Raw genomic sequence first — 46,598 nt, forward strand, 5'->3', positions numbered from 1 at the left:
ATGGGCGGCTCCTAGGCAAGTAGGACAGCATCCGACCTGATCGCGTCCTACGGTCGTCCCAGGAGCCAGTCTGGGAAAGGGATGATTCCTGTGAGCCGTACCGTGCCTGCCGTGCCCGAGGGGTACACCAGCGTCGCGCCCTGGGTGGTCACCGACGACACCGGCGCCCTGCTCGACTTCGTCGCGGCCGCATTCGACGGCGAGGAGCTCGCGCGCGTGCCGCTGGAGGACGGCACCGTCGGGCACGGCGAGATCCGCGTCGGCGACACCGTCGTGCTCGCCTTCGACCGGCGCGCCGACTGGCCGCCGATGCCCTCGCTGCTCCGGGTCTACGTGCCCGACGCGGACGGCGCCATGGCCGCCGCCGTCGCGCGGGGAGCCACCGTGGTGACGGAGGCCGCCGACAGCGCGTGGGGCGACCGGGGCGGCCGCGTGCGCGATCCCTTCGGGAACATCTGGTGGGTGGTGAGCCGGGTCGAGGAGGTCGACCCGGACGTCGCCTGGCGCCGGATGTCCGAACCCGTCTACGCCGAGAGCATGCGCGTCGCCCAGGCGACCCTGGACGCCGAACTCAGCGGCCGGAGCAAGGGCGTCGCCAGCGCCCCGCTGCCCCCGCCGAAGCCGTGACCAGGACGCGTCACAGCGCCGCGTACACCGCCTCGATCAGCGCCATCTTGCGCGGGTCGTCCGCGATGTGCGGGCCCATGCGGTTCATGACGTAGCCGAGCGAGACCCCCGCCTCCGGGTCCGCCAGACCGCAGGAGCCGCCGAAGCCGTCGTGGCCGAAGGCGCGAGGGTTGGGACCGTAGGAGGCGTTGGGGCCGCTGAGCCAGAGGCCGAGGGCGCACTCCGTGTCGTGCGCGAAGCCCGCCCCGAGCACGAGGTCCCGGCACGACCCCTGGCCCTCGCGGGCCCGTTCGGCGGCCGCCTCGGAGAGGATCACGCGCCCCTCCGACCGGCCCCGCCCGGCGAACACCCCGTACAGCCGGGCGACCGCGCGCGCCGTCCCGTGGCCGTTGGCCGCCGACAGTTCGGCGGCCCGCCACGCGGAGGTGTTGGCCTCCGCGACCCCCACCGGAGGGTTGGCCACGGCCGCCTGCGCAGCGGGCTCCAACTGGGCGAAGAGAGCGGCCTGTTCGCTCGACGCGGAGACCCGGGGGTGCACCAGCTCGGCCGCCCGGTCCGCCTCCTTGTCCGGCAGGCCGATCGTGAAGTCGATGTCGAGCGGGCCGGTGATCTCCTCGCGGAGGAACGCGCCGGGCAGCCGTCCGGTGACGCGCCGGATCACCTCGCCGACCAGGAAGCCGTACGTCAGCGCGTGGTAGCCGGAGCGCGTGCCGGGCTCCCACCACGGCTCCGTCGCCGCGAGCCGGGCGGTCGTCACCTCCCAGTCGTAGAACTCCGCGAGCGTGAGCGGCTCGCGCAGTCCGGAGAGGCCCGCGCGGTGCGAGAGGAGGTAGCGCACGGGCAGCTTCTCCTTGCCCGCCGCGCCGAACTCGGGCCAGTACGAGGCGACCGGCGCGTCCAGGTCGAGCAGACCCCGGTCCGCCAGAAGATGCGCACAGAGGGCGGTCACGCCCTTCGTCGTCGACCAGACGTTGACGACGGTGTCCCGTTCCCAGGGGCGCATACGGGCGGCATCCGCCCAGCCGCCCCACAGGTCGACCACGGTCTCCCCGTGGACCTGGACCGCGACCGCGGCGCCCAGTTCGTCCCTCGTACGGAAGTTGGCCTCGAAGACCTCCCGTACGGCGGCGAAGCGCGGGTCGCAGTGACCTGCGATCGAGGGGGCGGATTCGGACACAAGGGCCTCCAGGGGGCTCGACGATCGACTCGGCAGTCGGATCGGCGGTCGGCTCGGCGCTCCCCGCAACGTACCGACTGGTCGGATCGGTGGGAAGGGAGCAGGAACGAGCCCGTTCGCCCGGTCGGGTGCCCCGTGTTGCCGAAGCGGGCGGCGGCGGGTTGCCTGGAGCGCAACAGAAGAGCGGCGGAAGTGAGGTCGTGCGTGCCCGGCTACCCACCGATCGCGGACCACGGACTGATCGGCGACCTCCAGAGCGCCGCCCTCGTCTCCGCGCGCGGCGCGGTCGACTGGTTCTGCGCACCCCGCTTCGACTCCCCGAGCATCTTCGCCTCCCTGCTCGACCAGGAACGCGGCGGCCACTTCACCATCGCCCCCGTCCTGGACGACGTGACGGTCCGCCAGCTCTACCTCCCCGACACGGCCGTCCTGATCACCCGCTTCCTCACCCCGGAAGGGGTCGGCGAGGTGGTCGACTTCATGCCGGTGGCCGAGCGGCCGGACGAGGCCAGCGACCGGCACCGCCTGGTCCGCGTCCTGCGCGTCGTCCGCGGCACCCTCGCCTTCGAGGTCGAGTGCCGGCCGCGCTTCGACTACGGCCGCGCGGAGCACACCCTCACCCTCGACGGCGGCTCCGCCACCTTCCACGCCCCCGGCCTCGACATGCACCTGCGCAGCTCCGTCCCGCTGGACGCCGACGGCCAGGACGTCCGCGCCACCGTCACCCTCCGCCAGGGCGAGCGAGCCGGGATCGTCCTGGAGACCGCCTCCCCGGGAGCCTCGGCCCCCGGACCCGTCACCGCGCCGACGCTTGAGGAGGAGCTGCGCGAGACCCACGCGTACTGGCACGGATGGATCCGGCGCTGCCGCTACCGGGGCCGCTGGCAGCAGATGGTCAACCGCTCGGCCATCACCCTGAAGCTGCTCATCTACGCCCCGACCGGAGCCCCCATCGCCGCCCCCACCATGGGTCTGCCGGAACAGGTCGGCGGCGAGCGGAACTGGGACTACCGCTACACCTGGATCCGTGACGCGTCGCTCTCCGTCCGCGTCCTGCTCGACCTCGGCTACATCGACGAGGCCGACGCCTTCCGCCGCTGGCTCGGCGCCCGCTTCCACGGCCCCCGCCCGCGCAACGGCGAACCGATGCAGATCATGTACCGGATCGACGGCGACACCGAGCTGTCCGAGGAGATCCTGGACCACCTCTCGGGCTACCGCGACTCCGCCCCCGTACGAGCCGGGAACGGGGCGGTCGACCAGCTACAGCTCGACATCTACGGCGAGTTCGCCTACGCGATGACCCACTCCTCCGATCTCGCCGAAGTCGCCGGGTACGAGGGCTGGAAGGGCATCTCCACGCTCCTCGACTGGCTGGCCGACCACTGGGACCGGCCCGACGAGGGGATCTGGGAGACCCGCGGCGGCCGCCAGGACTTCACGTACAGCCGCATGATGTGCTGGGTCGCCCTCGACCGGGGCATCCGCCTCGCCACCGAGTACGCCAGGCCCGCCGATCTGCCGCGCTGGATCGCCCAGCGCGACGCGATCCTCGTCCAGGTGATGGAACGCGGCTGGAACCCCGATCGGCAGGCGTTCGTCCAGCACTACGGCAGTGAGGTCCTGGACGCGTCCCTGCTGCTCATGCCCCTGGTCGGTTTCATCTCGCCGAAGGCGCCCTCGTGGCTGGCCACCCTGGACGCGATGGACCGGGAACTCGTCACGGACAGTCTCGTCTACCGCTACAACCCCGAGGCCTCCCCCGACGGCCTGCGCGGCTCCGAGGGCACCTTCTCCCTCTGCAGCTTCCTCTACGTCGAGGCGCTGGCCCGGGCGGGCCGGCTCGACCAGGCCCGGTACGCGATGGACAAGATGCTCACGTACGCCAACCACGTCGGGCTCTTCGCCGAGGAAATCGGCCCGACCGGTGAACAACTCGGGAATTTTCCGCAGGCCTTCACCCACCTCGCCCTGATCACGGCGGCCATGGCCCTGGACGAGGAACTCGACAGAGCCGCCGAGGCCTGGAACCCACCCCGATGACCTCTCCCAGGCCCATGAAGGCGCGCCCCCAATACCGCTCCATCCCAGCCAGGCGCAAGGCGTCGACAAGAAATTCCACCTTGACGGACTAGACTGGCGGGCTGTTTGGCGTCGGAACGGAACAACCTGGGCAGACCCGGGCTCCGCCGACGACCCGGATGACGCCGGGAACGAGACGCGAGGGCCGATGGCAGCCACACCTCAGAGCGGTGAGCTCACCCTCCTCGACGACGCGGACACGCGCGAGGACACCGGGAAGCACGCCCGGTTCTCGGCGGCGCCCGCGGCGCCCGCGCGCACCCTGATCGACATCTTCGAGGAGTCCGTCCGGGCCCACCCCGACGAGCTCGCCCTCGACGACGGCGCCACGCGGCTGACCTACCGGGCGCTCGCAGGCGAGGTCGAGCGCAGGCGCCGCGCCCTGGCCGCCGCCGGCGTCGGCCTCGGCGACCGGGTCGGCGTCCGCGTCCCCTCCGGCACCAACGAGCTGTACGCGTCGATCCTCGCCGTCCTCGCGGCCGGCGCCGCCTATGTGCCGGTCGACGCCGAGGACCCCGACGAGCGGGCCGAGCTGGTCTTCGGCGAGGCCGGGGTACGCGCGGTACTCGGCGCGGGACAGCGCGTCGACGTCACCGGGGGAGCGCAGGCCGGGGCCCCCGCCGCGCGGCCAGGACCCGAGCACGACGCCTGGATCATCTTCACCTCCGGCTCCACCGGCAAGCCCAAGGGCGTCGCCGTCAGCCACCGCAGCGCCGCCGCCTTCGTGGACGCCGAGGCCGCCCTCTTCCTCGTCGAGGAGCCGATCGGCCCCGGCGACCGGGTCATGGCCGGGCTCTCCGTCGCCTTCGACGCCTCCTGCGAGGAGATGTGGCTGGCCTGGCGCTACGGCGCCTGCCTCGTGCCCGTACCGCGCTCCCAGGTCCGCAGCGGCGCCGACCTCGGCCCCTGGCTGGTGGAGCAGGAGATCACCGTCGTCTCGACCGTGCCGACGCTGGCCGCGCTCTGGGAGCCGGACACCCTCGACGAGGTCCGGCTGCTGATCTTCGGCGGCGAGGCGTGCCCGCCCGAGCTGACCCAGCGGCTCGTCACCGAGGGCCGCGAGGTCTGGAACACGTACGGCCCCACCGAGGCCACCGTCGTCGCCTGCGCCTCCCTCATGACCGGTGAGGAACCGATTCGCATCGGGCTCCCGCTGAACGGCTGGGAGCTGGCCGTGGTCGACGAGTCCGGCGAGCCGGTGCCGATGGGCGGCAGCGGGCAGCTGGTGATCGGCGGCGTCGGCCTGGCCCGCTACCTCGACCCCGAGAAGGACGCCGAGAAGTACGCCCCGCTGGAGTCCCTCGGCTGGGAGCGCGCCTACCGCAGCGGCGACCTCGTCCGCGCCGAACCCGAAGGCCTGGTCTTCCTCGGCCGGGGCGACGAGCAGATCAAGCTCGGCGGCCGCCGGATCGAGCTGGGCGAGGTGGACGCCGCCCTCCAGGCGCTGCCCGGCGTCGCCGGTGCGGCCGCCGCCGTCCGCACCGCGCGCAGCGGCAACCAGCTGCTCGTCGGCTACCTCGTCACCCAGGACGGCTGGGACCACGCGGCCGCCGTCGAGAAGCTGCGCGCCGAGCTGCCCGCCGCCCTCGTACCGCTGCTCGCCCCGGTCGCCGAGCTGCCGACCCGCACCTCCGGCAAGGTGGACCGGGGCGCGCTGCCCTGGCCGCTCCCCGAGGTGGAGACCAGCGGACCGGTCGAGCAGTTGTACGGCACCGAGGCCTGGCTCGCCGAGCAGTGGAGCGAGACTCTCGGGGTGGCCGTCGCGGGCGCCACCGACGACTTCTTCGCCATCGGCGGCAACAGCCTCGCCGCCGCCCAGCTCACGACCCGGCTGCGCACCCGCTACCCGAGCGCCGCCGTCCTCGACATCTACCAGCAGCCCACCCTGCGCAAGCTCGCCCGGCGCTTGGAGAAGTCCGTCCAGGACGACGGAACGGCCCGCACGATCGTCCCGGTCCCGCTGCGGGCCAAGGTCATCCAGTCGGTCCTGCTGCTTCCGCTGTTCACCGTGATCGGCCTGCGCTGGACCGTCGCCCTGCTGGCCCTGGGCAACGTCCTGCACTGGTTCGGGCCCTACCCGTGGGCGCCGACCGCCTCCTGGTGGCTCGTCGCCGCCGGCGCGGCACTGCTCTTCAGCCCGCCGGGCCGGATCGCGATCGCCGCGGGCGGCGCACGGCTGCTGCTGCGCGGCGTGAAGGCGGGCCGCCACCCGCGCGGCGGCAGCGTCCACCTGCGGCTGTGGACGGCCGAGCGGCTGGCCGAGTACGTCGGCGCGACCTCTCTCACCGGATCCTGGCTGGAGCGGTACGCCCGCGCCCTGGGCGCCAAGGTCGGCCCCGAGGTGGACCTGCACTCGCTGCCCCCGGTCACGGGCATGCTCAAGCTCGGCCGCGGCTGCGCCGTCGAGTCCGAGGTCGACCTCTCCGGCCACTGGCTGGACGGCGACCGCCTGGAGATCGGCCCGGTCAAGATCGGCGCGGGCGCCGTGGTCGGTACCCGCAGCCTGCTCTTCCCCGGGGCCCGGGTCGCCAAGCGGTCCGAGGTGGCTCCCGGCTCCGCCGTGGTGGGCACGATCCCGACGGGCCAGCGCTGGGCCGGCGCCCCGGCCGTCAAGCTCGGCAAGGCCAAGCGGAACTGGCCCAAGGAGCGCCCGCCGCGCGCCGTCCACTGGCGGGCCACCTACGGCGCGACCGGCCTCTGCCTGACCGCCCTGCCCGTGCTCGCCGCGCTGCCCGCGCTGCTCGTCGTCAGCCACTTCGTGCCCGCCGACGCCGGCCTCGCCGAGGCCCTCACGGGAGCGCTGATCGCGGTGGTCCCCGCCTCGCTCGCCTACGGGCTCGCGTACGCCGCGTTCGTCCTGGTCTCCGTCCGGCTGCTCAGCCTCGGGCTGCGCACCGGCAGCCACCCGACGCACAGCCGGGTCGCCTGGCAGGCCTGGACCGTGACCCAGCTGATGGACCTGGCCAGGGAGACGCTCTTCCCGCTCTACGCCGGTCTGATCACCCCGGTGTGGCTGCGGCTGCTCGGCATGAAGATCGGCCGGGGCGCCGAGGTGTCCACGGTGCTCGCCCTGCCGAGCCTCACCACCGTCGGCGAGGGCGCCTTCCTCGCCGACGACACCCTGACCGCCCCCTACGAGCTGGGCGGCGGCTGGGTACGGATCGGCCACTCCGAGATCGGCCGCCGGGCGTTCCTCGGCAACTCCGGCATGACCGCGCCCGGCCGCACGGTGCCGGACGACGGCCTGGTCGGCGTGTTGTCCGCGACCCCGAAGAAGGCCAAGAAGGGCAGCTCGTACCTGGGCCTGCCGCCGGTCAGGCTGCCGCGCTCGGCCGCCGACTCCGACCAGAGCCGGACGTACGACCCGCCCGCCCGGCTGCTCTGGGCGCGCGGCCTCGTCGAGCTGTGCCGGCTCGTCCCGGTGTTCTGCTCGTCCGCGCTCGCGATCCTGACCGTGGCGGCCTTCTGCGCCCTGGCCACGGCGGACGCGCTCGGCGTCCTGGGCACCGCGCTGCTCTCCGGGGCCGTCCTGGTCGCCGCGGGGGTCGCCGCGTGCCTGGTCTCCGTGGCCGCGAAGTGGCTGCTGGTCGGCCGGCACCGGACGGGCGAGCACCCGCTCTGGTCCGGCTTCGTCTGGCGCAACGAACTCGCCGACACCTTCGTCGAGGTCCTCGCCGTGCCGTGGCTGATCGGCTCGGTGCCCGGCACGCCCGTGACGACCCTGTGGCTGCGCGGGCTCGGGGCGCGGATCGGCCGGGGCGTGTGGTGCGAGAGCTACTGGCTCCCGGAGACCGACCTGGTGGTGCTCGGCGCCGCGGCCAGCGTGAATCGGGGCTGCGTCTTGCAGACACACCTCTTCCACGACCGGATCTTGAGGACGGATACTGTGGTCCTCCGCGAGGGCGCCACCCTGGGCCCGGGCGGAATCGTCCTGCCCGGCAGTTCGGTCGGGGCCCGCAGCACACTGGGTCCCGCCTCGCTGGTGATGGCCGGGGAATCAGTCCCCGCCGACACCCGCTGGCTGGGCAATCCGATCGAGGCGTGGCGGCCCTGACGGGCGGTACGAGCACAGCACAGGGCAGGGAGCGTAAGCGGCAGTGAGCGGCCAGCAGGCAACGGCGTCGGACCCGTATTTTCCGGCCAACGGCGACTCCCGGTACCGAGTGCACCGGTACGAACTGGCGCTGGAGTACCGGCCAGGACCCAACCGGCTGGCGGGGACGGCCCGGATCAGCGCGATAGCGGGCCGGGCCCCGCTCACCGAGTTCCACCTGAACCTGGGCGAGTTCAAGGTCGGCCGGATCCTCGTGGACGGCAAGGCCCCGCACTACGCCCACCGGGCCGGCAAGCTCCGGCTCCGGCCGGCCAAGCCGCTGCCCGCGGGCGCCGCCTTCACCGTCGAGGTGCACTACGCGGGCAACCCCAAGCCGGTGCGCAGCCCCTGGGGCGGCCTCGGCTGGGAGGAGCTGACCGACGGCGCGCTCGTGGCCAGCCAGCCCATCGGCGCGCCCTCCTGGTACCCCTGCAACGACCGGCCCGCCGACAAGGCCTCGTACCAGATCTCGGTCAACACCCCGTCCGCGTACACCGTGGTGGCGGGCGGCCGGCTGCTCACCCGTACCACCAGGTCCTCCACCACCACCTGGGTGTACGAGCAGTCCGCGCCGACCTCCAGCTATCTCGTCGGCCTCTCCATCGGCATGCACCAGACGGTGCTGCTCGGCGACCCCGGGCTCGGCGGTGTGCCGCAGAGCGCCCACGTGCCGGCGCACCTGCTGTCGCGCTTCTCCCGCGACTTCGCACGGCAGCCCGCGATGATGCAGCTCTTCGAGGAGCTGTACGGGCCCTACCCCTTCGGCGAGTACACGGTCGTCGTCGCCGACGAGGACCTCGACGTCCCCGTGGAGGCCCAGGGGCTCTCCCTCTTCGGCGCCAACCACGTCGACGGCGCGCGCGGTTCCGAGCGCCTGGTCGCCCACGAGCTCGCGCACCAGTGGTTCGGCAACAGCGTGACCATCGCCGACTGGCGGCAGATCTGGCTGAACGAGGGCCTCGCCAAGTACGCCGAGTGGCTCTGGTCGGAGCGTTCCGGCGGCCGTCCGGCGCAGGAGATGGCCGCCACCGCGCACCGGCTGCTCGCCGGCCAGCCGCAGGACCTGATCCTCGCCGACCCCGGCCGCAAGCTGATGTTCGACGACCGGCTCTACGAACGCGGCGGCCTGACCGTGCACGCGATCCGCTGCGCCCTGGGCGACGGCGCCTTCTTCCGCATGCTGCGCGACTGGGCGACCGTCCACCGCCACGGTGTGGTGACCACGAGCGGCTTCACCGCCCACGTGGCCCGCTACGCCACCGAGCCGGTGGACGACCTGCTGAGGGCCTGGCTGTACCGGCCCGCCCTCCCGCCCCTGCCCACCCCGCACGGCGCGGCGCCGATCCCGGCCCGCCCGAGCTACCCGCCGTCGGCGTAGCGGGCTTCGGCGTAGCGGCTTCGGCGTCAGGGCAGGACGCGGCAGCCCGTGCGGGTGGCGTGCGCGGGGTCGAGGACGTTCATGACCTCGTGCAGCGCTTCGGAGTCGACCTGGAGAGTGGCGTGCTGCGCCAGGTCGTACCAGCACAGGTCCTGGGTGTAGAGGTTGCGGACGTCCGGCCCCACGAGGAACTGCGAGGACGGTGGGGTGGCGATGAAGTCGAGCCGCGTGGCGATCACGGTGTACGAGACGCCCGGCACGGTGTCGCCGCCGGCGTTGAGCCGGTTCAGGAGGTCAGAGCCCGGGGCCTGGTCGAGACAGGCCTGGCACCAGCTCTCCAGGAGGGCCTCGGGCGCGCCCTCGATGCTCTGCAGCAGGGTCGCGAAGCCGGACAGGGTGGTGCCGTGGCTGGTCGGCGCGAGGGCGATGAACCGCTTGGTCTTCTCCGCTCCGCCCAGGAACTTCTGGTAGTAGCGCGGCATCAGGCCGCCCTGTGAGTGGCCGACCATGTCGACCTCGCTCGCGCCGGTCGCCGCGAGGACGCCGTCGACGAAGGTCTTCAGCTGCGCGGCGGACTGCTCCACCGGGGCGACGGCCGCCATGACGGGGACGTGCGGCAGCCGGCCGTAGGTGGGGGCGAAGACGCAGTAGCCCTTGGCCTTGAGGAGCGGGGCGAGCTCGATCCAGTTCAGGGTGCCGGTCACGAAGGTGCCGTGGACGAGGACCACGGGGCGGGGGTGGGCCGCGCTCGGCCTGCACGACCAGTCGTTGGCACCGGGCAGCCCGACGGCCTGGAGGGCCCGGGCCTCGGCGACGACATCGGCGGTGGTGGACGCGGCGGCGGGTCCGGCGGTCGCGGCGGTGAGGCCGGTGGCGACGAGGAGGCCGGCGGCGCAGAGCGCCACGGCGCGTGCGGTGCGCCGCAGTCGGTGACGGAGGGACATGGAGTCTCCCGGAGGACGAGGGACCCGGCGGCTCCGGGTCGGCGCACATCGCAGCACCGCCCCGGAAGCCGGACCAGCGACCGCACACGATCCGGTGCCGACTCCCACCCGGCCGGGGCGCGGCTTGTGCGCCGTGCACAACGCGGGGGCGTCAGGGACTCCGGGGATGGCGCCCTCAGCCGGTGTGGAGGACCCGGAAGCGATCCGGGTCCGCGGGATCCCGGTCGACGACCTGGACGGGCGGCCACGCCCACTGCCACACGTCGATGCCCGGGGTGCGGGAGAAGCGGATCGGCCCGCGGGTGCCTTCGACCGCGACGCGCGGCCAGGACGCGGCGATGGCGGTCCGGTCCGAGCCGTGGGAGCGCAGGACCTCGGTGAGGACGGTGATCGTGTCGTAGCCCTCGAAGGCGACGAACGAGGGTGCTTCGCCCAGGCGCTCGCGGAGGGCCGCTTCGACGCGCGTGCCCAGCGGGCCGAGGCGCTCGGGCAGGTAGCGGAGGAAGGGGACGGCGGCGCCGTCCTTGCCCAGCCGCGTCAACCAGGAGGCGAGTTCTGGCTGTCCGGCGGGGGCGCCGATCAGGAGGTCGGCGAGGCGGGGGTCGCGGCGGACGGCCTCGACGATCGACACCGCCGGGTCCGGGTGGCCGGCCAGGAGGACGAGGGCGGTCGCGCGACGGTCGACGAGGGCGTCGCACACAGCCGAGGGGGTGAGCGCGCGCAGGTCGAGTTCGACGAGGTCGCCGCCGCGCGGAGCGAGGTGGTTTTGCAGGACGCGGGTGCCGGATACCCAGTAGACGCTCGGTTCGGCCGCGACGGCGATGCGTCGGTGGCCCGCGCCGAGGAGGAAGTCCGCGAAGATCCGCCAGCCGTGGGACTGCGCCGGGGCGAGCCGCGCGACGTGGTCCGTCGGCCGGTCGGTGAGCGCGTCGAGCACCGCCGACGAGCAGAGGAACGGCAGGCCGAGGGCGTCGGCCCGGGCGGCGACGGCGCGGGCGACGACGCTGTGGAACTCCCCGGCCAGCGCGGCCACGCCGAGGTGGGCCAGTTCGTCCACGGCCGCCGCGGCCCGCCGCGGATCGGCGGCGGTGTCCCGGACGACCAGTTCCAGCGGCCGTCCGGCGACCCCGCCGGCCTCGTTGACCTCGCCGACGGCCAGTTCGAGCCCCGCGAGCAGGTGGTGGCCCGCCTCGGCCCAGCCGGGCCGCGTCAGGGGGACGAGAGCGCCGATCTTGTACGACGGGATCTGGGTGACCATGCCGGACATTGCATCCTCCGCCATCGCCTCCAGGCAACCCTTTACCTGATCAGCTACCGGGTCAGCGCGGCTCACCGCCGAGGCGCTGCTGCAGCTCCCACAGGTTCCGGAACAGGCCCGGCTGGCGGGTGAGCTGGTCGTAGCTGCCTTCCTGGACGACCCGGCCCTGGTCGAGGACGACGATCCTGTCGGCGACGGCCACATTGGCGAGGCGATGGGTGATGAGCAGGATCGCCCGGTCCTTGGCCAGCTCCCGCAGCCCTGCGAAGATGTGGTGCTCGGCGCGGGCGTCCAGCGCCGCCGTCGGCTCGTCCATCACGAGGAGCGCCGCCTGGCGGTGGAACGCCCTGGTGAGGACGGTGCGCTGCCACTGGCCCCCGGACAGCTGCTGGCCGCCGAACCACTCCGCCGTCAGCAGCGTGTCGAGCCCGGACCGGAGACCGGGCAGCATGTCGCTCGCCCCCGACGCCTCGCACGCGGCGAGCACGGCCGCGTCGCCGGTGTCCCCCTGCCCGAAGGTGATGTTGTCCCGCAAGGTCAGGGGCAGGTACGTGTACTTCTGCGGCACCAGCGCGACGTGCTGCCACGCCGACCACGGATCGAGCGCCTCCGTGGTCGTGTGGTCCCACGCCACCGCACCCGACGTCGGCAGGAGCAGACCGCAGAGCAGCCGGGAGAGCGTGGTCTTGCCCGAGCCGTTCTCCCCGACCAGCGCCACGATCTCACCGCGCTTCACACGCAGGGACACCGAGCTGAGGCTGTCCCTGGGCGCGCCCTCGTACCGGTAGGTGATGTCGCGGGCCTCGAACCGCTCCGGCGGCGCCGGCAGCACCTTCGTACCGCGCGAGGCCGTCATCGCCTGGCCGTGGGCGTTGTCGAGGAACCGCTGCCAGTCCTGGACGTACCAGCCGGTGCGCACGAGCCGCGCCCCGCCGTTGATGATGCCGCGCACGGAGCTGGTCGCCGTCTGGAGCGCGAAGACCGCCCCGCCTCCGGCCGCCAGGTCCATGCGGCCGGAGGCCAGGAGCCACAGGAGCACGCCCCAGACCGTGGCCGACGCGACCCCGCCGCCGGCCGCGCCCGCAAGGCCCATCCAGGCACCGGTGTCCGCGGCCTTGCGCTCGGCGGCGTTGACCTCGGCGGCGAGGCCGCGGTAGCGCTCGACGAGGAACGGGCCGGCCAGGCAGGCCCGCATCTCCTCGCTGGACTCCGTGTAGGCGGTGTGCCAGCGCAGCTTGCGCAGCATGCGGCGCCGTCCGGACGTCTCCAGACCCGCCAGGTACAGGACACGTGCGGCCCGTACGTACGCGGCGGCCTGCGGCAGGCACGCCAGGAGGAGCAGGGGGAGCAGCGCGGGGTGCAGTACGGCCAGTACGGTCGCCCCGGCGGCGAGCGTGGCGGTCGCGGCAAGGACGTCCTGGGCCTCGGCGACGAGGTCGGGGGTGACCTGGGCGCCGCGGTCGGCGATGTCGTAGAAGTCGTTGTACCCGGGCTTGTTGTTCGCCGCGAGCTCGGCGCCGAGGGCGGCCTCGATCATCGTCAGCTCCGCCTCCCGCGCGAGGACGGGCCGCAGCCGGCCGGTCAGCCAGACCACGGCCGTCCCCAGGAGCGCCCGCAGCCCGGTCGCGCCGGCGATGATCGCCAGCTGCGGGGCGGCCTCCCGCAGCCGGTCGGTGATGTCGCCCAAGGAGATGAGGGCGGTGATGGTGCCGGTGACCGCGAGCAGGCCCAGGGCGGCGAGGACGCCGGTGCCGACCTGGCAGACCAGCAGCCCGGCCGTCGCGGCGCGGTCCACCGTCCAGGCCATCCGCAAGGACCGCGCCACGAGGGCGGGGAGGCGGCGGGCCATCGTGGCGGTGGTCATCTGCGCGCCGGCTTTGAGCCGCGACTCGTCGCGGTACCGGAATTCTTCCGTCGATTTACTGGGGTTGGCCTGCTCGGGTGTGTTCGCTGAGGTCAAAGGGGCTCCCTGCTCGATCACGACTGGGTCGTGATGCTCAACGAGCCCCTCGAAGTTTCGAACACCTGTGTTTGAGCCGGACGCCGAAGCCCGGGATCACGCGCCTGTCGGAGCGTGCCCGATGCACCCATCCCGATGCCGCAACGGGTGTGCGCCGACGCGGTGTTGGCCGAATCGCCGACACCGCTCACCGGCACCGCCGGCACCGTTCCGGAACGGTTCTACTCGGCGATCTCCGTACGCTCCCACCACTCGTACACCCGCAGGGTGCCCTCCGCCGTGTCCTCCCGGCGGGGGGTCTCCTTGAAGTGTTCGTAGCCGCCCAGGTGCGGGATCTTCAGGTCCTGGCCGGGGGTCTCGATCGGGACGACCCGGGCCGGCAGGTCGGCCGGGCCGCCCTCCAGGAATGCCTTGTGCGCCATGGGACCAGTTTCGCGAGTTCTTTCGTGCCTCGCACGTCAGCCGGTGAAGGTCCACTTCTGGTTGGGGTTGCCGCTGCACCACCAGGTCTGGACGGGGGTCGCGTCCGCCGCGTTGTTGTCGCGTACGTCCACGCACTTGTCGGCCGGTACGTTCACCAGGTCCCGGGCGGTGGCGTTGTAGGCGAAGCGCTGGGCGCCGCTGCCGTTGCAGTCCCAGAGCTGGACCTTGGTGCCGGGTTCCGTGGAGGCCGCGTCGACGTCCAGGCACTTGCCGAGGGCCCGTACCGTGCCGTCGCCCGGCAGGGTCCAGCGCTGGGCGGCGGTGCCGTTGCAGGTGTAGAGCTGCACCTGGGTGCCGTTGGCCGTCTGCGAGCCCGCCACGTCCAGGCACTTGCCCGCCAGGCCGGTGAAGGCTCCGGTGGGCCCGCCCGTACCGTCCGAGGTGGTGACGCGGACGTAGTCGACGACCAGGTGGTTCGGGAACGGCGTCGAACCGTCCGGGTTGCCCGGCCAGTCACCGCCCACGGCGAGGTTGAGGATCAGGAAGAAGGGCTTGTCGAACACCCACTGGCGGCCGCCGAGATCTGCGGGGGTGCGTCGCTGGTAGACCTGCCCGTCCACGGTCCAGGTGATGGAGCCGGGCGACCAGTCGACGGCGAAGGTGTGGAAGTCGTCGGCGAAGGCGCGACCGCCCGACAGGGTGTACGCGGCGCCGATCCCGCCGCCGCCGGAGTAGCCGGGGCCGTGGAGGGTCCCGTGGACGGTGGAGGGCTCGTAGCCGACGTTCTCCATGACGTCGATCTCACCGCTGTTCGGCCAGCCGACCTGGCCGATGTCGTGGCCGAGCATCCAGAACGCGGGCCACATGCCCTGCCCGCGCGGCACCTTCATCCGGGCCTCCACGTGCCCGTGCGTCTGGGTGAAGCGGCCGGCCGTGTTGAGCCGGGCGGAGGTGTACTCGCACCGGCCGTACCAGCACTGGTAGTTGCCGGGGTTCTCGCGGCGGGCGGTGATCACCAGGTTGCCCTGGCCGTCGAGCGCGGCGTTGGAGGCGCCGGGCGTGTACCACTGGCGTTCGTGGTTGTTGCCGCCGTTGTCGCCGGTCTCGATGTTCCATTTGCCCTGATCGACGCCGGCCCCGGCCGGGCCGTCGAAGTTGTCCTCGAAGGTGACGGCCTGGACGCCCGCCGCCGGGGCGAGTCGCGCTGTGGTGCCGGGGGTGGCCGAGGTGGCGGGCCCCCAGCCGAGGGCGAGAGTCACCGCGGCGGTGGCGAGCGCCAGCAGCCTCACGGTGCGGGGGCGGGCGCGCGAGAGCAGGGACATGGGGGGCCTCGATTCGGGTGCGTGATTCGAGTGCTGGTCTGGACCAGATCCTGAGGGGAGTGAACCGCTCATGTCGTGTCCAGGTCAAGGCTCGGTGTCTCCCCGTGTCCCTGGCCTAGAGGCCTGGAGGCCCTAGAGGCGCCCGGTCACCTCCAGGTCGCCGTCCGCCGTCCGCCGCGCCAGGTGGCCGGTGCGGAAGTAGCCGTCGACGGTGAAGGAGTATGCGTTCTGTTCGGGCGCCCGGTAGTAGCCGCGCGGGGTGTACGGGCCACGGACGATGAGCTCCCCGGACTCCCCGTCGGGGACGGCCGCGCCGTCGGCGTCGACGATCCGGATCTGGTCGTCGGGCGAGAGCGGCCGGCCCTGGGTGCCGAGCGCGGTCCCGTCGGGATCGGCGGGCCGGGTGAGGAGGAGCACCCCCTCGGCCATGCCGAAGACCTGCTGCGGCCGGCAGCCCCACGAGGAGCCGACCCGTTCGGCCGTCGCGCGCTCCGCGGGGGCGCCCTCGATCTGGACGAGCCGCAGGCTGCTCATGTCGGCCCGGACGGTGGGCCGGGCGTCGAGCCAATCCCGGGCGACTTCGGACGTCACCGACGTGAGGGTGACCCGCTCCCGTTCGACGACCGGAAGGCATGCGCCAGGGGCCTGGGTGTCGACCAGGACCACGGTGCCGCCGACCGAAAGGGTGCCGACGATGCCGGGGGAGCCGAGGGCGAACGGAGACTCCGCGGGCGGCACGGCGAGATACACGTCGTCCTCGGTGAGCGACACCAGCTCGGCGGCGGCCCGCGCCTGATAGGCGAAGTCGTTGTGGGTGCGCGGCACGAGCCGCGGCGCCTCGGTGTCACCGTCGGCGAGCAGGAAGAACGCCACCTGGTCGGCGCTCTGCGCGAGCGCCGGCTCGGGCGCGGCGTCGACGGAGCCCAAGGGGCTGTACTGGCAGCCGGCCGGGTCGGTCGTCAGCCCGCCGTACGGGGACGAGTCCCCGGGCGCCTCCAGGGTGAACACCCGCCGGAGGAACGGCCACCGGGCCGCGATGTCCGCCGCGAGCGCTGTGTGGTCGAAGAACGGGTGGGTCGAGGCGGCGACGTAGCCGACGGCCTGGGTGAGCCGCACGAGCTCGGCGACCCCGGACGCGGGGTGCGCGAGCGGGCAGAACACGGGGACCGCCCCGGCGCGCATCAGCGCGAACACGGTGACGACGAACTCGGGAACGTTCGGCAGCTGGACGAGCACCCGTTGCCCGGGCCGGAGGCCGCGCAGCCGGAATCCGGCGGCCATGCGGTCCACGCGCCGGTTCAGGGCCGCGTACGTGAGGCGGGTGTCACCGTGGACGAGCGCGGTCCGGGGTCCGTACTGCAGGGCCCAGCCGCGCAGGAGGTTGTCCAGCGTGTTGCCGCGCCAGAGCCCGACCGACCAGTAGCGGTCGACGAACTCCTCGGGCCAGGGCGTGCAGCCGTCGAGCATGGATGCCATGAGCTTCTTTCCGTGCGGACCCGTCCGATCCTGGCCATCCAAGTCGGCGAAGCCCCTGACGGACAAGGCGCGTTCCCGACCAGGGACTCCGGGCTCCCTCGGCGGAAGGTCCAATCCCCGCCGCAGGGGCCGGGGCCACGGGCGTGGACGCCCGCTCGGGCGCCGTGCTCCGGGCGCCGTGCGACTTTGCGGGTGATGTCCGCGCGGGTCGGCGCCCGCCGACCCGTCGTACGGGCGTCCCCGGCCGATACTCCGGCCATGACTCCAGCCCGCTCCACCTCGCGGTCCCGCCGCGTCCTCGTCGCCGCGCTCACCGCACTCGTCGCCCTCGGCACCTCGGTCACGGCCGTCGGCACCGCGGCGGGCGACGGCGGCCGCCGCGGGCCGTGCACCGGCTCCCGAGTACCCGGCCACGGCCCGGCCCGTGACGTCCTGCGCGTCGCCGAGCAGGCCAGGACGGAGATGGACCTCAAGTCCGTCACCGTGCGCGTCACCGTAGACGGCCGCGAGGTCGTCACCACCGCGCTCGGCGAGTCGATGACGGGCGTACCGGCCGACCCCGCCATGCACTTCCGCAACGGCAACGTGGCGATCAGCTACATGGGAACGGCCCTGCTCCGCCTGGTCGACCAGGGCAAGGTCCGTCTCGACGACCCCGTCGCGCGCTGGCTGCCCGCCCTCCCGAACGGCGAGCAGATCACCCTGCGCATGCTGGCCGCGTCCACCACCGGTCTCCGCGACTACGTCCCCCTCCCGGAGTTCCAGCAGGCCGTCTCCGCCGACCCGTTCCGCCAGTGGACCGCGAAGGAACTGGTCGCCCTCTCGACCAGCGGGCCGCGCTGGTACGACCCGGGCACGAACTGGAGCTACTCGCACGCCAACTTCCTCCTCCTCGGCGCCGCCCTCGAGAAGATCACCGGGACCCGGCTCGACGTCCTGCTCCGGCGTCAGGTCATGGGCCCGCTCGGGCTGCGCGAGACCAGCAACAGCTTCACGCCCGACATCCCGGCACCCGTCCTGCACGCCTTCACCGCCGACCGGGGGACGTACGAGGAGTCCACCTTCTGGAACCCCTCGTGGACCACCGCTCCCGGCGCCGTCCAGACCACCGACATCTGCGACCTGGCCCGCTCGGCCGCCGCCATCGGCTCGGGCGAGCTGCTCTCCCCGTCCTCGTACCGGCAGTTGCTCGACCCCGGGACGGTGGGCCTCGGTCACGAGACGTCCATCTGCCCGGCGACCGTCTGCCTGGCGAACACCGAAGCCACCCACTACGGCATGGGCGTGGTCGTGCTCGGCGACTGGATCTCCCAGCACCCCCTGTTCTTCGGCTACTCCGCCTCCATGGACTACCTCCCGTCCGAGCGCCTGGCCATCGCCGTCTCGACCACCCAGGGACCCGCCGCCTCCGACGGCCACACCGCCCACGTCATCGCCCAGCGCATCGCGGCGGCACTGGCTCCCGGGCACCCGATCCCCGACTTCGGCTGACCGGCACGGTCCCACAGCGCGTAACACCTTGGCCGCCGTCGAACGCAGGCCCGCCGAGATCATCCCAATCGGCGGGGAAGAGGTGCATGCTGGGCACCAACAGCGGTCGAATTCCTGTCTGGAGGCCGAAAGAGTGAGTGGCGGCAACGGCAGACGGCGCCTGGCGCGCCGCGCCTCGGCCGGAAACGGTGCGGCCTTGTTCCGCTCGGCCGGGGCCCGCAAGCGGCTCGCGGCGAGCGCCGGCGAGGTCCCCCTCGACCGGATCAGCACACGGGGCCGGCTCGCCTGGCTGAACTCCGCGGGATCCAGGATCGGCACCACCCTGGACCTGGAGCGCACCGCCCAGGAGCTGGCGGAGTTCACCGTGCCGGGCTTCGCCGACGGGGCCGCCGTCGACATCCTGGAGAGCGTCCTGCGGGGCGACGAGGGCTCACGGTGGACCGGCAGGGGCGTTCCGCTCATGCGGGCCACCGCCCTGTGCGCCGTCGACGAACTGGCCACCCTGGAGCCCACTCCGGTGGGCGAGACCTCCGCCCGGTCCGAGGAGGCCCACGAGACGCTGCTCCACCGGTACTGCCTGCGGCAGGGCAGGCCGGTGCTCGTGAGCCGGATGGGCGAGGCCGACTACCTCCGGGTCGCGCCGACGGAGAGCGCCGCCGCGAGCATGCGCGCCGCCGGAGTGCACAGCTACCTCGCCGTACCGCTGATCGCCCGCGGACTGCTGCTCGGCAGCGCGGACTTCGTCCGCGGCCGCGGCACACCGCCGTTCTCCACCACCGACCTCGCCCTCGCGGAGCACCTCGCCTCCCAGGCCGCCGTCTACATCGACAACGCCCGGCTGTACGGGCGCGAGCGCGAGCGCGTCGTCTCGCTCCAGCGCAGCCTGCTGCCGCGCGCGACCCCGGTGACGCCGGGGCTGCGCGTCCACGCCGAGTACGCGCCCTCGACCGCCCACCACGGAGTGGGCGGTGACTGGTACGACGTCATGGCCCTCCCCGGAGGACGTACGGCCCTGATGGTGGGCGACGTCATGGGCCACGGGCTGCCCGCCGCCGCGACCATGGGGCGGCTGCGGGCGGTCGCCCGGACCCTGATGACCCTGGACATGGCGCCCGAACGCGTGCTGGCCCGGCTCGACCTGGCCACCCGGGACCTGGAGGACGAGCAGGTCGCCACGTTCCTCTGCGCGGTCTTCGACCCGGCCGACGCCACGTACACGCTGGCCAGCGCCGGGCACCTGCCCCCGCTGCTCCTCGACGGACAGGGCGCCGCCGAGTTCGTGGACGTACCGGTCGGCGCGCCGCTCGGCGCGGGAGTGATCCCGTACGACCCGATCCGGCTGAAGGCGCCGGACGACGGCCATCTCGTCCTCTACTCCGACGGGCTCGTCAAGTCCCGGCGGGCCGACCTGGACCACCAGTTGGAGCGGCTGCGGTCGGCGGCGCGCGGACTGACGCCCGAGGCCCTCGAACGCGGCGCCCTCCTCGACCGCGCCCCGGCCGACGCCCCCCGGTTCGACGAGGCCGTGCTCCTGGCCGCGACGACCGCCTCTGGCACGGCGGAGGAGCTGCGCGAGTGGGAGCTGCCGAGGGAGGGGCGTGCGGCGTCCGTGGCACGGCGCCTGGTCACGGAGCAGCTGGGCCACTGGGATCTGGCGGAGCTCGCCGATGTCTGCGAACTCGTCGTGTCGGAGCTCGTGGGCAACGCCCTGCGGTACGGCAACGGCCCCGGCCGGCTCCGGCTCCTGCGGGGCGAGCGGCTCGTCGTGGAGGTCTCCGACACCGGCCCCGACCTGCCCCAGATCCAGCACGCCGACCTCAGCGACGAGGGCGGCCGGGGTCTCCAGCTCATCAACATGCTCTGCCGCCGCTGGGGCACCTGCCGCACCGAGACCGGCAAGGTGGTCTGGGCGGAACAGAACCTGCCCGGCTGAAGACACGTAGAGAGCCCCTCCCCGCTCGGGGGAGGGGCTCTCGCACGGGCTACAGCTGCTTCACCCGGATTTTGCGGTACGAGATGACGTCCGTCGTGCCGTGGACCTGGAGGCCGATGTAGCCGGAGGCGTAGCGCCGGCCGTCGGTGCCCGGGTCGTCCGAGCGCGGCGGCTGGAAGAGCTGACCGCCGGTGTTGTCGAACTCGTTGATGAGCTTGCCGTTGCGGAAGACCGAGTAGTGCTGGCCCTCCACCCGGATCTCGTACTCGTTCCAGGTGCCCTTGGGCGTCACACCCGCGCCGGCGAGGCCCACCCGGTCGAAGCCGTAGACCGACCCCGACTTGTACATGTCGCCGTCGGGCCGGTCGAGTACCTGGATCTCATGGCCGTACTTGATGGCGACCCACTCCGGACGGGTCTCCTCGGGGTTGTCGTGGACGTACGGGAAGCGCACGAAGACACCGCCGTTGGCGTTGCCGGCGCCGGGGGCGTCGTCGCGCCACTGGAGCTTGAGCGAGAAGTCGCCGTACTGCCGCTGCGGGAACCACAGCATGCCCATGCCCGGCACCGTGGTGCTGCTGGTCATGGCCCCGTCCGCGCCGAGCGCGAACTTTCCGCCGCCGACGTGCTGCCACTTGGAGAAGGACGCGGCGGTGCCGTCGAAGAGGTCGCGGTACCCCTCGGTCTGGCCCGGCTTGCCGATGCCCGACTGCTTCGCCGCGCGGTAGATCTTCTTGTGCTCGCGGGTGTCGATGACCCCGTCCGCGAGCAGCCGGTCGACCACCGTGTCGACGTGCTTGAGGAACAGCGCGTGCGAGGACCAGTCCTTCTCGTCCTCGATGAGCTCGTTGACCGTGCAGCGGCTGTTCGTCATCCGGTTCGGGACGCCGGTGTCCACCGTGCCGACGATGACGGTCGACCGCTCGTCGAACTCGGGGCAGTTGGGCGCCGGCACCCCGCCGCCCTCGGCGACGGTGAAGGAGACGCTCCTGGCCGTGGAGGTGTTCCCCGCCTTGTCCGTCGCCCGGTACAGCACCGTGTGGTGGCCGACGCGGTCGACGATCACCGGGGCGGTGTACGCGAGGTACGGGCCCGCGTCGAGCGAATACTCGATCCGCTCGACGCCCGAGTCCGCGTCGGTCGCCGTCAGCGTCACGATGGCGCTGGTGATGTACGCGCCGTCGGAGTTGCGCTGCCCCGCGACCGTGGAGGAGGACTCCGGGGCGGTCGTGTCGGGATCGGGCTGGGTGACGACCGTGAAGTTCACGGACTTCTCGGCGGCGGCGTTGCCCGCCTTGTCGGTCGCCTTGTAGCGGACGGTGTGGGCGCCCGCCTGGTGCACCATCACGGGCGCCGTGTACGGCTGCCAGGCGCCGTCGCCGAGCGCGTACTCGATGGTGTTGACGCCCGAGCCGGTGTCGGACGCGGTCACCGTGACCGTGGCCATGTCGAGGTAGCGGCCCTGGTCGTCCTGTTCGCCGGTCACGGTCGCCGAGGTCTCCGGCGCCGTCGTGTCGTCGGTGGGCGGGGCGACGACCGTGAACGCGGCGGTCTTCTCGGCGGCCGTGTTGCCCGCCTTGTCGCTCGCCCGGTAGCGGATCGTGTGCGCCCCGACCTGGTCGACGACGACCGGGACGGTGTACGGCTGCCACGGGCCGTCCGCGCCGACCGCGTACTCGACCTTGTCGACGCCCGAACCGGCGTCCGTCGCGACGAGCGTGACCGTCGCCTGGCCGACGTACGCACCGTCTCCGTTGCGGTCGCCCTCGACCTTCGCGGTCGTCTCCGGAGCGGTGGTGTCCTCGTTCCCGGCCTCGGTGACCGTGAGGATGCCCTGCATCTGGCCGTGGCCCGGGATCGTGCACTTGAAGAGGTACCGGCCCGGGGTCAGCGTCACCTCGGCCGTGTGCCGGCCGCCGTTCGTGTCGCTCGGATTGGCCAGGATGTTGAGCGGGACGTCGTGGTTGTACTCGGGGTCGGAGACGTCGAACGTCAGGGTGTGCGGCATGCCGGTCGTGTTGCCGCTCGCCGTGCTGTTCTCGAAGACGATGGTCGTCGCGCCCGCCACCGCCGTGGTCGGGAACTCCAGGTAGCGGTCGATCGGATCGCCCGCCTTCCAGGTCAGTACCTGCGCCGCGGCGGACCGCCGTCCGTCGTCGGTCCTGCCGTAGGCGGAGGCCGAGGTCAGGCCCACGACCATCGCCAGGGCGGCCAGCAGGGCCGCCCACAGGCTCGGGCCTCTGTGTCTCATGGACAGGCTCCTTCTCACCGTGCCGCCTTCCGTGCGAGCTGGTCCGCGGCCGGGGTCGGCCCGCCGCCCTTGTAGGTCACGCGCCACAGCGCGGAGTCGGGGTGCGAGGTGAAGAAGCCGCGCCCGTAGTCGAGGACGTACAGCGAGCCGTCGGGGGCGAACTTCCAGTCCATCAGGTTCCGGATGCCGCCTTGCCCGACCGGGATGATCTTCTTCAACGACTCGGCGTGCACCGGCAGTCCGCCCTTGCCGACCGTCTTCGGATCGGTCAGCACGGCGTGCCGCGGCTGGTCGCCGTCGTAGAAGTCACCGACGAACCACTTGCCGTCCCAGTACGACGGCCACTTGACCGTCGAGTCGCTCGCCGCGTCGTAGCGGTAGAGCGGCCCGTTCATGGTGGCCTGCCCGCCGCCCTTCAGCCACGGGAGCAGCAGCTTCTGCTCCTCCTGCTTGTAGCTCGGGATGCCGTTGGCGTCCCTCGGGTAGTCCACGCCGCCGCCCTGGGGCGAGTACCAGATGGTGTTGGCCGTCACCGGCGGCAGGTTCACGAGGCCGTCGTTGTTCGGCGACTCGTTCTTCGGCGCGTTGCAGTCGTACCAGCCGAGCGGCTTGCTCGGATCGGTCAGGCCGCGGTCCCGGTAGGGCTGCTTGTTGCCCATGCAGTACGGCCAGCCGTGGTTGCCCGCCTTGGTGATCGCGGCGAACGTGTCGTACTTCGCCGGGCCCCACGTCGTCGACGGCGCGCCCGCGTCGGGGCCGACCCAGCCCGCGTAGAGGATGTCGGTCGTCTTGTCGACGGAGATGCGCGCGGGGTTGCGCACGCCCATCACGTAGATCTCGCCCCGGGTCTTCTCCCCGCCCTCCTCGGTCTCCTCGCCGGTGAAGAGATTGCCCGCGGGGAGGGTGTAGGTGCCGTCGTCCTCGGGGTGGATCCGCAGGATCTTGCCGTTGAGGTTGTGGGTGTTGCCCGCGGTGCGGCGCGCGTCCGCGAAGGAGACGCCCTGGAAGTTCGGCGCGGGGTTGTTGCCGGAGTAACCGCCGCTGGATCCGGATGAGTTGGTGTCACCGGTGGCGATGTACAGGTTGCCCTTGGAGTCCCAGGCCATCCCGCCGCCCGCGTGACAGCAGCTGTGGATCTGGACGGGCCAGCTCAGCAGCACCTTCTCGCTCGCCAGGTCGAGCCTGTTCGTCGCGAGGTCGAGGGTGAAGCGGGAGACCCTCCGCTCGCCCATGTGCGCGGCGCGGTCGATCCGGGAGTGCGGCGTGTAGTGGAGGTAGACCCAGCCGTTGGTCATGAAGTCGGGGTCGAGCTCGATGCCGAGCAGCCCCTCCTCGTTCTTGATCAGCTCGTCGCCGCCGCCCTTGTTGCCGAAGACGGTGAGCGCGCCGGCCTTCGTGACCTGCTTGGTCCTCGGGTCGTAGACGTGGACCTCGCCGTTGCCCTTGCCGATGGCCGGGTTGTTCCAGTCGGTGACCACCGGCACGCCGGCGTCGGCGCCGCCGCGGCCGATGTACAGGATCCGCCCGTCGGGGGCGGCGACCAGGCCGTGCGGCTCGCCGATCTGGTCGTTCTGGCCCGGCTGATTGGGCTTGGTGACCCGCTCGGCGGTGTAGTTGGCGTCGATCGTCGCCTTGCAGTCCGCCTGGGAGATGCGCGCCGTCCAGGCGATCGCGCCGCGCAGGTGGTCGCGGAAGTCCGTCTCGGCGTAGCTGTCGACGGTGCCGCCCATGGCGGTGTAGAAGGACCGGCCGCCGTCGTAGTCACGGCACCAGGACACCGGGTGGTCCCAGCCGTTCGGCTTGGCCACCGGCTGGAACGAGCCCTCCCGGACCCGCGCCACGGTGTGCACGGTGCCGGACGGGTTGCGGTCCCAGTTGAACCACTTGTCGGGCCGCTTCCACTCCAGCGGAAGGGACTTGGTGGCCGGATGCTGTCGGTCGCCGACCTCCACCACGGCGCGCTGCGTACTGCTCGGCGCGCCGGTCGGCCGTGCGCCCACCAGGCCGGTGAACCAGGAGGAGTACGGCTCGGTGCGGGCGGCCTCGTGGACACCGACGAAACCGCCGCCCACCTCCATGTAGGACTCGAGGCCCGCCTCCTGCTCCGGGTCGAGCACATCGCCGCCCCCGGTCAGGAACACCACCGCGTTGAACTTGCCGAGCCGCTTGGCGTCGGTGAAGACGGCCGGGTCGTCGGTGGCCTCCGTACGGTAGCGACCGGCGGCGGGCCCGGTGAGCCCGATGGACTCGACGGCCGCTATCCCCGCGTCGACCGTCGGGGACTCGGCGGTCGCCGAGCCGTGGAAGACGAGCACCCGTACGTTCGCGCCGCCCGGCGGAGACGGGAGAGACAACGTTGTCGACGTCAGGGTCGACGGTGGGTCCGGATACGGTCTGGCCGAGGCGGGGTCGCCGCCGAGCAGGGAGGCCGTCAGGGCGCCTGCCCCAAGTGCCGCCACGGCAAGGCCTGTTCTTGATCTCGACCGGCGATGTGGTGTGCGCTTCATGGGTCACCCATCCCTCTGAGGTCACAACAACAGCCGTTGAAGCTAGACCTCTTTGCTCGGTTCGCCAAGGGCTATGACCGCAACCGGACCGACTTTGTCCTGGATGTGGATAAACGACAGCCGTCCCGCTACCGTGTGGGCCGTCCCCAGGGGCTCCGACCCGTCAATCTCCCCCGAAGACCGGAGAGTTCGACATGGACAGACGCAGTTTCAACCGTCGCCTGCTCGCGGGCGGGGCCGTCGCCGCGACCGGCGTGACATCGTTGTCTCTCGCCTCCGCCTCCAACGCCGCACCCGCCGCCCCACCCAGAACTGCCCCCGCCGGTGGCCAGATACGCCATCTCAAGCTGTACGCCGAGAAGTTGGCCGACGGCCGGATGGCGTACGGCCTGGAGAAGGGCAAGGCCACCGTGCCAGGACCGCTGATCGACATCGTCGAGGGCGACACCCTGCACATCGAGTTCGAGAACCTGATGGACGTCGCCGTGAGCCTGCATCCGCACGGCGTGGACTACGACATCGACAACGACGGCACGCGGATGAGCGGCAGCCACGTCGAACCCGGCGCCACCCGTACGTACACCTGGCGCACCCACACGCCGGGCCGCCGCCCCGACGGCACCTGGCGCCCAGGCAGCGCCGGGTACTGGCACTACCACGACCACGTCGTGGGCACGGATCACGGCACCGGAGGCATCCGCAAGGGCCTGTACGGCGGCCTGGTGGTGCGCCGCAAGGGCGATGTCCTCCCGGACAAGCAGTTCACGATCGTGTTCAACGACATGACGATCAACAACCGGCCGGCGGCCGATCCGCCCGACTTCCTTGCCACGGTGGGGGACCGGGTGGAGATCATCATGATCACGCATGGCGAGTACTACCACACGTTCCACATGCACGGGCATCGCTGGGCCGACAACCGTACGGGGCTCCTGGCAGGACCGGAGGACGTGAGCCGGGTGATCGACAACAAGATCACCGGCCCGGCGGACTCGTTCGGGTTCCAGGTCATCGCGGGTGAGCACGTCGGGGCCGGCGCCTGGATGTACCACTGCCACGTCCAGAGCCACTCCGACATGGGCATGGCCGGTCTCTTCCTGGTGGCCAAGCCGGACGGAACCGTACCGGGCCACGGAGACCACGGAAGCCACGGAGCGGCGGTGTCGGAGGAGAAACCCGCAGCGGGCGCCCACCAGCACTGAGGCGGCGGCCGGCTCCTGCAGGGTCTGACACCCCCTGGGGCGCGCATCATGGAGGGAGAGCGCGTGGGTGCGACCAGCCGGCAGGAGCCCGCCGATGCCGCGAGGACGATTGCGGATCCACCTGGGGGCAGCCCCCGGGGTGGGCAAGACGTACGCGATGCTGGAGGAGGCCCAGCGGCTGCGCTCGCTCGGTACCGACGTGGTCGTCGGCTTCGTGGAACCGCACGGGCGACGACCCACCGCCGCCCTCGCGGAAGGTCTGGAGACCGTCCCCCGCCGGACCATGACCCATCGCGGAGCGGTCTTCACCGAGATGGACCTGGACGCGGTCCTCGCCCGTCACCCGCAGGTCGCCCTCGTCGACGAACTCGCCCACACCAACGTGCCGGGCACCCGCCACGCCAAGCGATGGCAGGACGTCGAGGAGCTCCTCGACGCGGGCATCGACGTCGTCACCACCCTCAACGTCCAGCACCTGGAATCCCTGGGCGACGTGGTCCGGCAGATCACCGGCGTACCGCAGCGCGAGACCCTGCCCGACGAGGTGGCGCGCCGAGCCGACCAGATCGAGCTGGTCGACCTGGACCCGGAGCTGCTGCGGCGGCGCATGCTGCACGGCGAGATCTACCCCGCGGACCGCGTCGAGGCCGCCCTCACCCACTACTTCCGCCTCGGCAACCTCACCGCCCTGCGGGAACTCGCGCTGCTGTGGCTCGCGGACCGCGTCGAGGAGGGCCTGCAGCGCTACCGCGCCGAGCACGGCATCACCGACCCCTGGGAGACCCGCGAACGCATCATGGTCGCCCTGACCGGCGGCCCGGAGGGCGAGACCCTGATCCGCCGGGCGGCCCGCGTCACCGCCCGCACCCCTGGCAGCGAACTCCTCGCCCTGCACGTCGTGCCGAGCGACGGACTCGTCCACGCCGACCCGGCCGCCCTCACCGCCCAGCGCGCCCTCGTGGAGTCGCTCGGCGGCAGCTACCACCAGACGACCGGCGACGACCTCCCCGAGACCCTGATCCAGTTCGCGGAGGCCGAGAACGTCACGCAGATCGTGCTGGGCGCCAGTCGGCGCGGACGGCTTTCGACCTTCCTGTACGGAAGCGTGGGGCACCGTACGATCCGGCGGTCCGGCCCGATCGACGTCCTCGTCGTGACCCACGAGGAGGCCGCCGGGTCCTCGCCCCGCCTGCGGCTCCCGCACCCGCCGCACGCCATCGGACCGGGGTGGCGACGGCGCTTCTGGGCGGCGATGCTGTTGGCGGCGGTCGCGCTGCCCGCCCTCACCCTGCTGCTCGCCGCCATGCGCGACGACGTGGACCTCGCCTTCGTCCTGCTGCTCTATCTCCTGGGGATCGTCGTCATCGCGCTCGTCGGCGGGCTCGTGCCCGCCCTGATCGCCGCGCTGGCCGCCGGCCTGCTCGCCGACTACTACTTCTCCGAGCCCCTGCATTCGCTCCACGTCGAGCGCACGTCCGACGTCCTGGCTCTGGTCGTGTTCGTGGTCACGGCCGTCGTGGTCGGCATGGCCTCGGGCATGGCCGCGCGCCGGACCTACGAGGCCGTCCGCGCGAGATCCGAGGCGCGGGCGCTGAGCAGACTGGCCGCCGCCCTGATGGGCGGCGAGGCCCTGCCGGCCCTCCTCGAACAGGTAAGGGAGGACTTCGGCCTTGACGCGGTCAGCCTGTTGGAGGAGGACACCGGGCACCCCGCCGAGCCCCGTTGGCATGTGGTCGCCGACGCCGGTGAGGACCCGCCGCGCCGCCCGTACGACGCGGACGTGGAGTGCCCCGCCGGTGAGGGGCTGACCCTGGCCGCCCGGGGCCGGAGCCTGAGCAGTGACGACCGGCTGCTGCTCGGGGCGTGCGCCGCGCAGTTGGTGCTCGCGTACGTGCACGGCCGGCTCGCCGCCGCCGCGGCCGAGACCGGCCACCGCGCCGAGGCCGAACACACCCGGGCCTCCCTGCTCCTCGCCGCGAGCCGCGACCTGCGGGCCCCGCTGCGCACCGCCGAGGAGGCCCTCCACCGCCTCTCCACCCACCCTGAGGAGGAGCGGTCTCTCGCCACGGCGCGGTCGTCGGTGCGCCGTGCCGCCCAGCTCGTCAGGGACCTCGACGTCCTCAGCCGGCTGCACGCCGAGTCCCTCGACATGTACCCGCGCCCCGTCGACCTCGACGAGATCCTGACCGAGGTCCTGGACACCCTCGGCCCCGGCAGCCGGCGGATCCAGTTCAGCCTGCCGGAACAGCTGCCCGACGTGATCGCCGACGCGGCGGTGCTCACCCGCGTACTGGCCGCGCTCGCGGCGGAGGCCCTGCGCCACGCCCCACCCGATCGGCCCGCGCGGCTGACGGCAGAGACCGAGCCAGGGCCAGGGCCCGGGCGGCTGGCGATCCGGGTGTCGGACGGAACGACGGACGGGACCTCCGACGGGACCTCCGACGGGACCCCCGACAGGGCGGCCGAGAGCGCGGAGCACGCCGGGCCCCCGGCGAAGGCGGGCCGGCCGAAGACGGACAGCGTGATCCTGCGGCTCTCCCGCGGCCTGGCCGAGGCGATGGGCGGCACCCTGGAGCCCGCGGCGAACGGCTCCGCCTTCGCGATGGTGCTCACCCTTCCGACGGCCGCACCCCGCAAGCCGCGTCAAGCGGCGTAGAGACCTCCTGGCGTCAGAGATGTGTCAGGCGCTCCCGGACGCCATGGCATCTCTCCGTCCTCGGGCGTATGCAGGGAGCACCCATGTCAGCAGGTGCGTATGCCGAGGAGTGATGGAGCGATGAGCGGTGCCGAGGGCCGGCGCGTCGTGGTCGGGGTGAGTGGTTCGCTGGGCAGCCTGGCGGCGCTGCACCGGGCCGTGGACGAGGCGCGCCGTACCCGGGCCGAGCTGGTGGCCGTCCTGTCCTGGCTGCCGCCGGACGGTGAGCTGGCCCAGCGGCGCCTGGTGTGCCCTCCGGCGGTCGACTTCCAGCGGGCGGCGGTGGAGCGGCTCCTTGAAACCATGGACGACGCGTTCGGCGGCGCGGGCCCCGGGGTGCCCTGGCAGGGCGTGACCGCGCGCGGTCTGCCGGGCCCGGCGCTGGTGGAGGCGGCCGACCGCGCCGGCGATCTCCTGGTCATCGGCGCGGGGCGGCGCGGCGGTCTGCGCCGGCTCATGTTCCCGTCGGTCGTCCGGTACTGCGTCGCCCACGCCGCCTGCCCCGTTCTCGCCGTACCGCCCTCGCCGCTGCTGAGCGAGCTGGACTCCGCGCACCGCCGGCTCGGCCGGTGGTCACGCTTCGACGCCCGTCAGCTGACGGAGGGCGCGCCCTGATCGCAGGGGCCGTGTCCCGGGGCATTCCCGAGACCCTCGCCACAACCCGGCCGGGTACCCGTCAGGAGCGCGTTACGGGTCCGGGCAATCGCGTCAAGCGCCCGTCAGCGGGGTGGCTGGATCCCGACCCGGCGGGCATAGCTTCATCTCGGAGCACGCACGGCCACCCCGGCCGGGCGACACCGCAACTTCTTCACCTTTCCGAGGGGCACTGCCATGTCTGAAGTCGAACACTCCGAGGACCCCGAGCCTTCCGAACGGATCCCGGCCGGACCTCTTCTCGTTCCCGTCCGGTCGGGACCCGCGGGCTACAGCGCCCGCCTCTTCCGTACTCCTCTGGGTGACCGCACGGCCGTCGGATTCACGTCCGAGGCCGGACTCGCCGCCACGCTCGGCCCGGACCACGCCTGCATCAGGCTCTCCGAGCCCGCGCTGCGCTCCCTCGTAGCGCCCCTCGGTGTCACCGCCCTCACCGTCGACCCGCAGTTCTGCGCCCCCGGGGTCTCCAAGACCCGCGACGACGAGAACTCCTGGCGGACATGGGACCCGCAGCACGTCGGTGTCCTCCGCGTGACGGGCGCCGCCGCTCTCGTCTCCTGCGTCCACCTTCTGATCGGCTGAGGAGGCGTCGTGTCCGTATCGCTTGAATCCCCCCTGGTGCCGTCGCCCGCCCCGGGCGAGACCGACGGCCTGTCCATCTGGCCCCGCTCCACGCGTCCCGAGCACGAAGGGGACGTCAGCGTCGCCGGTGTGTCGCTCGCCGAGACCGCGGCCCGGTTCGGCACCCCCGTCTACGTCCTGGACGAGGACGAGGTCAGGGAGCGCTGCCGTACGTACCGCACCGCGTTCCCCGAGGCCGACGTCATCTACGCCGCCAAGGCGTTCCTGTGCCGGGCCATGGTCCACTGGGTCCAGGAGGAAGGCCTCGGCCTCGACGTGTGCTCGGCGGGGGAGTTGACGCTCGCCGTCACCACCGGCTTCCCGCCCGAGAAGATCGTCCTGCACGGCAACGCCAAGAGCCCCGAGGACCTCGACACCGCCGTACGCCTCGGTGTCGGCCGCATCGTCGTCGACAGCCCCTCGGAGATCGCGCGCCTCGCCGCGATCGTGCCGCAGGGCTCCCGCCAGCAGGTCATGCTGCGCGTCGTCCCCGGCATCGCGGCCGGCGGCCACGCCAAGGTGCGGACCGGTACGGAGGACCAGAAGTTCGGTCTCTCCATCACGGACGGCTCCGCGCAGCACGCGATCGCCCGGGTGCTCGACCAGCCCCGCCTCGAACTCGTCGGACTGCACTGCCACATCGGCTCGCAGATCACCTCCGTCAAGCCGTACATCTCCGCCGTGCGGCGCATGATCGGCCTGATGGCGCGGATCAGGGAGCAGCACGGCGTCGAGCTGCCGCAGCTGAACATCGGCGGCGGACACGGCATCGCCTACCGGCCCGGCGAGGAGAACCTCAACGTGCAGGTGCTCGCGGGCCGCGTCCTGGCCGAACTGCACGACGGCTGCGGCAAGGTGAAGCTGGCCGTGCCCCGGCTCACGATCGAGCCGGGCCGGGCGGTCGTCGGCCCCGCCGGCGTCTGCGTCTACCGGGTCCTCTCGGTCAAGCGCACCGGGTCGCACACCTTCGTCGCCGTCGACGGCGGCATGAGCGACAACCCCCGGCCCGCGCTCTACGGGGTGCGCTACTCGCCCCGGCTGATCGGCCGTCACTCCACGGCGGCTCCCCGTCTCGTCACCGTCGTCGGCCGCCACTGCGAGGCCGGAGACGTGCTGGCGGAGGAGGTCCCGCTGCCCGAGGACGTCCACCCCGGCGACCTGCTCGCCGTACCGGTGGCAGGCGCGTACCACCTGTCCATGGCCTCCGGCTACAACCTGGTCGGCCGCCCGCCCGTCGTCGCCGTGAAGGACGGCGCCGCCCGCACTCTCGTACGCCGTGAGTCGCTCGACGACATGAGCCGCCGGGACATCGGCCTCTAGAAGAGCCCCCCTTACCCATGGTCCTCCGCCGGGTTCCCCCGGCGGAGGACCATCACCGCTGCTCACGCAGCACCCTGTCCGTCCCCTTCCTGTCTGAGTACGAGGTCCTCTCGATGACCGTGGAAAACATCGTCGGCCTGATCGTGGCCGTCGCGCTGCTCGGCTACCTTGTGGTGGCCCTGATCAAGCCGGAGCGATTCTGATGTCCGCTCCCGTGCGGGAACGCCCAGCCCCCGCGGTCGACCACCAGCCCTCCGCACCCGAGCGTCCGCGCCGGGTCGGTGCCGGAATGCTCGATCCGAAGCAGCTGTGGCGCGCGCTGCCGCAGGCCCTGCGCAAGCTGAACCCGGTGACCCTGTTCCGTAACCCGGTCATGTTCGTGACCGAGGTCGGTGCCGCGCTCACCACCGGCATCGCACTGTTCAACCCCTCCGGTTTCGGCTGGCTGATCACCGGCTGGCTCTGGCTCACGGTCATCTTCGCCAACCTCGCCGAAGCCGTCGCGGAGAGCCGCGGCAAGGCCCAGGCCGACACGCTGCGCAGGACCCGTCAGCAGACCGTCGCCCGCCGCCTCGCCGGCTGGGAGCCCGGCGCCGCCGAGGGCTCGTACGTGGAAGAGGAGGTCGCCGCCTCCGAGCTCCGGCGCGGCGACATCGTGTCCGTACCCGCCGGCGAGCTGATCCCAGGCGACGGCGACGTCATCGAAGGCGCCGCGAGCGTCGACGAGTCCGCGATCACCGGCGAGTCCGCGCCCGTGATCCGGGAGTCCGGCGGCGACCGCAGCGCGGTCACCGGCGGCACCCGAGTACTGTCCGACCGGCTCGTCGTCCGTGTCACCCAGGAGCCCGGGCAGAGCTTCCTCGACCGCATGATCGGCCTGGTCGAGGGCGCCAACCGGCAGAAGACCCCCAACGAGCTGGCCCTCAACCTGCTCCTGGTCATGCTGACCTTCGTCTTCCTGGTCGCGGTCGTGACCCTGCAGCCGATGGCGATCTTCTCCAAGGACGCCATGGCGGCCGCGCAGGACACCGCCGCCCTGACCGCCGACGGCGTCACCGGCATCGTCCTCGTCTCGCTGCTCGTCTGCCTGATCCCCACCACGATCGGCGCGCTCCTGTCCGCGATCGGCATCGCGGGCATGGACCGGCTCGTCCAGCGCAACGTCCTGGCCATGTCCGGACGGGCCGTCGAGGCCGCCGGAGACGTCAACACGCTGCTGCTCGACAAGACCGGCACCATCACCTTCGGCAACCGCCGCGCCAGCGCCTTCCTGACGGTCGGCCAGGAGCCGGTCGACCGGCTCGCCCGCGCCGCGCTGCTCTCCTCGCTCGCCGACGAGACGCCCGAGGGCCGGTCGATCGTCGAGTACGCCTACGAGAAGCACCAGTTGACCGAGCGGGTCGTCGAAGGCGCCACCTGGGTGCCGTTCACCGCCGCCACCCGCATGTCCGGGGTCGACCTGCCCGACGGCAGGCGGCTGCGCAAGGGTGCGGCCGCCGCGGTCGCCGCCTGGGTGCGCGAGCAGGGCGGCGAGGTCCCGGTCGCGCTCGACGCGACCGTGGAGCAGGTCTCCGCGTCCGGAGGTACGCCGCTGGCCGTCGCGGAGTCGACGAGCGACGGCACGGCCGAGGTGCTCGGCGTCGTCCACCTCAAGGACGTCGTCAAGCCCGGTCTGCGGGAGCGCTTCGACGAGCTGCGCCGGATGGGCATCCGTACGGTGATGGTCACCGGCGACAACCCGGTGACCGCCAAGGCCATCGCCGAGGAGGCCGGCGTCGACGACTTCCTCGCCGAGGCCACCCCCGAGGACAAGCTCGCCCTCATCAAGAAGGAGCAGGCCGACGGCAAGCTCATCGCGATGACCGGAGACGGCACCAACGACGCGCCCGCGCTCGCGCAGGCGGACGTCGGCGTGGCGATGAACACGGGTACGTCGGCCGCGAAGGAGGCCGGCAACATGGTCGACCTCGACTCCGACCCCACGAAGATCATCGAGATCGTCGAGATCGGCAAGCAACTCCTCATCACCCGTGGGGCGTTGGCCACCTTCTCGATCGCCAACGACATCGCGAAGTACTTCGCGATCCTGCCCGCGATGTTCGCCGCGGTGTACCCGGGCCTCGGCCGGCTCAACATCATGGACCTGCACTCGCCGCTGTCGGCGATCCTGTCCGCGGTCGTCTTCAACGCGGTCGTCATCGTCGCGCTGATCCCGCTCGCGCTGCGCGGTGTGCGCTACCGGCCTTCGTCCGCGTCCGCGCTGCTCACCCGCAACCTGTGGATCTACGGACTCGGCGGCGTCATCGCCCCGTTCCTGGCCATCAAGTTCATCGACTTCGCCCTCGTCCAGTTCATCCCGGGGATCTGACCATGACACGCATCCCGCACTGGCTCGCCCAGCACATCGCCGCACTCCGGGTCGTCCTCGTCCTCACGGTGCTCACCGGCCTGCTCTACCCCCTGGCACTCACGGCCGCGGCCCACGTGCCGGGGCTGAGAGACAAGGCGGAGGGCTCCACGGTCAAGGGTGTCGACGGCAAGGTCGCCGGCTCCTCCCTGATCGGCCAGTCCTTCACCGACGCCGAGGGCAACCCGATCGCGCGGTACTTCCAGTCCCGGCCGTCCAACGCGGGCACGGGCTACGACGCCACGGCCTCGGGCGCCGGAAACCAGGGCCCCGAGTCCGTCGTCGACACCCCGGACAAGCCGAGCCTGCTCACCCTGGTGTGCGGCCGCAGCAAGGCGGTCGGCGACCTCGAAGGCGTCGACGGCTCGCGTCCGTTCTGCACGGACGACGGCGTCGGCGCGGTCCTCGGCGTCTTCCGCGACGGGGGCACCAGCGGCCGCGTCACCCGGGTCGTCAGCCTCAACCAGGCCTGCCCGGCCAAGCCGTTCCGCGCCGAGTACGAAGGCGTCACGGTCGAGTGCGCCAAGGAGGGCGAGGACCACAGCAAGGCCGTGGCCACGCCCGTCCGCGGCGACGCCCCGGCCGACCCGAAGGTCCCCGCCGACGCGGTGACCGCGAGCGCCAGCGGCCTCGACCCGCACATCAGCCCGGCCTACGCCGCCCTGCAGACGCCCCGTATCGCTCGCGAGCGGTCCACGGGCGAGGCCGAGGTCCGCAAGCTGATCGAGAAGTACACCACCGGCCGCACGCTCGGCGTGCTCGGTGAGCCCGTCGTCAATGTCGTCGAGCTCAACATCGCGCTCGACCGCACGTACCCGAAGCAGGGAGCCTGATCATGGCGGCCTGGATCCAGGCATCGATCATTCTCGCCGTGGTCGTGGGACTGCACGTCCCGCTCGGCGACTACATGGCACGCGTCCTCGACGGCGGCAGACACAGCCGTACGGAGAAGGTGCTGTACAGGGTCTGCGGCGTCGACCCGAACCGGGAGCAGACCTGGCGGCACTACCTCACCGCCCTGCTCGCCTTCACAGTCATGAGCATCGCGGCGCTGTTCACCCTCTTCACCTTCCAGGACAAGCTGCCCTGGTCCACGGGGCACGAGGGCATGCCGTGGCGGCTCGCGCTGCACACCGCGGTCTCCTTCACCACCAACACCAGCTGGCAGAACTACGCCGGTGAGTCCACCACCGGGCACCTCGCCGTCATGGCGGGCCTCGGCGTTCAGGCGTTCGCGTCCGCGGCCGTCGGCATCTGCGTGGCCCTCGTCCTCATCCGGGGCCTGATCCGGCGCTCGACCTCCGACCTCGGCAACTTCTGGGTCGACCTGTCCCGCACCATCTTCCGCGTCCTGCTGCCCATCGCGGTCCTCGGCGGCCTCGTCCTGATGGCCGGCGGCGTGGTCCAGAGCCTCGGCGGCGGCCAGACCGTCTCCACGGTCGCGGGCGGCGAGCAGACCCTGCTCGGCGGGCCCGCAGCATCATGGGAGGCGCTCAAGCTGTTCTCGGGCGACGGCGGCGGCGTCTTCAACGCCAACAGCGCGCACCCCTTCGAGAACCCCTCGGCGTGGACCAACGCGTTCGAGATCGTGCTCATGCTGCTCGTCCCGACGGCCTGCATCCGCATGTTCGGCCGGATGATCGGCAGCCTCAAGCAGAGCTGGACCCTGCTCACCGTCGTGGGCATCCTCTTCGGCCTGCTGCTCGCGGCCGGCACGCTGGCCCAGTCCACCCACACCGGCACGGTCACCGAGGCGGTCGGCGGACAGTTCGAGGGCACCGAGGCCCGCTTCGGCATCCCCGGCTCGACCCTCTTCGGCGTGGCCGCCACGGGCTCGGCGGACGGTGCGGCCAACGCGTCGTACGACAGCTTCTCCAGCCTCGGCGGCGGAGTGCTGCTGTCCGCGATGATGCTCGGCGAGATCGCCCCCGGCGGCACCGGCAGCGGTCTGTACGGCCTGATTGTTGTGGTCCTCGTGGCCGTCTTCATCGGCGGACTCATGGTCGGCCGCACGCCCGAGTACCTCCGCAAGCGGATCGGCTACGGCGAGATGCGCTGGGTCGTCACCTACGCGCTGATCCCGCCGACCGTGATCCTCGCCTGCGTGGGTCTGGCGCTCGCCCTCGGGCACGGCCAGAGCTCGATGGGCAACCCGGGGGCACACGGCCTGACGGAGCTCATCTACGCGTACACCAGCAACACCAACAGCAACGGCAGCGCGATGGCCGGCTTCAACGGCGCCACCGACTTCCACAACCTGCTGATGGTGTTCGCGATGCTGGCCGGGCGCTACCTGCCGATGGTCTGCGTCCTGGCACTCGCCGGGCGACTGGCCAAGCAGCAACCCGGTGTCGTCACGGTGGGCACCCTGCGCGCGCACGGCGTCAGCTTCGTCGTCCTGGCCACGGCTGCCTCGGTGATCCTGGCGCTGCTGAACTTCCTCCCCGCCCTCTCGCTCGGAGCGGTGGCGGACGGACTGCTCTAGCGACGACCATCCCCGACCGCCGGTTCCACGAGCTTCGTGGAACCGGCGGCGGCATTTCCGTCGTTACGCAGGCAGGGCGCCGCTCCGCGCCGCCTTGCGGTGCCGCGCGGACAGCCGGGACCCGGTCTCGCGGCGGGCGGCGCGGCGCAGCAGGGGCACGGCGAGGAGGAACCCGAGGACCGCCCAGGCGGTCAGGACCAGGGCGACCATGGGCAGTTCCCAGGAGCCGGCCGCCTCGGCGGACCGCGCCGAGTCGGGGAGCAGCGCCGAACGCAGCCCCTGCGCCGTCCACTTGAGCGGGAACACCGCGGCCACCTGCTGGACCGGCACGGGCAGCGCGCCGAGCGGCAACACCGCCCCTGAGGTGAACAGGAGCCCCAGCATCGGCAGCATGATCAGCGCCAACGCCTCGCGGGGATTGGGCAGTACGGCCCCGATGGCCGCGCCCAGCGGCACGACGGCGAGCAGCCCGAGCGCGGTGACCCACAGCAGCGTCAGCCAGCCGCCCGGCCCGTGCGGCAGCGGCCCGTCGGCAAGGAGCGCCGCGGCCGCCAGGAGCAGGACCAGGGTGCCGACCGCCACGACGACGACCAGCAGGCACTTGGCGACGAGGTAGGCCGGGATCCCGCCGGGCGTGGCGCGCAGCCGCAGCAGAACGCCCTCCTCCCGCTCGGTCACGAGTATCTGGGGGAGGTTGATGAGCCCGATCTGGAACAGCAGATAGGCGGCGAAGCCCGCGAGCACCAGATGGGCCATCGGGGTCCCGGTGCCGGCCACATCGCCGTCGACGTACGCGGCGATGACCACCGCGACGATCACGTTGCTCAGGTGGCCGGACATCTCCTTGCCGTTGCGCAGGAGGTGCCGCAGCTCGATGAGGCCGCGCCGGAGCCCGGCACGCCAGGCGTTCGTCCTGGGTGTCTTCGTCATGCCACCGGTGCCTTCTCTGCTGTCTCGCGGTGCACCATGTGCAGGTACGTGTCCTCCAGCGTCGGGCGGCGGACTTCGAGGCCGGCGATCGGTCCTTCCGCGTCCCGGTGGAGTTCCCAGACCAGCCGCGAGGGGTCCTCGGTGCGTTCGCGGCGGGACGTGCCGTCCACGGCCGTCCAGCGGACCTCGGCCTGCGCGGCGGCCCGCCGGGCCAGCTCCGCGGGCGTGCCGCAGGCCCTGATCCGCCCGCCGACGAGCATGGCGATCCGGTCGGCGAGCCGCTCGGCCTCCACCAGGTCGTGGGTGGTGAGCACGACGGTCACGCCCTCGTCGCGGGCGAGCCGCTCGACCAGGACGTGGAACTCGTGCCGCGCCTCCGGGTCGAAGCCGGTGGTCGGCTCGTCCAGGAAGAGGAGTTCGGGTCGGCCGACGATGCCGAGCGCGACGTCGAGGCGCCGGCGCTGCCCGCCGGACAGCCGGGCCACCTGCCGGCCCGCCTGCTCGGCGAGTCCGACCAGGGCGAGCAGTTCGGCCGGGTCGCGGGGGTCGGGGTAGTACGTGGAGAAGTGCGTCAGCAGCTCGGCGACCCGCCAGCGGCCGTGGTCGCGCCAGGACTGCAGGACGAGCCCGATCCGGCCGCGCCACGCGTCGTCGCCGCGCTCCGGGTCCGTACCGAGGACGCTCACCTCACCGCCCGAACGCCGCCGGAAGCCCTCCAGGATCTCGACCGTGGTGGTCTTCCCCGCGCCGTTGGGCCCGAGCAGCGCGAAGACCTCGCCGCGGTGGATGTCCAGGTCGACGCCGGGGAGGACATCGATGTCGCCGTACGCCATTCGGACGTCGCGCGCGTGGACGACGGGCTCGGCGGAGGTGCGCCGCGCCGTCATCGCCCGGCCCCCGAGTGATCCGGCTGCGGTGTCGGCGCGTGGGTCGCCGCCGGGAACCCGGCGCCCTCGACGATCGCCCGGAGCGCCGCGACATGCCCCTCGAAGGCGGAGCGGCCGCGGTCCGTAAGACGTACCCGGGTGCGCCGCTTGCGGCCGCCGCCGTCCTTGTGGAGCTCCAGATATCCGGCCTCCTCCAGGGTGTGCAGCTGCTTGGAGAGCGCGGAGTCGCTGAGCGAGAGGCTGTCGCGGACGAACGCGAAGTCCGCCCATTCGGTGGCGGCGAGCAGCGAGACCACCGACAGGCGGGTCGCGGGGTGGATCAGCTCGTCGAAGCCGACGGGAATGCTCATCGCTCGCCCCCCATGGCTGACGCTCCCCGGCCCCGCACCGACCGGGCGGCCCAGCGGCTCGCGGGCCCGACGAAGAGCAGGAACACCGTCGCGGAGACCGTGGCCTGGATCAGGCTGCCGGCCATCGGCTCCAGCGAGTCGACCAGACGGCCGGACAGCACGGTCGTCCCGCCGGTGACCACCGCCCCGGCGCCGAAGGTGGCGAACATCCGCCAGGTGCACCGGGTGTGGTGCAGGAGCACCCGGCTCCGGCGATGGTGGAGCGTGCCCAGCACGCCCAGCAGCGCGGCGTACGCGGCGATGACCAGCGCCACGCCCCACCCGGGCAGGTCCAGGCCCAGGCCGGCCAGGAAGAGCCACATGAGCCCGGCCGTGGCCCAGGTACTGCCCCGCCCGCCCGCGGCGGACCGCTCGACCTCGTCGTACACCCGCTCCTGCGGCACACGGATGCGCTGCAGGTCCCTCCACGCCTGTTCGGCGTCCACCGATGTGCTCACGTCGCATGCCCTCCCGCGTCCCCGTTTTACTTTCCTGCCAGGAAAGCTAGCCCCGACTTTCCTTCCAGGCAAGTCGGAGACCTGGCCGTCGACTGTCAACAACGCGTGAATCCGGACCCGAACACCGTCAGGGCCGCGTCAGCGGGGGCAGATCCTGGCCGAAGTGGATCGCAGAATGATCGACGTAGGGGGGACGGATGATCGTCCGTGGCGTGGGTCGGTGGGTGATTGACCATCACCACCAGAAAACGCCCAGTCCGGAAGCGGGGGCCCGGACGGGCGTGAGGAACCTGCCACGGAGACGGTCGTCCCAAAAGAGGACCGCCCGGCCGAGCGAGGGGCAAGGTCGGGCGGTCCCTATTTTTCGACTTCTCAGACTTCTTGGACTTCTTCGACGGTCCACGCCTCGGAGGGATGAGGTCGCCCCACCCCTCCGAGGACGGCGCTAGCCGTGGTGGGCCCCTTTAGGCGGCCTGGGTGGCGGCGGTGCCGGGGGCCGGCAGGACCGGAGTGGTGGGGGAGTCGATCGCCCCGACGGTGACCGCGGGTGCGGTGAGGGTCGGGTCGATGGTCAGTGTCGACGCGCCGATCGGCTCGGCGATGGCGCGGAGCGCGGACTCGGTGAGCCGGATCCAGGGCTGCTCGGCGCCGAGCGTGGCGGCCAGTCGCTCCTGGTTGGTGAACCCTACTGCGGTACGGGCTCCGAGTGGCGTGCGGAACAGCCGCACCACCACCTCCGCCCGCCCCGGCCGGACGGGCACATAGAGAGGCCCGGCCGGCTCAGGTTCTTCAGGCTCCGGATCGTCGTCGTACTGGAACAGACACATGGGACCCTCCATGGGGACCGCGAGCGGCAACTGAGGCCCCGGACGCACCAGGCATCCGAAGCACGCACTCGAAGCTATCCCCGTCCCCACCCGCTCAAGCCCCTTCCTTGACGGGACTTTGACGACGCCGGTCGAGTCCATACGGATCACTGACGGCCCCGGGTTCGAGGTCGGGGCGCTGCTAGCGCGTGGCCACGACCCTGCTTGCGTATTCCGCCAGTTGGGCCCGGAGCCGTTCGCGCGGTACGCCTTCCTTGCCGGCCAGTTGTTCGACGAGGTCGGCGCGGGTGGCGGCCAGCAGGGCGTGGGCGGTGAAGGCGGGGTCGGGCAGGTCGGGGAGCTGTTCCAGTACCGACCGGAGCCGGCCGTGCCAGTGCTCGTAGTGCCCGGCCTGGTACGGGCTGCCGCTCGTCCCGCTCTCCTCCAGGGCCAGGGCGAGGGGGCGGTTGTCGAGCTTGAAGCAGAGGATCGCGTCGAGCAGGGCGGGGACGCGTTCCTGGGGCGGGGCGGCGGGGCCCAGGGGTGGCGGGCCCGTCTCCACGGCTTCGCGGACCGGTTCCAGGCGGGCCTCGTACAGCGCCCGGAGCAGGCCCGCGCGGTCGCCGAAGGCGCGGAAGAGCGTTCCCTTGCCGACGCCGGCCGCCGCCGCGATGTCGGCCATCGTGAGGTCCTCGGGGCTGTCGGATCGGGCGTAGAGGGTGTCGGCGGCCTCCAGGACGGCCTGGCGGTTGCGTGCCGCGTCCTTGCGGGTCCTCCGCTCGGGCTGAGGCAGAGTCACGAGCTCCTCCGGTTGAAAAGCGGACCCTGGGTCCGTATCGTTCTTGCAAGCGGACCCCGGGTCCGTATTCTCTAGAACGGAGCATACCCATGTCCGTACCCGTACCGGCCTCACCCGCCGATCTGTACCGCCACAGCCTGCGGCTCCTGCTCGACAAGGACATCCCCGGCTGGGTCGCCCTCTGGGCCGAGGACGGCGTGATGGAGTTCCCCTTCGCGCCCCCGGGAATGCCGTCGCGACTCGACGGGCGCGAGGCGATCGCCGCCTACATGCGCCCCTACCCGGCCACCATCGACCTGCACGACTTCCCCGAAGCCGACCTGCGGATCCACGAGACCACCGAGCCGCGGACCATCGTCGTCGAGATGCGCGGCATCGGCCGGCTCGTGGCGGGCGACCGCCCCTTCGACATGACGTACATCGCCGTCGTCACCGTCGAGGACGGGCGCTTCACCTCCTACCGCGACTACTGGAACCCGCTCGCCGTCCTCGACGCCGGCGTCGACCTCGCCGGGAGCAGCCGATGACCGCCGCCCGAACCACCCTCGTCATCGGCGCCACCGGGACCACCGGCAGCCGCACCTGCGCCCAGCTGACGGCCGCGGGGCACGCGGTCAGGGCGGCCAGTCGCCGGGGCACGCCCGTCGCCGGAGCCGAGCCGGTCCGCTTCGACTGGTACGACCCCGCGAGCCATGCCGACGCCCTCGACGCCGCCGAGCGCGTCTACGTGATCCCGCCCGTCGGCGACCCCGACCCCGCGGGCGTCGTCCTGCCCTTCCTGCGCAGGGCCCGCGCCGCCGGCGTACGGCGCGCGGTGCTGCTGAGTTCCTCCGCCATCCCCGAGGGCGGGCCGGCCGTGGGCCAGGTCCACAAGGCGCTGCCGGGCATCTTCGACGAATGGGCGGTGCTGCGGCCCTCCTGGTTCATGCAGAACTTCACCGGCGACCATGTGCACGCGCAGAGCATCCGTACCGACGGCGTCATCAGCACCGCCACCGGAACCGGGAGGGTCGGCTTCGTCGACGCCGAGGACATCGCGGCCGTGGCCGTCCGCGCCCTGACCGATGTCCACGCCCCCGACACCGACCTCGTCCTCACCGGACCCGAGGCCCTCGGCTACGAGGACATCGCCATGATCGTCGCGGAGGTCACCGGGCGCGCCGTGGCTCACCGGCCGCTGTCCCACGCGGAGCTGCGCGAACGGCTCACCGCCTTCATGCCCGAGGAGTTCGCCACGATGCTCGCCGACATGGACCGGGCCATCGCCCAAGGGGCCGAGGACCGTGTCACCGACACGGTCCTGCGCGTCACCGGCCGCCCCGCACGCGGCTTCCGTGCCGTCGCGGAGCGGGAGTTGGGCGCCTAGAGACACCCTGGCGTCACCCGGACGGCGTCACATGGGCGCCTCCGCGCGGGCGGCGGACGCCGGGCCGCCGTAGATTCGGGCGAAGGGCACTGATCGAGCATTTGCGCCGTCCGGCCACGTCGCAGGGGTGCGGACCATGTCGGAGGGCAGGTGGCCATGACGCGTCGCCCCAACATCCTGTTGATCGTCACGGACGAGGAGCGGGCGGTCGTCCCGCGCCCCGACGGGTTCTCGCTGCCCGCCCGGGAACGGCTGGCGGCGCGGGGGACGGTCTTCGACCGGTTCTACTCGGCCTCGGCCATGTGCAGCTCCGCCCGCTCCGTGCTCTACACCGGGCAGCACCTGCCGATCACGGAGATCTACGACAACGACAACATGCCGTACATCCGTCCCCTCGACCCCGCCCTGGGCACGATCGGCACGATGCTGCGCTCGGCCGGCTACTACTGCACCTATCAGGGCAAGTGGCACCTCTCGAACGCGTACATCACCCCGGACCGCCCCGAACCCACGACGGACGCCCTGGAGCCGTACGGGTTCAGCGAGTTCAACGACTGGGGCGACATCGACGGCGGAGCCTGGGCAGGGCTGAAGATCGACCCGGTCATCGCGGGGCAGGCCGTGCGGTGGCTGCGCAACCGCGCGCCCGTGGTCGCGGAGGACCGGCCGTGGTTCATGGCGGTCAACTTCGTGAACCCGCACGACATCATGAGCTTCGACTACGGCGGCTCCCCCCAGGTCCAGCTGCCGTTCGGGCTCGCCCACGCCGTGGTCGCGAAGGCGGCGGCCGACATCCCCGTGTACCGCAAGCGCTGGGACTTCCCGCTGCCCCCGAGCCTGCACGACGACCTGTCCGGCGCCGCCCCCGCCGTGGCCGAGTTCGCGCGGATGCTCGAGACCGTCTTCGGACCGGTGGCCGACGACGCGCACTGGTACGACGGCCTGAACTTCTACCTCAACGCGCTGCGCGACGTCGACCGCAGCGTCGAGCTGGTGCTCGACGCGCTGGAGGCCTCCGGGCAGGCGGACCACACCGTCGTCGCCTTCACCTCCGACCACGGCGAGATGGCCGGCTCCCACGGCCTGCGGCAGAAGGGGAACCTGGTCTACGACGAGAACTTCCACGTTCCCTTCCTCCTCTCCCACCCCGATGTCCCCGGAGGGGGCCGGACCGAGGCGCTGGCGTCGTCCGTGGACCTCGTCCCGACCCTGCTCGCCTGCGCGGGAGTGGACCAGGAAGAGATCGCCGACCGGTATCCCGCGCTCAAGGGCCACTCCCTGCTGCGGGTCCTCGACGGGTCCCCGGTACGCGAGGGCGTCCTGTCCGCCGTCGAGTCGATCACGACCCTGGACGCCGACTTCTGGTTCGAGTTCGCCGACCCGGGGGCGGGCGAACGGATCCAGTCCGGTGCGCTGCGTCCCGACTGGACCAAGCGCGGATTCCTCCGCGGCTACACCGACGACCGCTACACCTTCGGCCGGTACTTCTCCCCGCTGCGCCCGAACCGCCCGGCGGACCTGGACGCCCTGTTCGCCGACAACGACGTCGTTCTCTACGACCGGCAGGAGGACCCCGCGGAGGTCCGCAACCTCGCCTCCGACCCGGCCCACCGCGACCTCGTGCTGCGCTACTCCCAGCTCCTGGAGGCGCTCATCTCCGCGGAGATCGGCACGGACACCCGCGCCTGGGTGACCGAACGCCCCCGGCTGCTCGGCTGGCCCACCTGGCACGGCGACACCGACCAGCCGGCCGCTGCCGGGGCGGCTTCGTCAGGAACGTGAGGGGCGTACAGAGAGGCGGCGCGAAGGAAGCGGAGCGATGAGCAGCGACGCGTGGACGGTGGCGGCGGTGGCGAGCGTCACCGCCGCGTACGCCCTCGGATCGCGGCGCCTGGCGTCGACGCCGGTCTCGTCGGCCATCGTGTTCACGGGCTTCGGCATCCTCATCGGCCCCGCCGTCCTCGACCTCGTGAGCCTCGCACCGGACGCCGAGCCGATCATGGTGCTCCTTGAAGCCGCCCTGACCCTCGTGCTGTTCACCGACGCCATGACCGTCCCCCGCCGCGACCTGACCACGGGCGGCTTCCTGCCCCGCCGGCTGCTCGGGATCGGGCTCCTGCTGAGCATCGCCGTCGGCTGGCTGCTGGCCTGGCCCCTGCTGCCGGGGCTCACGATGTGGGAACTCGCGCTCCTCGGCGTGATCCTCGCGCCCACGGACGCCGCACTGGGCAAGAGCGCCATGTCCGACCCGCGCGTGCCGGGGCTCGTCCGGCAGGGGCTCAACGTGGAGAGCGGCCTCAACGACGGCATGGTGCTGCCGTTCTTCGTCGTCTGCCTCGCCGCGATCCCCGGCACCTCCTACGCCGCCGAGGGCGTGGCGGGCACCTTCTGGCGGGCGCTGGTGCTCAGTACGGTCCTCGGGCTGCTCGTCGGCGGAGTCGGCGGACGGCTGCTGGCGGCGGCCCGAGCGCGCGGGTGGGTCACGCGGGAGTGGGGACAGGTGTACGTCCTCGCCGTGGCCGTCGCCTCCTACGAACTGGCCGTGGTGGTCGACGGCAGCGGCTTCATCGCCGCCTGGGTCGCCGGCTTCGCCTTCGGACATGCCCTCCGGCACTTCGGGAGGGTCCCCGAGGAGAAGCGGGAAGGCCGGGACGACACGCCCGAGTTCGCGGAGAACCTCGGCGGGCTGCTGGCCTCGATCAGCCTCATGCTCTTCGGCGCCGTGCTCCTCGGACCGACGCTCCAACACCTGACCTGGCAGATCGTCGTCTACGCCCTGCTCAGCCTGACCGTCGTCCGCATGGTGCCCGTCGCCCTCTCGCTCCTCGGCAGCGGGCTGCGGGCGCCGACGGTCGCGTACATCGGATGGTTCGGGCCACGAGGACTCGCCTCGGTCGTTCTCGGCCTGCTCATGGTGGAGGAGCACGTTCCCGGTCTGGCATTGCTGGGCCGGGTCGTCGCCGTCACGGTGGCCCTCAGCGTCCTGCTGCACGGCGTCTCCGCGCCGGCGCTCGCCGGGCGGTACGGCGGCTGGTACCGGCGAGCCTCCGAGACCGACCCCGACGGACTGCGGGAGAGCGCGGCGGTGCCGGAGGGGACGGGCCGCCGTCGCCTCGGCCGCCTGGACAAGCCTGTCGAGTAGGGCGATCAGCGGTCGGTCGGCTCGCGCAGGAACGCCGGGTGTCTGTCCGCGAGCTCCTGGTCCACCCAGGCCAGTCGCTCCTCCATGGCCGGACGGCGCCCCTCCGGCGCCGCCTCCCGTACCCGAAGGAGCAGGTGCCGGGCGCGGGACAGCACCATCGGCTGATCCGAGGCCGCACGGCACAGGTCGTCGAACCCGACCCGCAGGAACTCCTCCCAGGCCGGCAGGCACATCACGACCCTTACGGCACCCGTGGCATCGGCGATCGACCGGTCGCCCAGCTCCGCCGCGGCGAGCGGCCGGAGCAGGCCCTCCACGGCGTCGAGGACCTGGACGGCGGTCGCTGGGTCGTTGATCGCGGGGGAGAGTGCACGGAGCCCGATGTCGGCAAGGAGCCGGAAGGCGAACGTCGGATCCTGGTGGAAGGTGCGCTCGATCTCGCCGACCACCGCCCGCAGCACCACCGCGTCGGGCACACGGCCACCGCGGACCTCGGCCACCAGGTCACCCGGGTGGAGCGTGCTCCCCACCGGCACCTTCACGACCACCACCGCGTCCGCCCCCGTCGCCACCCGTACCAAGCGCAGCCAGTCCACCTGAGCCAGGAGGACGCTGTCACCGGCCCAGACGACGGTCGACGTCACCTCCGGCAGGGCGCGTGCCTCGTGAGCATCGGGCACGGCGTCGTCCGTGTCGTCCGGCGACGGGTACATCGCCCGCAGGACCTCCCGCCCCCGGTCGCGTACGTCGGCGAGGACGTGCGCGAGCTGGATGGACTTCAAGGCCCTCAACTGCAGCCGCCGGACCTGTACGAGAGCTGTCGCGGCAAGCACCAGGGCCAGCGCGGGCACGGCCACGGACACGGTACGGCGCGAGCCGGTCGCAAGGGTCGCCGTGACCGAGAACGCCAGGACGCCCACCACGAGGGCGAAGAGCCGCCACACCACGGGATCGGTCCGGAAGAGGACGAGCCGATGACTGAAGTTCCCCGCCGCCCACTGCACGACCAGGAACAGCACCGAGAAGATCAGCGTCGCGACGCTCAGCACGCCCAGGCCGACGACCTTCAGCACGTCCACGGCCCGCTGCGCGGCCACCTGGTACCCGCCGTCGATCCCCGGCAGCAACAGCCCCAGGACGAACCCCAGGGCCGCCGCGAACACCTGGGAGGCCCCCGCGCGGAGCGCGCGCCGCGGCCGCACGACACGCTCGGCCGACCGGTCCGGACCGAGCATCATCGTCGGCGGGGCGTCCACAGGGAGTCTCCGATCAGGCGCACGGTCGCGGCGAGAAAACGCTCCGGCTCCGGCCGGGCCGACGCAAGGCGACATGCCGCCGTTCAGCCGACCGGAGCCCCGTACGGGGAAGGGGCGGTACGGAGAGTTCTCCGTACCGCCCCTTCCCCGTTTGCTGCTAGAGGACCTTCGACAGGAACGCCTTGGTCCTGTCGTGCTGGGGGTTGGTCAGGACGTCGCGGGGGTGGCCGGACTCGACCACCACGCCGCCGTCCATGAA

Annotated in this window: 36 protein-coding genes and 1 pseudogene (1 of these 37 cut by a window edge); 20 read left to right on the top strand and 17 right to left on the bottom strand. The window is 72.3% G+C overall.

Features of this window, described 5'->3' with window-relative positions:
• Together ACFWRO_RS13930 and ACFWRO_RS13935 are read left to right on the top strand one after the other, a co-directional pair.
• Positions 1 to 15: the 3' end of a hypothetical protein gene (locus ACFWRO_RS13930; RefSeq protein WP_384509085.1), read on the top strand. Its footprint begins 549 nt before the window's first position; 15 of the gene's 564 nt are visible here — the last part of the coding sequence; its start codon lies beyond the left edge, outside the window; the stop codon is at positions 13 to 15.
• 66 nt (positions 16 to 81) lie between these two features.
• Positions 82 to 627 (top strand): VOC family protein, encoded by a 546-nt coding sequence (locus ACFWRO_RS13935; protein WP_384509087.1) that lies wholly within the window; start codon positions 82 to 84, stop codon positions 625 to 627.
• A 10-nt stretch (positions 628 to 637) separates the two neighbouring features.
• On the opposite strand, the gene ACFWRO_RS13940 is transcribed toward ACFWRO_RS13935, so the two are convergent.
• A complete protein-coding gene (locus ACFWRO_RS13940) occupies positions 638 to 1,804 on the bottom strand; it encodes a serine hydrolase domain-containing protein (RefSeq protein WP_384509090.1) in 1,167 nt (388 codons plus the stop codon).
• A 204-nt stretch (positions 1,805 to 2,008) separates the two neighbouring features.
• On the opposite strand from ACFWRO_RS13940, the gene ACFWRO_RS13945 reads away from it, so the two are divergent.
• From ACFWRO_RS13945 to ACFWRO_RS13955, 3 genes are all read left to right on the top strand, one after another.
• Positions 2,009 to 3,847, top strand: coding sequence for a glycoside hydrolase family 15 protein (locus ACFWRO_RS13945; protein ID WP_384509092.1), 1,839 nt, complete (start codon positions 2,009 to 2,011; stop codon positions 3,845 to 3,847).
• 187 nt (positions 3,848 to 4,034) lie between these two features.
• Positions 4,035 to 7,940 carry a Pls/PosA family non-ribosomal peptide synthetase gene (locus ACFWRO_RS13950; protein ID WP_384509094.1) on the top strand — a complete coding sequence of 1,302 codons (3,906 nt, stop codon included), beginning with the start codon at positions 4,035 to 4,037 and terminating at the stop codon, positions 7,938 to 7,940.
• A gap of 43 nt (positions 7,941 to 7,983) precedes the next feature.
• The gene (locus tag ACFWRO_RS13955) at positions 7,984 to 9,357 is read left to right on the top strand and encodes a M1 family metallopeptidase (protein WP_384509097.1); all 1,374 of its coding nucleotides are present in this window, start codon (positions 7,984 to 7,986) and stop codon (positions 9,355 to 9,357) included.
• A 26-nt stretch (positions 9,358 to 9,383) separates the two neighbouring features.
• On the opposite strand, the gene ACFWRO_RS13960 is transcribed toward ACFWRO_RS13955, so the two are convergent.
• The 6 genes from ACFWRO_RS13960 to ACFWRO_RS13985 form a co-directional block, all read right to left on the bottom strand.
• On the bottom strand, positions 9,384 to 10,301 hold the full coding sequence (locus ACFWRO_RS13960) for an esterase/lipase family protein (protein WP_384509100.1): 918 nt from the start codon (positions 10,299 to 10,301) through the stop codon (positions 9,384 to 9,386).
• A gap of 175 nt (positions 10,302 to 10,476) precedes the next feature.
• A complete protein-coding gene (locus ACFWRO_RS13965) occupies positions 10,477 to 11,583 on the bottom strand; it encodes an ABC transporter substrate-binding protein (RefSeq protein WP_384509103.1) in 1,107 nt (368 codons plus the stop codon).
• Positions 11,584 to 11,620: 37 nt separating this feature from the next.
• Positions 11,621 to 13,519, bottom strand: coding sequence for an ATP-binding cassette domain-containing protein (locus ACFWRO_RS13970; RefSeq protein WP_384509106.1), 1,899 nt, complete (start codon positions 13,517 to 13,519; stop codon positions 11,621 to 11,623).
• Between the two features lie 221 nt (positions 13,520 to 13,740).
• Positions 13,741 to 13,941: a DUF5988 family protein gene (locus tag ACFWRO_RS13975; RefSeq protein WP_384509108.1), complete on the bottom strand. Its 201-nt coding sequence runs from the start codon at positions 13,939 to 13,941 to the stop codon at positions 13,741 to 13,743.
• A 36-nt stretch (positions 13,942 to 13,977) separates the two neighbouring features.
• Positions 13,978 to 15,264, bottom strand: coding sequence for a ricin-type beta-trefoil lectin domain protein (locus ACFWRO_RS13980; RefSeq protein WP_384509110.1), 1,287 nt, complete (start codon positions 15,262 to 15,264; stop codon positions 13,978 to 13,980).
• A gap of 132 nt (positions 15,265 to 15,396) precedes the next feature.
• Positions 15,397 to 16,740, bottom strand: a complete 1,344-nt coding sequence (locus tag ACFWRO_RS13985) for an AMP-binding protein (RefSeq protein ID WP_384509113.1) — start codon at positions 16,738 to 16,740, stop codon at positions 15,397 to 15,399.
• A gap of 258 nt (positions 16,741 to 16,998) precedes the next feature.
• On the opposite strand from ACFWRO_RS13985, the gene ACFWRO_RS13990 reads away from it, so the two are divergent.
• A complete protein-coding gene (locus ACFWRO_RS13990) occupies positions 16,999 to 18,231 on the top strand; it encodes a serine hydrolase domain-containing protein (protein WP_384509116.1) in 1,233 nt (410 codons plus the stop codon).
• 133 nt (positions 18,232 to 18,364) lie between these two features.
• Positions 18,365 to 20,164: a SpoIIE family protein phosphatase gene (locus ACFWRO_RS13995; RefSeq protein ID WP_384509118.1), complete on the top strand. Its 1,800-nt coding sequence runs from the start codon at positions 18,365 to 18,367 to the stop codon at positions 20,162 to 20,164.
• A 49-nt stretch (positions 20,165 to 20,213) separates the two neighbouring features.
• On the opposite strand, the gene ACFWRO_RS14000 is transcribed toward ACFWRO_RS13995, so the two are convergent.
• Complete coding sequence (locus ACFWRO_RS14000; RefSeq protein WP_384509121.1) at positions 20,214 to 22,415, bottom strand: OmpL47-type beta-barrel domain-containing protein; 2,202 nt, start codon at positions 22,413 to 22,415, stop codon at positions 20,214 to 20,216.
• Between the two features lie 14 nt (positions 22,416 to 22,429).
• Positions 22,430 to 24,922, bottom strand: a complete 2,493-nt coding sequence (locus ACFWRO_RS14005; protein WP_384509124.1) for a ThuA domain-containing protein — start codon at positions 24,920 to 24,922, stop codon at positions 22,430 to 22,432.
• A 194-nt stretch (positions 24,923 to 25,116) separates the two neighbouring features.
• Here ACFWRO_RS14005 and ACFWRO_RS14010 point away from each other — a divergent pair, with 194 nt between their 5' ends.
• The 9 genes from ACFWRO_RS14010 (at position 25,117) to kdpA (ending at position 36,306) form a co-directional block, all read left to right on the top strand.
• The gene (locus tag ACFWRO_RS14010) at positions 25,117 to 26,124 is read left to right on the top strand and encodes a multicopper oxidase domain-containing protein (protein WP_384509126.1); all 1,008 of its coding nucleotides are present in this window, start codon (positions 25,117 to 25,119) and stop codon (positions 26,122 to 26,124) included.
• 94 nt (positions 26,125 to 26,218) lie between these two features.
• The gene (locus ACFWRO_RS14015; RefSeq protein ID WP_384509129.1) at positions 26,219 to 28,780 is read left to right on the top strand and encodes a DUF4118 domain-containing protein; all 2,562 of its coding nucleotides are present in this window, start codon (positions 26,219 to 26,221) and stop codon (positions 28,778 to 28,780) included.
• Positions 28,781 to 28,900: 120 nt separating this feature from the next.
• Positions 28,901 to 29,434, top strand: a complete 534-nt coding sequence (locus ACFWRO_RS14020; RefSeq protein WP_384509132.1) for a universal stress protein — start codon at positions 28,901 to 28,903, stop codon at positions 29,432 to 29,434.
• Positions 29,435 to 29,650: 216 nt separating this feature from the next.
• The gene (locus tag ACFWRO_RS14025) at positions 29,651 to 30,055 is read left to right on the top strand and encodes an SAV_915 family protein (protein WP_384509135.1); all 405 of its coding nucleotides are present in this window, start codon (positions 29,651 to 29,653) and stop codon (positions 30,053 to 30,055) included.
• Between the two features lie 9 nt (positions 30,056 to 30,064).
• Positions 30,065 to 31,414: a diaminopimelate decarboxylase gene (gene lysA, locus ACFWRO_RS14030; RefSeq protein ID WP_384509137.1), complete on the top strand. Its 1,350-nt coding sequence runs from the start codon at positions 30,065 to 30,067 to the stop codon at positions 31,412 to 31,414.
• A 113-nt stretch (positions 31,415 to 31,527) separates the two neighbouring features.
• Positions 31,528 to 31,617 carry a K(+)-transporting ATPase subunit F gene (gene kdpF, locus ACFWRO_RS14035; RefSeq protein WP_384509140.1) on the top strand — a complete coding sequence of 30 codons (90 nt, stop codon included), beginning with the start codon at positions 31,528 to 31,530 and terminating at the stop codon, positions 31,615 to 31,617.
• The gene (kdpB, locus tag ACFWRO_RS14040) at positions 31,617 to 33,782 is read left to right on the top strand and encodes a potassium-transporting ATPase subunit KdpB (protein ID WP_384509144.1); all 2,166 of its coding nucleotides are present in this window, start codon (positions 31,617 to 31,619) and stop codon (positions 33,780 to 33,782) included. Before kdpF ends, kdpB begins: the two co-directional genes overlap by 1 nt.
• Positions 33,783 to 33,784: 2 nt before the next feature.
• Positions 33,785 to 34,654 carry a potassium-transporting ATPase subunit C gene (locus ACFWRO_RS14045; protein WP_384509146.1) on the top strand — a complete coding sequence of 290 codons (870 nt, stop codon included), beginning with the start codon at positions 33,785 to 33,787 and terminating at the stop codon, positions 34,652 to 34,654.
• A 2-nt stretch (positions 34,655 to 34,656) separates the two neighbouring features.
• On the top strand, positions 34,657 to 36,306 hold the full coding sequence (gene kdpA / locus ACFWRO_RS14050) for a potassium-transporting ATPase subunit KdpA (protein WP_384509149.1): 1,650 nt from the start codon (positions 34,657 to 34,659) through the stop codon (positions 36,304 to 36,306).
• Between the two features lie 63 nt (positions 36,307 to 36,369).
• Here the strand turns inward: kdpA and ACFWRO_RS14055 are convergent, their stop codons facing one another.
• The 6 genes from ACFWRO_RS14055 to ACFWRO_RS14080 all read right to left on the bottom strand — a co-directional run bounded on the left by ACFWRO_RS14055 (position 36,370) and on the right by ACFWRO_RS14080 (position 40,575).
• Positions 36,370 to 37,236, bottom strand: coding sequence for an ABC transporter permease (locus tag ACFWRO_RS14055; protein WP_384509152.1), 867 nt, complete (start codon positions 37,234 to 37,236; stop codon positions 36,370 to 36,372).
• Positions 37,233 to 38,123 (bottom strand): ABC transporter ATP-binding protein, encoded by an 891-nt coding sequence (locus ACFWRO_RS14060; protein ID WP_384509154.1) that lies wholly within the window; start codon positions 38,121 to 38,123, stop codon positions 37,233 to 37,235. The genes ACFWRO_RS14055 and ACFWRO_RS14060 overlap by 4 nt, the downstream gene beginning before the upstream one ends.
• Complete coding sequence (locus ACFWRO_RS14065) at positions 38,120 to 38,473, bottom strand: transcriptional regulator (RefSeq protein WP_384509157.1); 354 nt, start codon at positions 38,471 to 38,473, stop codon at positions 38,120 to 38,122. Before ACFWRO_RS14065 ends, ACFWRO_RS14060 begins: the two co-directional genes overlap by 4 nt.
• Positions 38,470 to 38,970, bottom strand: a complete 501-nt coding sequence (locus tag ACFWRO_RS14070; protein WP_384509159.1) for a hypothetical protein — start codon at positions 38,968 to 38,970, stop codon at positions 38,470 to 38,472. The genes ACFWRO_RS14065 and ACFWRO_RS14070 overlap by 4 nt, the downstream gene beginning before the upstream one ends.
• A gap of 464 nt (positions 38,971 to 39,434) precedes the next feature.
• Positions 39,435 to 39,797 (bottom strand): SAV_915 family protein, encoded by a 363-nt coding sequence (locus ACFWRO_RS14075; RefSeq protein ID WP_384509162.1) that lies wholly within the window; start codon positions 39,795 to 39,797, stop codon positions 39,435 to 39,437.
• Between the two features lie 181 nt (positions 39,798 to 39,978).
• Positions 39,979 to 40,575, bottom strand: coding sequence for a TetR/AcrR family transcriptional regulator (locus ACFWRO_RS14080; protein WP_384509165.1), 597 nt, complete (start codon positions 40,573 to 40,575; stop codon positions 39,979 to 39,981).
• An 89-nt stretch (positions 40,576 to 40,664) separates the two neighbouring features.
• Between ACFWRO_RS14080 and ACFWRO_RS14085 the strand changes: the two genes are divergently transcribed.
• The 4 genes from ACFWRO_RS14085 to ACFWRO_RS14100 all read left to right on the top strand — a co-directional run bounded on the left by ACFWRO_RS14085 (position 40,665) and on the right by ACFWRO_RS14100 (position 45,083).
• Positions 40,665 to 41,102: a nuclear transport factor 2 family protein gene (locus ACFWRO_RS14085; RefSeq protein ID WP_384509168.1), complete on the top strand. Its 438-nt coding sequence runs from the start codon at positions 40,665 to 40,667 to the stop codon at positions 41,100 to 41,102.
• The gene (locus tag ACFWRO_RS14090) at positions 41,099 to 41,941 is read left to right on the top strand and encodes an NAD(P)H-binding protein (protein ID WP_384509171.1); all 843 of its coding nucleotides are present in this window, start codon (positions 41,099 to 41,101) and stop codon (positions 41,939 to 41,941) included. Before ACFWRO_RS14085 ends, ACFWRO_RS14090 begins: the two co-directional genes overlap by 4 nt.
• Positions 41,942 to 42,097: 156 nt before the next feature.
• Positions 42,098 to 43,723 (top strand): sulfatase-like hydrolase/transferase, encoded by a 1,626-nt coding sequence (locus tag ACFWRO_RS14095; protein ID WP_384509174.1) that lies wholly within the window; start codon positions 42,098 to 42,100, stop codon positions 43,721 to 43,723.
• Between the two features lie 37 nt (positions 43,724 to 43,760).
• Positions 43,761 to 45,083: a cation:proton antiporter gene (locus ACFWRO_RS14100; RefSeq protein ID WP_384509177.1), complete on the top strand. Its 1,323-nt coding sequence runs from the start codon at positions 43,761 to 43,763 to the stop codon at positions 45,081 to 45,083.
• A 5-nt stretch (positions 45,084 to 45,088) separates the two neighbouring features.
• Here ACFWRO_RS14100 and ACFWRO_RS14105 read toward each other — a convergent pair whose 3' ends face one another.
• Together ACFWRO_RS14105 and ACFWRO_RS14110 are read right to left on the bottom strand one after the other, a co-directional pair.
• Positions 45,089 to 46,339 (bottom strand): DUF2254 family protein, encoded by a 1,251-nt coding sequence (locus ACFWRO_RS14105; RefSeq protein WP_384509179.1) that lies wholly within the window; start codon positions 46,337 to 46,339, stop codon positions 45,089 to 45,091.
• 157 nt (positions 46,340 to 46,496) lie between these two features.
• Positions 46,497 to 46,598, bottom strand: a pseudogene (locus ACFWRO_RS14110) (ectoine/hydroxyectoine ABC transporter ATP-binding protein EhuA); the annotation flags it as partial.

Source organism: Streptomyces sp. NPDC058579 (genome assembly GCF_042718575.1).
Classification (GTDB): Bacteria; Actinomycetota; Actinomycetes; order Streptomycetales; family Streptomycetaceae; genus Streptomyces.

Excerpts from the sequence above, each read along its gene's own strand:
- ACFWRO_RS13965 (WP_384509103.1), bottom strand. The coding sequence starts at position 11,583 with ATGGCGGAGGATGCAATGTCCGGCATGGTCACCCAGATCCCGTCGTAC.
- ACFWRO_RS13980 (WP_384509110.1), bottom strand. The coding sequence starts at position 15,264 with ATGTCCCTGCTCTCGCGCGCCCGCCCCCGCACCGTGAGGCTGCTGGCG.
- ACFWRO_RS14020 (WP_384509132.1), top strand. The coding sequence starts at position 28,901 with ATGAGCGGTGCCGAGGGCCGGCGCGTCGTGGTCGGGGTGAGTGGTTCG.
- ACFWRO_RS14010 (WP_384509126.1), top strand. The coding sequence starts at position 25,117 with ATGGACAGACGCAGTTTCAACCGTCGCCTGCTCGCGGGCGGGGCCGTC.
- ACFWRO_RS14100 (WP_384509177.1), top strand. The coding sequence starts at position 43,761 with ATGAGCAGCGACGCGTGGACGGTGGCGGCGGTGGCGAGCGTCACCGCC.
- ACFWRO_RS14055 (WP_384509152.1), bottom strand. The coding sequence starts at position 37,236 with ATGACGAAGACACCCAGGACGAACGCCTGGCGTGCCGGGCTCCGGCGC.
- ACFWRO_RS13975 (WP_384509108.1), bottom strand. The coding sequence starts at position 13,941 with ATGGCGCACAAGGCATTCCTGGAGGGCGGCCCGGCCGACCTGCCGGCC.
- ACFWRO_RS13985 (WP_384509113.1), bottom strand. The coding sequence starts at position 16,740 with ATGGCATCCATGCTCGACGGCTGCACGCCCTGGCCCGAGGAGTTCGTC.
- kdpF (WP_384509140.1), top strand. The coding sequence starts at position 31,528 with ATGACCGTGGAAAACATCGTCGGCCTGATCGTGGCCGTCGCGCTGCTC.
- ACFWRO_RS14090 (WP_384509171.1), top strand. The coding sequence starts at position 41,099 with ATGACCGCCGCCCGAACCACCCTCGTCATCGGCGCCACCGGGACCACC.
- kdpA (WP_384509149.1), top strand. The coding sequence starts at position 34,657 with ATGGCGGCCTGGATCCAGGCATCGATCATTCTCGCCGTGGTCGTGGGA.
- kdpB (WP_384509144.1), top strand. The coding sequence starts at position 31,617 with ATGTCCGCTCCCGTGCGGGAACGCCCAGCCCCCGCGGTCGACCACCAG.
- ACFWRO_RS14045 (WP_384509146.1), top strand. The coding sequence starts at position 33,785 with ATGACACGCATCCCGCACTGGCTCGCCCAGCACATCGCCGCACTCCGG.
- ACFWRO_RS13990 (WP_384509116.1), top strand. The coding sequence starts at position 16,999 with ATGACTCCAGCCCGCTCCACCTCGCGGTCCCGCCGCGTCCTCGTCGCC.
- ACFWRO_RS13960 (WP_384509100.1), bottom strand. The coding sequence starts at position 10,301 with ATGTCCCTCCGTCACCGACTGCGGCGCACCGCACGCGCCGTGGCGCTC.
- ACFWRO_RS14005 (WP_384509124.1), bottom strand. The coding sequence starts at position 24,922 with ATGAAGCGCACACCACATCGCCGGTCGAGATCAAGAACAGGCCTTGCC.
- ACFWRO_RS14000 (WP_384509121.1), bottom strand. The coding sequence starts at position 22,415 with ATGAGACACAGAGGCCCGAGCCTGTGGGCGGCCCTGCTGGCCGCCCTG.
- ACFWRO_RS14015 (WP_384509129.1), top strand. The coding sequence starts at position 26,219 with ATGCCGCGAGGACGATTGCGGATCCACCTGGGGGCAGCCCCCGGGGTG.
- ACFWRO_RS14065 (WP_384509157.1), bottom strand. The coding sequence starts at position 38,473 with ATGAGCATTCCCGTCGGCTTCGACGAGCTGATCCACCCCGCGACCCGC.
- ACFWRO_RS14095 (WP_384509174.1), top strand. The coding sequence starts at position 42,098 with ATGACGCGTCGCCCCAACATCCTGTTGATCGTCACGGACGAGGAGCGG.
- ACFWRO_RS14085 (WP_384509168.1), top strand. The coding sequence starts at position 40,665 with ATGTCCGTACCCGTACCGGCCTCACCCGCCGATCTGTACCGCCACAGC.
- ACFWRO_RS13950 (WP_384509094.1), top strand. The coding sequence starts at position 4,035 with ATGGCAGCCACACCTCAGAGCGGTGAGCTCACCCTCCTCGACGACGCG.
- ACFWRO_RS14025 (WP_384509135.1), top strand. The coding sequence starts at position 29,651 with ATGTCTGAAGTCGAACACTCCGAGGACCCCGAGCCTTCCGAACGGATC.
- ACFWRO_RS13935 (WP_384509087.1), top strand. The coding sequence starts at position 82 with ATGATTCCTGTGAGCCGTACCGTGCCTGCCGTGCCCGAGGGGTACACC.
- ACFWRO_RS14075 (WP_384509162.1), bottom strand. The coding sequence starts at position 39,797 with ATGTGTCTGTTCCAGTACGACGACGATCCGGAGCCTGAAGAACCTGAG.
- ACFWRO_RS14060 (WP_384509154.1), bottom strand. The coding sequence starts at position 38,123 with ATGACGGCGCGGCGCACCTCCGCCGAGCCCGTCGTCCACGCGCGCGAC.